Genomic DNA, 56591 nt, shown 5'->3' with positions numbered 1-56591 from the left:
TCCTTTTGCCCGGACTTCAGCACCCGAACTGCGGGTTGTCCGTATTGATAGGGAGGTTGCCTGTCTGCCCTGTGGCATGCGCTACAAAACCCTTGATCCGTTTGTTGATTGAAAGACGCCCCGCTTAGCGTCGGTCCGGCTGTTCGTCAGGCAGTGCGCCGCGCCCGCGGCACCGGACAGTCATCGCCGAGTCCCCGTACGGCGCGAGCCAGGGGAGCCGGGGACCCATACGTAGTCCCTGGGGTGAATCGGACGCCCTTCCCGAAGGGGGTCCGTAGGAGACCTTCCTGCTCCGAACCCGTCAGCTAACCCGGTAGGCGAGAAGGAAGGAAAGGACCAGCCACTTCATGGCGTTCACTCGCGCCGCCGGGAAGCACCGTCGTCCCAGCCGTATGAAGCGCACGACCAACCGGACCGTCGGCGTCGCCGCACTCGCCACCACCGGTGTGGTCGGCACCCTGGCTGCTCCCGCACTCGCCGCCGAGAGCCCGGCCGAGCAGACCCTGACCCAGGCGATCACCATCGGCGACTCGGTCGCCGACCAGATCGACGCCCAGGCCGCCGCCCAGCAGCAGGCCGCCGACGAGACCGCCGCCCGCGAGAAGGCCGAGGCCGCCGCCAAGGAGCGGGCCAAGGAAGCCGCGGAGAAGGCCAAGAAGGAGCGCGAGGTCAAGGCCCGCGCCGCCCGTGCGGCCGAGCGCGAGCGCCTGCTGAAGTCGTACACCGCGCCCATCTCCGGCTCGTACGTCTCCACCGGCTACAAGGCCGGCGGCGCCGTCTGGTCCTCCGGCAGCCACACCGGTATCGACTTCCACGCCGCGAGCGGCACCGCCGTGCACGCGGTGGGCGCCGGCACCGTCGTCGAGGCCGGCTGGGGCGGCTCGTACGGCAACGAGGTCGTCATCAAGATGAACGACGGCACCTACACGCAGTACGGGCACATGTCGTCCCTCGGTGTCTCGGTCGGCCAGACGGTCACCCCGGGCCAGCAGATAGGCCTCTCCGGGGCGACCGGCAACGTCACCGGGGCGCACCTGCACTTCGAGGCGCGGACGAGCGCGGAGTACGGCTCGGACATCGACCCGATCGCGTATCTCCGCCAGCACGGCGTGAACGTCTGACGGTCGGAGACCGCCCTCCCACGCGGCAGCCTTCCCACGCAACGGCCCGCCCGCGCGGACACCTCTCCCGAAGGCCCCGGCTCACCGAGCCGGGGCCTTCGCGCGGTTCTGATCACTTCCTGACGGCTTCTCGGCCACTTCCCGGCCGACTTTGCACCGGACGACTGCCTGTTCAGAAGCCAGGTGTGTCCAAAAAATATCCACGGATTCCGGTCCGCCATCGGAATTTCCCGCTCTCTGCAATAGAGTCACCGAACAAGCGTCAATCGACCGCGTTTCGCGGGGGTTAAGGCGGAGGTCCGGTCATGCGTATTCCCGCGCACTCGGTATGCACGGCGATCCGTGACGACATCGTCGCGGGTGTCTACGAGCGCGGCAGCCGGCTCACCGAAGAACTGCTCGCGCGCCGGTATGGCGTCTCGCGGGTCCCCGTGCGGGAGGCCCTGCGCACGCTGGAGGCGGAAGGCTTCGTCGTCACACGCAGGCACGCGGGCGCGTGCGTCGCGGAGCCCACCGAGCAGGAGGCCGCCGACCTCCTGGAGATGCGCATGCTGCTGGAGCCGCTGGGTGCCGCGCGCGCCGCCCAGCGCCGCACCGAGGCGCACCTCAAGGTGCTGCGCGGCCTGGTCAGGCTGGGCCAGGAGCGGGCCCGGAGGGGCAACAGCGAGGATCTGCGCTCGCTCGGCGGCTGGTTCCACGAGACGCTCGCCCAAGCCTCCGGAAGCCCCGCGCTGACCTCCACGCTCGCCCAGTTGCGGCACAAGATCGCCTGGATGTATTCGGTCGAGGCGCCCGCCCACCCCGCCGAGTCCTGGGCCGAGCACGGCGCCATCGTGGACGCCGTCGCGCGCGGCGACAACGACCGGGCCAGGGCGATCACGGCGCTGCACACCGAGCGGGCGATGGCCGCGCACCGGCTGCGCTTTCCCGGCGGCGGTGACCGCGCGGAGCGTGTGAGGACTTCGCAACATCCCGTAAACACGGCGGGCCTGCGGCATTAACAGTGGCGCCGTATACAAAGAGAGTTATTCGCCGGGGTCTATTTCTGCTGCCCCTTTTTCCACGTGCCGGGAATTTCCGCGCACGTGATTTCCGCATGCGCGGAACCGGATGCGCGGAACTCGGTGCGCGGGGCATGTGAAAAAGCCTGGATGGTGCCGACGGCGAGGCGGAAAGTCGCGCACCGGCGTGAGGTACGGACAAAACGGCGGCGAGGTTACGGGAAAACGCCGGTGTCACGGGCGGGCAAATCGCCGCTCGCCACGCAGACAGAAACGGCGGAGCCGCGTCACCCGATACGGGTCGACGCGGCTCCGCCGTACGTGGTCCGCGAGATCAGACGGTCTCGGGGAGCTCGTCGAGGCCCTCGGCGACCAGCTTCGCCAGGCGGTCGAGCGCGGCGTCCGCACCCTCGGCGTCGGAGGTCAGGACGATCTCCTCGCCGCCCTGGGCGCCGAGGCCGAGAACCGCGAGCATCGAGGCGGCGTTGACGGGGTTGCCGTCAGCCTTGGCGATCGTCACGGGGACGCCGGAGGCCGTGGCCGCCCGGACGAAGATGGAGGCGGGACGGGCGTGAAGGCCCTCGGCCCAGCCGACGTTGACGCGGCGCTCAGCCATGTGATGCTGCCCTTCAGGTGTCTCACGGTTGTCTAGACCATTGTTCCATATCGTGAAGCGTGCCCCGAGCGGGTGCGGATTCCGGGCCCGAGGCGGCTTCGGTCACCCAAGACTGCCTCGCGCCCCTGCCGGACGCGAGCCCGCCGTCGCCGGGACGTGAACCCCTGGGGTGTGCCCCCTCCGGAACACGAACCCCGGGACACGTACCGACACGTTCCGCCATGTATCCGGGACATGAACCCCCGCGACCAGGACCGGCCGTTGTCGGACCCGAGCCGTACTCTGGGCCCCATGCAGACCTCGCCGGACCGGCACGAGTACCCCGCTCACTGGGAGGCCGACGTCGTGCTGCGCGACGGCGGCACCGCGCGCATCCGGCCGATCACGGCCGACGACGCCGACCGCCTGGTCAGCTTCTACGAGCAGGTGTCCGACGAGTCGAAGTACTACCGCTTCTTCGCGCCGTATCCGCGCCTGTCCGCCAAGGACGTCCACCGCTTCACGCACCACGACTTTGTGGACCGGGTGGGGCTCGCGGCCACGGTCGGCGGCGAGTTCATCGCCACCGTACGCTACGACCGCATCAACGCCGACGGCCTCCCCGCCTCGGCCCCCGCGGACGAGGCCGAGGTCGCCTTCCTCGTGCAGGACGCCCACCAGGGCCGCGGCGTGGCATCGGCCCTGCTGGAGCACATCGCGGCCGTCGCCCGTGAGCGCGACATCCGCCGCTTCGCCGCCGAGGTGCTGCCCGCCAACAACAAGATGATCAAGGTGTTCACGGACGCCGGGTACCAGCAGAAGCGCCACTTCGAGGACGGCGTCGTACGCCTGGAGTTCGACCTGGAGCCCACCGACCGCTCGCTGGCCGTGCAGCGCGCGCGGGAGCAGCGGGCGGAGGGGCGCTCCGTGGCCAGGCTCCTCTCGCCGGGCTCGGTCGCCGTCATCGGCGCGGGCCGCACACCCGGGGGAGTGGGCCGCAGCGTCCTGGAGAACCTCCGCGAAGCGGGCTTCACCGGGCGCCTGTACGCGGTGAACGGGGCACTTCAGGAGAAGGAGCTCGGCGGAGTGCCGGCATACGGCTCCGTCCGTGACATCCCCGAGCCCGTCGACCTCGCCGTCGTCGCCGTCCGGGCCGAGCGCGTCCCCGAAGTCGTCGCCGAGTGCGGTGAACACGGGGTGCAGGGGCTCGTCGTGGTCTCCGCGGGGTACGCCGAGAGCGGCCCCGAAGGCAGGGAGCGCCAGCGCGAGCTCGTGCGCCAGGCGCGTACGTACGGGATGCGGATCATCGGACCGAACGCCTTCGGAGTCATCAACACCTCACCGGAAGTGCGGCTCAACGCCTCGCTCGCACCGGAGATGCCGCGCGCGGGGCGGATCGGTCTGTTCGCCCAGTCCGGCGCCATCGGCATCGCACTGCTGTCCCGGCTGCACCGGCGCGGCGGCGGGGTCACCGGCGTGACCGGTGTGTCGACGTTCATCTCCTCGGGCAACCGCGCGGACGTGTCAGGCAACGACGTCCTTCAGTACTGGTACGACGACCCCGACACCGATGTCGCCCTCATGTACCTCGAGTCCATCGGGAACCCGAGGAAGTTCACCCGCCTCGCGCGGCGCACCGCGGCGGCGAAGCCGCTGGTCGTCGTCCAGGGCGCACGGCACGGCGGGGCCGCGCCCCAGGGGCACGCCGTCCGGGCCACCCGGCTGCCGCACGCGACGGTGTCGGCGCTGCTGCGCCAGGCCGGCGTCATCCGGGTGGACACGATCACCGAGCTGGTCGACGCGGGCCTGCTCCTGGCGCGCCAGCCCCTGCCGATGGGGCCGCGGGTGGCGATCCTCGGGAACTCCGAGTCCCTCGGGCTGCTGACGTATGACGCGTGCCTCGCCGAGGGCCTGCGACCGCTGCCCCCGGTGGACCTGACCACGGCCGCCTCGGCCGAGGACTTCCGCGCCGCGCTGACGCACGCGCTGGCCGACGACGGCTGCGACGCCGTCGCGGTCACCGCGATCCCGGCGGTGGGGGAGACCTCCACGGCCGACGCCGCCCTGGCGGAGGCGCTGCGCTCCGCCTCCGCCGCCGCTCCCGACAAGCCGGTCCTCGTGGTCCACGTCGAGCTGGGCGGCCTCGCGGAGGCGCTGTCCGCGGCCGCCGGCACCGCGCCCCAGGCGGCTCGCCCCTCGCCCCCGTTCGCTGGCAGCAACCACCCCATCCGCCCGGCGGACCGCCCGCCGACGGTGGCGGAAGTCCCCGAGGCCGAGACCGACTCCCGCCTCATCCCCGCCTACCCCGCCGCCGAGCGGGCCGTCCGCGCCCTCGCCGAAGCCGTGAGGTACGGCCAGTGGCGGCGCGAGGCCGCCGACCCCGGTCGCGTCCCCGAGTACGAGGACATCGACGAGAAGGGCGCGGCCGAACAGATCGACGGCCTGCTCGGCGACGGTGGCATGGGCGGCCTCACCCTCGGCCCGGACGACGCCTGCACTCTGCTCGGGCGGTACGGCATCGACGTCCGCCGTGCCCTCCCCGCGCCCACACCCGACGAGGCCGCCGCCGCCACGGAGCGCCTCGGCTACCCGGTGGCGCTCAAGACCACCGCTCCCCACCTGCGCCACCGCGCCGACCTCGGCGGCGTACGGCTGGATCTGGCGGACGAGGAGCAACTGCGCAGGGCGTACGCCGAGTTGACCAGCCTCTTCGGGACGCCGGAGGAGCTGCGCCCGGTGGTACAGGCGATGGCACCGCGCGGCGTCGACACGGTCGTACGAGCGGTTATAGACCCGGCGGCGGGAGCGGTGCTCTCCTTCGGGCTCGCCGGGGCCCCGTCGGAGCTGCTCGGAGACACCGCGCACCGGCTGATTCCGGTCACCGACCGGGACGCGGCCTCGTTGGTCCGGTCGATCCGGACCGCACCGCTCCTCTTCGGCTGGCGGGGCTCCGCGCCGGCGGACGTCGTGGCCCTGGAGGAACTGCTGCTGCGCCTGTCACGCCTTGTCGACGACCACCCCGAGGTCGTCTCCGTGTCCCTGGAGCCCGTCGTCGTGGCCCCGAACGGGCTGAGCGTGCTCGGCGCCTCCGTGCGGCTCGCGCCGCCGCCCGTCCGCGACGACCTCGGTCCGCGCACACTTCCTGTGTACTAAGCGGTGCCTCGCAGTCAGTGCGCCCCCGTAGGATGGACGTCATGGCCAAGACCAGTACGACGACCCAGGGGCTGCGAGCGGCGATCGAGCGCAGCGGCTACTACCCGGCCCTCGTGGCCGAGGCTGTGGAGGCAGCTGTGGGCGGCGAGCCCATCCGGTCGTATCTGGTCCATCAGGAGACGACGTTCGACGCCAACGAGGTGCGTCGGCACGTGACGGTGCTCGTCCTCACGGGAAACCGTTTCATCGTGAGCCACACCGACGAACAGGCGGCGGACAGCACGTCCCCGACGCCGTACGCGACCACGTCGACCGAATCCGTGAAGCTTGGCCGGATCTCGTCGGTGGTTCTCAGCCGCGTCGTCGCCAATCCGGAGAAGTACGTTCCGGGGACGCTGCCGCGCGAGGTCGTCCTCACCATCGGCTGGGGCGCGGTCGCCCGTATCGACCTGGAGCCGGCCGCCTGCGGCGACCCCAACTGCGAGGCGGACCACGGGTACACGGGCAGTTCGACGGCCGACGACCTGAGCCTGCGCGTCAGCGAGGCCGGGGACGGCCCGGACGCCGTGCGGCAGACGCTCGCCTTCGCGCAGTCGCTCTCCGAGGCGACCGCGGACGTCACCCGCTGATGTCCCAGCAAGTCTGGGACCACCCGGAACCGCTCTCCCTCGACTCCGCTCCCGTACCCGAGTACGGGGCCGGTTCGCTCGCCGACCTGCTGCCCACACTGGCCGCGGGCATGGACGTCCCGGACGTCACCGCCTCGCTCACGGAACTGAGCCCGGCCGACCGCAACTGCGTCTTCCTGATCGACGGCCTCGGCTGGGAGCAGCTGAAGACGCATCCGGACGAGGCCCCGTTCATGACCTCCCTCCTCGGCAGCTCGCGCGGCGGCACCGGCCGCCCGATCACAGCGGGCTACCCCGCGACCACCGCGACCTCCCTGGCCTCGGTCGGTACGGGCCTGCCGCCGGGCGCGCACGGCCTGCCCGGCTACACCGCGCGCAACCCGGAGACCGGCGAGCTGATGAACCAGCTCCGCTGGCAGCCGTGGACGAAGCCGGGCAAGTGGCAGCCGTACCCCACCGTGTTCCAGCTGGCCGACGCGGCGGGTGTGCACACCGCCCAGGTGTCGTCACCGCACTTCCAGAACACCCCGCTGACCAAGATCGCCCTCAGCGGCGGCACGTTCCACGGGCGCCTGACCGGCGAGGACCGCATGGACCTCGCGGCCGAGCAACTGGCCGCCGGGGACCGCTCGCTGGTCTACACGTACTACGCGGAGGTGGATGGCAAGGGCCACCGCTTCGGCGTCGACTCGGACCCCTGGCGCGGACAACTCATGTACGTGGACCGGCTGGTCCAGCGCCTGGCCGAGCAACTGCCCCCGCGCACCGCCCTGTACGTCACCGCGGACCACGGGATGATCGACATCCCCTTCGACGAGCAGCACCGCATCGACTTCGACGAGGACTGGGAGCTGCGCGCCGGAGTCGCCCTCCTCGGCGGCGAGGGCCGCGCCCGGCACGTCTACGCGGTCCCGGGCGCCGAGTCGGACGTCCTGACCTGCTGGCGCGAGGTGCTCGGCGAGCAGTTCTGGGTGGCCTCGCGGGACGAGGCGATTGCGGCGGGCTGGTTCGGCCCGCACATCGACGAGCGGGTCTACGAGCGCATCGGCGACGTGGTCGCGGCCGCCCGCGACGACGTACTGATCATCGCGTCCGAGCGGGAGCCGAAGGAGTCGGCGATGGTCGGCAACCACGGCTCGATGACACCGGTCGAGCAGCACATCCCGCTCCTGGAAGTACGTTCCTGACCCTGCCCGCCCGCCCAGCGAACCCCTCATGTCGAAAGGTGCTCAACTCCCCATGCCCGAGCTGGTGTTCTTCTCCGGAACCATGGACTGCGGGAAGTCGACACTGGCTCTCCAGATCGAGCACAACCGCTCGGCCCGCGGCCTGCAGGGCATGATCTTCACCCGCGACGACCGCGCGGGCGAGGGCAAGCTGTCCTCCCGCCTCGGCCTGGTCACGGACGCGGTGGAGGTCGAGGACGACCAGGACATGTACGCGTATGTCGTCGACCACCTCTCGAAGGGCGGCCGCGCGGACTACGTCATCGCGGACGAGGCGCAGTTCCTCGCCCCCGAGCAGATCGACCAACTGGCCCGGGTGGTCGACGACCTGGGCATCGACGTCTTCGCCTTCGGCATCACGACGGACTTCCGCTCCAAGCTCTTCCCCGGCTCCCAGCGCCTCGTCGAACTCGCCGACCGGGTCGAGGTCCTCCAGGTCGAGGCCCTCTGCTGGTGCGGCGCCCGCGCCACCCACAACGCCCGCACCATAGGTGGCCGGATGGTCGTCGAGGGTGCCCAGGTCGTCGTCGGAGACGTCGACCAGTCGGAGGACATCGGTTACGAGGTCCTGTGCCGCAGGCATCACAGCCGCCGGACGACCGCGGCCAGCGCCCGCGCGGGCGTGCTCTCCCCGGACGTGCTGCCGGTGGACGCGGTGTCCCGGACCTGATGGTCTCCCGGACCTGAGGGGTCTGCCCCTGAGGGGGCTGCCGAGCCCTGAACGGGCGCTGCGGCTCCCCTCAGTGGGTCGTCCGCACCACCGAGAACACGGCCCCCTCCGGGTCCGCCACCGTGGCGATACGGCCGTGCGGGGTGTCACGGGCGGGCTTGAGGACGTGGCCGCGCAGGTCGAGCAGGTGGGCGAGCGAGGCGTCCACGTCGGCGACCTCGAAGTACGTCATCCAATGGGATCCCCGGTCGCGGGGCAGGGAGTTGCCGACGCCGTGGATGCCCGCCACCGGGCGCCCCTTGATGTGCAGGGTGATGTAGTCGAAGTCGGCCGAGACGACCGGCTCCTCCTCGAAACCGAAGACCGTCTCGTAGAACTTGGCGACGCCGGAGGAGTCCCGGGTCATCAGCTCGTTCCAGGTGGGGGTGCCAGGGACGTCGGTGATGCCCGTGCCGAGGTGGGCCGCGGCCTGCCAGACGCCGAACACGGCCCCCGCCGGGTCCGACGCGATCGCCAGCCGCCCGGCGTCCTCGGCGTCGAGGGGGCCGACGCCGACCGTGCCGCCGCAGTGCCGGACCGTCTCCGCCGTCAGGTCCACGTCGTCCGAGGCGAAGTAGGGCGTCCAGGCGATGGGCAGATGACGGTCGGGCGGGAGCTGGCCGATACCCGCCACCTCCTGGCCGTCGAGCTGCGCCCGCACGTACGAGCCGAGGTGCTGCGGGCCGGGCTGGAACTCCCAGCCGAACAGGCTCCCGTAGAACTCCTGGGTCGCGGCCATCCCGTGCACCATCAGGCTCACCCAGCAGGGTGTGCCGGGCGTGTACGCACTGCCGTTCAGGCCGGCCGACCCCCGTGCCTCGGTCATCGTCACCCTCTCCTCGGCGCCTCGTGGGGCCGCTTCACTTCCACTACCGAACCGCGTGTTCCGCCGCCGTGCGCATTGCGCGCCCGGTGCCGATGTTCGCACCACCAGGGGCACGGCGCGCCCCGGCCGGATGGCCCATGGCGGGAGGATGCCCGAATTGCTGGTTCCCATCCGTTTCCCCGCCATTGCCTGCTGATGTCCATCAGCAGTACAGCGTGTGCCCGAGTCCGCACGCCGAGTGGTCGGGGCGGCCCGGCCGAGCAGAGTAGCCGGAGCTGGACGATGCGGCCACCCCGTGCGCAAGGATGGTGGCCATGAACGCCATCATCTCCGCACCCGAACTCGCGAGCGACCTGGCGGGTCCGAATCCGCCGGTCGTCCTGGACATCCGCTGGCAGCTGGGCGGCCCGAACCTGCGCTCCGCCTACGAGGAGGCGCACATTCCGGGGGCCGCCTACGTGGACCTGGACTCGGAACTCGCCGCCCCCGCAGGAGCGGCGGGCCGCCATCCGCTGCCCGACATGGAGGTCTTCGGAGCGGCCGTGCGGGCGGCCGGGGTGTCCGAGAACCGGGACGTGGTCGTGTACGACGGAGGGCTCGGCTGGGCCGCCGCACGCGCCTGGTGGCTGCTGCGCTGGACGGGTCATCCGTCGGTGCGTGTGCTTGACGGCGGCCTCGCTGCCTGGAGCGGCCCGGTCGAGTCCGGCAGCCCGTCGCCCTCCGTCGGCACCTTCGTACCGGCCCCCGGCGCGCTGTCCCTCCTCGACGCCGACGGCGCCGCGGCGCTGGCCCGCACCGGTCTGCTCCTGGACGCCCGGGCCGCCGAGCGCTACCGGGGCGACGTCGAGCCCATCGACCGCGTCGGCGGGCACATCCCCGGCGCCGTCTCCGCCCCCACCACGGAGAACGTGGCCGAATCCGGCCTCTTCCGCCCCGCCGCGGACCTCGCCGACCACTTCAAGTCGCTGGGCGCGACCGGCACTTCCGAGGTCGGCGTCTACTGCGGCTCGGGCGTCTCCGGCGCGCACGAGGTCCTCGCGCTCACGGTCGCGGGCATCCCGGCCGCGCTGTACGTGGGCTCCTGGTCGGAGTGGTCCCAGGACGACAACCGCCCGGTGGCCACGGGGCCGGACCCGCAGTAGCTCCATGGTGGCCGTGGCGGTACGCGTCCGCGAGGAGCGGCGCACGGCAGCGGAAAGGGCTCGCACCAAGGTGGTGCGAGCCCTTTCCGGCATGTCCTAGTCCTGCTTCTTCCTGCGTGTCCCGAAGACGATCTCGTCCCAGCTCGGCACGGCCGCTCTGCGTCCGGGACGCACCCCGTCCGCCTCGGCCTGCCGGTCGGTCGCGCCGATCAGCCGGTCGCGGTGACTGGCCACCGAGCGCGGCATGAGCACGTCCGCGTACGCGGAACCCGCCGAGGCCGCGGGAGCCGGGGGCTCCTCTGCCTCGGGCTCCGCGTCGAGCGGTTCCTCCACCTCGGGACGCTCCGTGGTGGAGGTCGTCGAGGCGGCGGGAACGGGAGCGGTCGACGGACGCTCGGGCACCACCATGTCGCCGCGGAAGCTGGGCACTGCCTCCAGGAGACTGGTCAGCGAGTCGCGCTCGCTCGCGGTCTCCTCCAGGTCCGGCTCGGGCGACGGCGAGGGCAGGCTCGGCCGCTCCGTCTGCCGGTCCAGGGCGCGGTCCATCGGACGGTCGCGCGGCAACCTGGCGATGCGCGGCACGAACGGGAAGCTGGGCTCGGCCGAGGCGAGGTCGTCGGACTCGCCGATCAGCGAGCGCGCCTCGTCGTCCACGGCCTGGACGAGCCGCCGGGGCGGGTCGTACGTCCAGCTCGCCGAGTGCGGTTCGCCCGCCACCCGGTAGACCAGCAGGACTTCCCAGGTGCCGTCGTCACGGCGCCAGGAGTCCCATTGGACGGTCTCCTTGTCGGCGCCGCGCAGCGTAAGCCGCTCCTGCACCGCCTCGCCGAGCTGGGGACCGGTGGTTTCGCCGGGGCGGCGGACAGGGGTCTTCCGGGCACGCTCCGCCATGAAGGCACGCTCGGCGAGTACGGGTCCCTCGAAGCGACGCACCCGGTCGACGGGGATACCGGCGAACTGGGCGACCTCTTCGGCGGACGCTCCCGCACGTATACGTGCCTGGATGTCTCGGGGGCGGAGATGGCTCTCCACCTCGATCTCGATCTGGCCGAGGCGGGGACGGTCGCCGCGTACGGCGGCACGCAGACGCTCATCGATCGGAAGCGTGTACTCCGTGCTGTCCGCAGCCTTCAGCACCAGCCGTGTGCCGTCGTTAGAGACGGCCACGACACGCAGTTCGGGCATGGGGACCTCCCGGGTGGTGCCTGCCGACGTCACGTGCGTCGCTGCTTCCGCTAGTCGAGTGTGGCCTGCCCGGGTGCAGCCTGCCACAACCTTGCCGAGTTGCCCGGCGTGTCGGGCGGTGGCCCGGGATCGCCGTTATGGCACGGTTACCTATTCGCAACGCTAAGTGACGAACTCCATCACCCTGTGCAACGAGCCCCCTCCCGGCGGTCCTGGAAGGCCCCGGACGCCCTGGCGAGTGTCCGGACCCAGGGCTCGCAACAGTACTCCATTCGGGCCACTTGCGTGGATCGGCACACGGCCGAACTTCTGTCCGGGGACGGGAGTTGGCCACCCGGGGTGACGTTCCGGTGATCATGGCGCGTGGCACACTTCATGGAATCGCCACAAACGGAACTAATCGTTTCGCCTGTACGTCCTCTTCTCGCGCGGGCGTCTCGAAGCCTCGTACAAACGTCCGCGTCTACTCGCCCAGCATTCGGCGCAAGTAGTCGTTCCCGAACCGCCGTTCAGGGTCGAGCCGATCCCGCAGTTCGGTGAACTCGCCGAAGCGCGGGTAGACATCGGCGAAGTACTCCGCGTCGCGCGTGTGCACCTTGCCCCAGTGCGGCCGCCCCTCGTGCGCGGTGAAGATCCGCTCGGCGGCGCTGAAGTACGCCTGGTACGGCGTGCCCCGGAACATATGGACGGCGATGTACGCGGTGTCCCGGCCGGACGCCGTGGAGAGCGTGATGTCGTCCGCGGGCGCCGTACGCACCTCCACCGGGAAGCTGATGCGCAGGGGCGAACGGTCGACCATGGCCTTCAGTTCGCGCAGCGTCTCGACGAGGGCCTCGCGCGGGACGGCGAACTCCATCTCCGTGAAGCGGACCCGGCGCGGGGAAGTGAAGACCTTGTAGGGAATGTCGGTGTAGGTGCGCGCGGACAGGGCGCGGCTGGAGATCTTGGCGATCGAGGGGATCGTGGCGGGCACGGCCCGGCCCACGTAATTGGCCACCTGGAAGACGCCGTTGGAGAGGAACTCGTCCTCGAAGAGGCCGCGCACCGTGCCGACCGGTCTCTCCGGGCCGGCGCTGCGGTTGTTGCGCTTGGTGTTGCAGTTGCCGGTGTGCGGGAACCAGTAGAACTCGAAGTGCTCGTTCTCCGCGAACAGTTCGTCGAAGGACCCCGTCACCTCGTCGAAGCTCATCGGCTCCTCACGGGCCGTGAGAAGGAAAGTGGGCTCTACGGAGAAGGTGATCGCGGTGATGATCCCCAGGGCGCCGATGCCGACGCGGGCCGCCGCGAACACCTCGGGGTTCTCTTTCTCCGAGCAGCTGAGGACCGAGCCGTCGGCCGTCACCAGTTCAAGGCCCGTGATCTGAGCGGCTATCGAGGCGGAGTCGCGGCCGGTGCCGTGCGTCCCGGTGCTGACCGCTCCCGAGACCGTCTGCTCCATGATGTCGCCCATGTTCGTGAGCGACAGTCCCTCGCGCGCGAGAGCCAGGTTGAGACGCTTGAGCGGGGTGCCCGCCTCAACAGTGACGGTGCCTGCCTCACGATCAACCTTGCGGATCCCGGTCAACAGTTGAGGGCGGATCAACACACCGTCGGTGGCGGCGGCCGCCGTGAAGGAGTGACCGGTGCCGACGGCCTTCACCCTGAGCCCGTCCTCCGCGGCCTGGCGCACGGCGGCGGAGAGTTCCTCGACGGAGGCCGGAGTGACTTCCCGGGCCGGCCGGGCGGTGACGTTCCCCGCCCAGTTACGCCAGGTGCCGCTCTTCCCGCTCACTGTGCTGTTCATGGGTCCCCTCCCGCTGCGGAACCGGCCTGCTGAGCCGGCGATACCCCAGGAAACCCACCGCGACCGCGACGGCCCCGGCCGCGACCGGAACCCCGTACCCGGCCCGCGCCCCGGCCGTATCGATCACCCAGCCGGACAGGGAGGAGCCGAGCGCGACCCCGACCATGAGTCCGGTGCTCACCCACGTCATGCCTTCGGTCAGTTTCGCGCGAGGTACGTGCAGTTCGACGAGGGCCATCGTCGTGATCATCGTCGGCGCGATGGACAGGCCCGCAACGAACAGCGCCACGGCCAGGAACGGCAAGTTTCCGACCAGTAGGAGGGGGATCATACTCACGGCCATGGTGCATACGCCCAGCGCCCACCTGCGGGCGGGCGCTCCGCCGAGGCGCAGCAGTCCGAACACGGCACCCGCCAGACAGGAGCCCGCCGCGTACACGGCCAGGACGACGCTCGCGGCCCCCTTGTGGCCCTGTTCGTCGGCGAAGGCGACGGTGACCACGTCGACCGCCCCGAAGATCGCCCCCGTCGCCACGAAGGTGGCCACCAGGACCTGCAGCCCGGCCGAGCGCAGGGCCGACCCGCCCGTGTGATGCTCGCGCGGATGGGGCGGGGGCTCGGTGGCGCGCTGGGAGGTCAGCCAGAAGACGCCGGCCGCCAGGAAGCAGGCCGCGAGCAGCGGTCCGGCCTCCGGGAACCAGACGGTGGACAGACCGATGGAGATGATCGGCCCGAAGATGAAGCAGACCTCGTCGACGACGGACTCGAAGGCGTACGCGGTGTGCAGTTGAGGCTTGCCCCGGTACAGGTACGCCCAGCGCGCCCGGGTCATCGCGCCGATGCTCGGTACGCACCCGATGCCGGCCGAGCAGAGGAACAGCACCCAGTCCGGCCAGTCGAAGTGGGCGGCCAGCAGCAGCCCGGCGGCCGCGGCGAGCGCGACCAGCGTGGCCGGGCGCAGCACGCGCCGCTGCCCGTGCCGGTCCACCAGGCGGGATATCTGCGGGCCGAACACCGCGGCGGACAGCGCCATGGTCGCCGAGAGCGCGCCCGCGAGCGCGTACCGCCCGGTGAGCTGCGAGATCATCGTGACCACGCCGATGCCCATCATCGACAGCGGCATCCGGCCGAGGAGGCCCGCGGTGGTGAAGCCCTTGGAGCCGGGGGCGGCGAACAGGGCGCGGTAGGGGCTGGGCACGGGGGTCTCCGGGAGCGGTCCGGTAAGGCGCGAATGCGGCCGATACAGCTTACGAGTCAGGTGACCCTAACGTATATGCCGATGTCGGCCGTCACCTTGTCCGCCGCGGTCCGGCACCCCGCCGTTGTCCCGCTGTCGGAGCCGGGTGGCAGGATCGAGACATGCGAGACGCGCTCGATGCCACCCCCTACGACGCCCTGCTCCTGCTCTCGTTCGGCGGCCCCGAGGGCCCCGACGACGTGGTCCCGTTCCTGGAGAACGTGACGAGTGGACGGGGAATCCCCAAGGAACGCCTCAAGGAAGTGGGGCAGCACTACTTCCTGTTCGGCGGGGTCAGCCCCATCAACGACCAGAACCGCGCCCTGCTGGACGCCCTCCGCAAGGACTTCGCGGAACACGGGCTCGACCTGCCGGTGTACTGGGGCAACCGGAACTGGGGGCCGTACCTCACCGACACCCTGCGCGAGATGGTCGCCGACGGCCGCCGCAGGGTCCTGGTCCTCGCCACGAGCGCGTACGCCTCGTACTCGGGCTGCCGGCAGTACCGCGAGGACCTCGCCGGGGCCCTGGCCACCCTGGAGGGCGAGGGCCTGGAGCTGCCGCGGATCGACAAGTTGCGGCACTACTTCAACCACGCCGGCTTCCTGGAGCCCATGATCGAGGGCCTCCTGGAGTCCCTCGCGGAGCTTCCCGAGGACGTCCGCGCGGGCGCGCACCTCGCCTTCACGACCCACTCGATCCCGAACGCCTCGGCGGACACCTCGGGCCCGGTCGAGGACCACGGCGACGGCGGGGCGTACGTGAAGCAGCACCTGGACGTCGCGCGGCTCGTTGCCGACGCCGTGCGTGAGCGGACCGGCATCGACCACCCCTGGCGGCTCGTCTACCAGTCGCGCTCGGGCGCCCCGCACATCCCGTGGCTGGAGCCGGACATCTGCGACCACCTGGAGGAGCTGCACGGCGCCGGCGTCCCTGCCGTCGTCATGGCGCCCATCGGGTTCGTCTCGGACCACATGGAGGTCCTGTACGACCTCGACACGGAGGCCACGGCGAAGGCCCAGGAGCTGGGCCTGCCGGTCCGCCGCTCGGCCACTGTGGGCGCCGACCCGCGGTTCGCCGCCGCGATCCGCGAGTTGGTCCTGGAGCGGGCCGCCGCGGAGAGCGGGCGGGACGTGACGCCCTGCGCGCTCGGTGCCCTGGCTCCGAGCCACAACCTGTGTCCCGTGGGCTGCTGCCCGGCCCGCGCCCCCAAGCCCGCAGCCGCGGGCGCCGACAGCCCGTACGCATGAGGAGCACCGTGACCGCCACAGCGAACGACGAGCTGAAGGCCGAGCTACTGGAGATCGCGCTCGACGCGGCCCACCGCGCGGGCGCCTTCCTGCGTGACGGCCGCCCGGACGACCTCGGCGTGGCCGCCACCAAGTCCAGTGCCGTCGATGTCGTCACCGAGATGGACATCGCGTCCGAGAAGCTGATCACCGGCCTGCTGGCCGACCGCAGGCCGGACGACGGCGTGCTCGGCGAGGAGGGCGCCAGCGTCGAGGGCACCAGCGGCGTCCAGTGGGTGATCGACCCGATCGACGGCACGGTCAACTACCTGTACGGACTGCCCAGTTGGGCCGTCTCGATCGCGGCCCTCAAGGACGGCGAGGCCGTCGTCGGGGTGGTGCACGCCCCGATGCGCGCGGAGACCTACCGAGCCGTCCTGGGGCAGGGCGCGTACGTGAACGACCACCCCGCGCGCGTGCGGCCCGCCCCCGCCTTCGCACTGGCCCTCGTCGGCACCGGCTTCGGCTACCTCGCCGAGCGCCGGGCCCGGCAGGCCGAGGTGGTCGGACACCTGATCCCCCAGGTCCGGGACATCCGCCGCGGCGGCTCGGCGGCGATCGACCTGTGCGATGTGGCGACGGGCCGCCTGGACGCGTACTACGAGCGGGGCCTGAACCCCTGGGACTACGCCGCCGGCGACCTGATCGCCCGCGAGGCGGGCGCTCTGACCGGCGGCCGCCCCGGAGACCCCCTCTCCACTGACCTGACCGTCGCGGCCCCACCCGGCCTCTTCGAACCCCTCCAGGCCCGCCTGGAAGAACTGGGCGCCTGGCACGACTGAGGCCGCGCACGGGGTTCGGCATGTCGGCTGCGGGTGCGTTGTGGCTGGGCGCGCAGTTCCCCGCGCCCCTAAGGGGCGCGGGCCCGAGGTGCAACCGGCCCCAAAAAAACGGGCGCCCCGGCACTGGATCGATGCCGGGGCCCCGCTTTCGTGCGAGCTGATCAGACGCGTGACGCGCCGACCTCCACGCCGTGCTCGGCGGCAAGGCGGTGCAGGTCGTCGAGCTCTGCCTGCTCGACCTCCGCGAGGAAGTCGTCGCCGGTCTCGCGAGCCATCGTCAGGTCGGACTCGGTCGCCCTTATGCGCTGCAGAAGTCCTGCGGTGAATGCGTCCATGCTGCGCCCCCTCGTCCTGGGTCGTGGGTCGGTGGCACGGGGGTGTGCCGTTCGGAAGGGGCGATCACGTCTCCAGGGTGCCCAGCGCTGCCCGCACTGGGCGGCGACGGTGCCGGACACCCACGCCCGCCCTGCGGAAGCGGACCGTGACGTACCGCATGGTGGTGCGGCACAAGCAGAGCGTGATCGCGGGGTGTAAAGCCGTCCTCCCCCCGCTCCCTTCCACGGAAACCTCAACAGCGCGAGAAAATCTCGCATTCCCCGGCCTCCGCACCCGCCTTACAGCCGACTTATGGCCGAAAAGGGCAGGATGGAGACTCAACCCGCGACAGACCCTGCCCGCGTGCGCCGAGAAGGCGCTACGCGGGTGGACAGAGGAAGGACAAGCGACGTGCGCGTACTCGTCGTCGAGGACGAGCAACTGCTCGCCGATGCGGTGGCCACCGGACTGCGCCGGGAGGCCATGGCCGTCGACGTCGTGTACGACGGCGCGGCCGCCCTGGAGCGCATCGGCGTCAACGACTACGACGTGGTCGTCCTCGACCGTGACCTCCCCCTCGTGCACGGCGACGACGTCTGCCGCAAGATCGTCGAGCTCGGCATGCCCACACGCGTGCTGATGCTCACGGCCTCCGGAGACGTCAGCGACCGCGTGGAGGGCCTGGAGATCGGCGCAGACGACTACCTCCCCAAGCCCTTCGCGTTCAGCGAGCTGACGGCACGCGTGCGTGCCCTCGGCCGGCGTACGAGCATGCCGCTGCCGCCCGTCCTGGAGCGTGCCGGGATCAAGCTCGACCCCAACCGTCGTGAGGTCTTCCGCGACGGCAAGGAGGTCCAGCTCGCGCCCAAGGAGTTCGCCGTCCTGGAGGTCCTGCTGCGCAGCGAGGGCGCCGTCGTCTCCGCCGAGCAGCTCCTGGAGAAGGCCTGGGACGAGAACACGGACCCGTTCACCAACGTCGTGCGCGTCACCGTGATGACCCTGCGCCGCAAGCTCGGTGAGCCCCCGGTCATCGTCACGGTGCCCGGTTCCGGCTACCGGATCTGATCCGTGGTGGCCACGACGCCCGCGCCCCCGACGGCGCCTCCGAAGCCCACCTGGGACCCGCGGAAGCCGGAGCCCCCGTTCCCGTGGCTGCGTCCGACCATCCGGATACGGCTCACGCTGCTGTACGGCGGGATGTTCCTGATCGCGGGCATCCTCCTGCTGTCGATCATCTATCTGCTCGCCGCCCAGGCTCTGAACGTGGGCAGTGATCTGCCCTTCAGGATCGTCTCCGGCGGTGTGACCAGTCCTACCTGCAACTTCCCGTCCGAGCCGTCGGCGACCGAGCTCAACAACGCGATGAACGCGTGTGTCAACGAGCAGCGCCAGCACGCCCTGGACAACCTCCTCAGCCGTTCGCTCCTCGCCCTCCTGGGTCTCGCCGTCATCGCGTTCGCCTTCGGCTACGCGATGGCCGGCCGGGTGCTGTCGCCGCTCGGGCGGATCACGCGCACCGCGCGCGCGGTGGCGGGGTCGGACCTGTCGCGGCGGATCGAGCTGGACGGTCCGGACGACGAGTTCAAGGAGCTGGCGGACACCTTCGACGACATGCTGGAGCGGCTGCAGAGAGCCTTCACGGCCCAGCAGCGGTTCGTCGGGAACGCCTCGCACGAACTGCGGACGCCGCTGGCGATCAACCGCACGCTTCTTGAGGTGCATCTGTCCGATCCGGGAGCGCCCGTGGAGCTGCAGCAGCTCGGCAAGACGCTGCTCGCCACGAACGAGCGCAGCGAGCAGCTCGTCGAGGGCCTGCTGCTGCTCGCCCGCAGCGACAACCAGATCGTCGAACGCAAGCCGGTCGACCTCGCCGAGGTCGCCTCACAGGCCATCGACCAGGCTCGTGGCGAGGCGGAGGCGAAGGGCGTGGCGATCCGCGGGAAGCGCGAAGCCGCGGTCGTCCAGGGCAGTGGCGTCCTCCTGGAGCGGATCGCCCTGAACCTCGTCCAGAACGCCGTGCGGTACAACGTGGCGGAGGAAGGCTGGGTCGAGGTGACCACAGAGGTGCAGCACGGCCAGGCGGTTCTCGTGGTCTCCAATACGGGGCCCGTGGTGCCCGCGTACGAGATCGACAATCTTTTCGAGCCTTTCCGGCGACTGCGTACGGAGCGGACGGGCAGTGACAAAGGCGTGGGTCTTGGCCTGTCGATCGCCAGGTCGGTGGCCCGTGCCCACGGCGGTCACATCGCCGCGGAACCGCGTGAGGGGGGTGGACTGGTGATGCGAGTAACCCTGCCCGTCTGAGACCATGTCGCCGACACGCGAGGATGTTCGCTTTGCGCGGAATTTTCTGGGCATGCAGTGGGCTGCCTCGTGTGTGATCGATCACAAGGGCGAATTTCCGGCCATCTACTCTCCGTGATCAAGAAGGCTGTCGTAAAGCCGGGAACATCCGGGTTTTCGGGGGTCCAGATCACGGGAAGTACACGGTGAGACGCCTTTGAAGTGCGGCATTCGGACCGTGTACGGTCCCGTTCGCCATCCAAGCCGATCACTCTTGAGGGGTCCGATTGGGTGTCGATTGAGTAACAGACCTTGATGTGAGGCAAAATCTCCGCCTCGGGTCGGGCACAAGTCCGGCCTCTCACGCGTTACGTGCGCTGGAGACACCGCAGACACCCAGAGGGGGAGAGCGACATGGCAACGGATTACGACACCCCACGCAAGACCGACGACGACGTCGATTCGGACAGCCTTGAAGAACTGAAGGCTCGCCGGAACGACAAGTCGACTTCGGCGGTCGACGTGGACGAGTTCGAGGCTGCAGAAGGCCTGGAACTGCCCGGCGCGGACCTCTCGAACGAGGAGTTGGCCGTCCGGGTCCTGCCGAAGCAGCAGGACGAGTTCACCTGCATGAGCTGCTTCCTGGTCCACCACCGCAGCCAGCTGGCCCGCGAGAAGAACGGCCAGCCGATCTGCCGCGACTGCGACTGAGGCAGGGTCGGCCGTGACAGGCTCGACCCCGCCCTGGAAGCGCCGCTTTCGTGACCAGGGAGCGGCCGGTCCGTCCTCGGACGGCATGCGTGACGACGAGCGGGGCCACCCGGCCTCGCTCGAAGCAGTGGACGCGACAGGCGCCTCCGGCGCCCTGGAGGTGCCGGATCCAAAGGCGCCTGTCGCCAAACGCAGGGCCGCCGCTGTCGGCCACGGGGTGAAGGAAGGTGTCCGTAAGGGCGGCAGCCGCGCCAGGGCGGGCCTGGCGTACCTCACCGACCGCATCATCGAGAACGCCCCGCGAATCCCCGTACGGGACCTCGCGACCCTCCGCAGGCAGTTCCCGGGCCTCGGCCCCGAGCAGCTCGCGGACAAGCTCGTGGCGGGCGCCTGCAACGCGACCTCCACGGTGGGCGCGGGAATCGGCGCGGCCGCGATGATGCCCGTACCTCCGGCGATGCCCACGGAGCTGGCCGCCGAGATCACCGGCGTGGCCGCGATCGAGATGAAGATGATCGCGGAGTTGTACGAGGTCTACGGCCTGCGGCCGCCGGGCAGTCTGAAGCAGCGCTCCACCACGTATCTGAGTTCGTGGTCGGAGGAGCGCGGAATCGACGTGACCAAACCGTCGACGATCAACGCGGCCCTCGGGGGCCAGCTGAAGCGCGAGCTGCGCCAGCAGATCATGAAGCGCATGGTCCGAAATCTGCCGAACCTGATGCCGTTCATGGTCGGCGCCGCCGTCGGGGCGGTCATGAACCGCCGTGACACGAGAAAGCTCGCGGAGCGCATCCGCAAGGACCTCCGCAAGGCGCAGGTGCCGTGGGACGCGCTGCCGGCGCTGCCGCCTCTGGAGAAGCCCGCCGATCCGCTGCGCGTCGGGGAGATCCCCAAGGAGCTGGGGCGCTGACCCCTTCCCCCGGCCCTGGCAGGCAAAGTTCTGACCCGCGGAAGGGAAAGTTTCCGTACGGGACACGAGTGCGAGCGCGGCCCAAACCCTGCCGGGAGCCGGGAGGCAGTCCGGGACCGGGAGCGGATCTGGCCGGATCTACGCCGTCGCCGTCATCTACGCCGTCGTCGTCCGTGCCGCTTCCAGTGCCGCCGCCAAGCGCTCCGGGTCGCGGGTCGACAGGTACAGGTACGGGGTCGGGTCGGCCGGGTCGGTGACCTCTACGCGGAGCGCCGTCGGGATGTAGGAGCGCAGGAGCATGAAGGCGCGTGTGTCGGCCTTGAACGTGCGCCAGGCACGCGTCTCCTCCGGGTCGAGGACATGGGCCTCACCGAGGGCCGAGACCGGGATCTTCGCGTCGCCCGCGATCAGGGAGCCGGCCACCACGCGGATCCGCACGGAGCCGTACGAACTGGCCGCCACCGCCGCGACCGCCGTGCCGCCGACGAGGCCCCCCAGCAGGGGAAGCGTGCCGAACGGCAGCAGGATCAGGGCCATCGAGAGACCCACCAGCAGGCTGATGAACCACCAGGAACGGGGCGCGGTCAGACGTTCTTCGTACGGCGAGGCGGAAAGCTGCATACGGCCTAGCCTGCCACGGTGCGTGCGCGGCGCTGACGCGGAGGTAAGGTCTGCGCCTGTGAGTGGTACATCTTCAGCTCTGCGGCCCCCGGCCGACGCCGTGGCGCCGGTGAGGCATCCCGACGCGCCCGCGCCCGGCGAGCTGCTCGGCGCGCACTACGGCCAGTGCTTCGGCTGCGGCGGAGACCAGCCGCACGGACTGCACCTGGAGGCCCGCGCGGGCGAGGGGGTGAGGATCACCGCCGAGTTCACCGTGAAGTCCGCCCACCAGGGTGCTCCCGGCCTCGCGCACGGCGGAGTCCTCGCGAGCGCACTCGACGAGACCCTCGGCTCGCTGAACTGGCTGCTGCGCACCATCGCGGTGACCGGACGGCTGGAGACCGACTTCGTACGGCCCGTGCCCGTCGGCACCGTGCTGTACCTGGAGGCCGAGGTGACGGCGGTGGCGGGGCGCAAGATCTACTCGTCCGCCACCGGACGGATCGGCGGCCCGGACGGGCCCGTCGCCGTCCGCGCGGACGCCCTCTTCCTGGAGGTGAAGGTGGAGCACTTCATCGACAACGGCCGCCCGGAGGAGATCCGTGCGGCCATGGACGACCCCGACCAGGTCCGTCGTGCCCGTGCTTTCGAGGTGAACCCGTGACCTCGACCCCGACTCCGGTGGGCGTGCTGATCAAGCGCGTCGATCCGGACGTACCGCTTCCGGAATACGCGCACCCCGGCGACGCCGGCGCGGACCTCCGGACGACGGAGAGCCGCGTGCTGGAACCCGGCGAGAGGGCCGTGCTGCCCACGGGAGTGTGCATCGCGCTCCCTGAGGGGTACGCGGCCTTCGTGCACCCGCGTTCCGGGCTCGCCGCCCGCTGCGGTGTCGCTCTGGTGAATGCCCCGGGGACGGTTGATGCCGGGTACCGTGGGGAGATCAAGGTGATCGTGGTGAATCTCGACCCGCGCGAGTCCGTGCGGTTCGAGCGCTTCGACCGGATTGCCCAACTGGTCGTCCAGCAGGTCGAGAAGGTGCGCTTCCAGGAGGTGGCGGAGCTTCCCGACTCGGCGCGGGCCGCAGGGGGCTTCGGGTCCACCGGCGGGCATGCCGCCGTGGGCGGCACAACGGGTGGGAATCGATACGCTTCGGTCGTATCCGACCGGGAAGGACAGTGACGTGTTCGGACGTCGCAAGAAGGGCAGTGCCGCCGAGGACGCGGCGGGCGAGGCCGAGCAGGTCGTCGACGGTGTCGACACTGAGGCGGACGACGCGGAGCGTGAGCGCGTGAGGCTTGAGCCCGAGCCGCGCCCCGACGGGCCCTGGGACAGCACAGAGGTCCGGGATCCGGCCGAGGGCCGGGTCGACCTGGGCGGTCTTTTCGTGCCCGGGGTCGACGGAATGGAGCTCCGGGTGGAGGTCGCGGGCGACGCCATCGTCGCGGCCACCGTGGTGCTCAAGGACAGCGCCGTCCAGTTGCAGGCCTTCGCCGCCCCCAAGCGCGAGGGCATCTGGGGCGAGGTGCGCGAGGAGATCGCCACCGGCATCACCCAGCAGGGCGGTGTCATCGACGAGGTCGAGGGCCCGCTGGGCTGGGAGCTGCGTGCCCAGGTACCGGTGCAGCTGCCGGACGGGACGGGCGGCTTCCAGGTCGTCCGGTTCATCGGCGTGGACGGGCCCCGCTGGTTCCTGCGCGGAGTGATCTCCGGCCAGGGCGCCGTGCAGCCGCAGACGGGCGGCCTGCTGGAGCAGATCTTCAGGGACACCGTGGTGGTCCGCGGTGAGGGCCCGATGGCCCCGCGCGACCCGATCGTCCTGAAGCTGCCGGACGACGCGCAGATGGTCGCCGAGGGCGTCCAGCAGGAGGAGCAGGCAGGTTCACGTTTCTCCGGCGGCATGGGTCAGCTGCAGCGCGGACCGGAGATCACCGAGGTTCGGTAGCCGCGCACAAGGAAGTACGGCGGTGGGCCGCACTCCCCTCGGGGGAGTGCGGCCCACCGCCGTTTCGCCGTTTCCCGGGACCTCCCGTCAGGCGGCGTCCGGGATCCACGAGCCGTGGATCATCGCCGGTACGCGGCGCGGCAGACGGACCGTCGCGACCGGCGGCAGGGACAGGTCCGAGGCGTCCAGGACGAGCAGCCTGGACGCGTCGGCGTTCAGGTCGCTGACGACGGTGAGCAGATACCCGGCGTCCTCGTCAGAGGGGGCGGTGGTGCCGGCCGCCGGGACGAACACCGCCTCGCTGGGCAGTTGGCCGTTGCCGAACGGCAGCAACTGGCGGGTGCCGTCCCGGCGGTCGTACTTGACCAGCGTGTGGTTGCCGATGCCCAGGTCGTCGGGGAACGACAGCGCGTACTGGTAGCGGTGCTCGCGGCCGGTGAAGGCGTCGTTGATGGTGGGGAACTCGACGGTGAGGTCGTCGATCTGTTCTTCCTTCACGCGGCCTGCCGCGAGGTCGACGGTCCAGCGTTTCGTCCTGGAACCGGAGTTGGGCTCCGCGCCGCGGTCCGGCGCGCCGACCCACCAGTTCCAGGAGCGCTGCCAGCCGGTACGGCCCACCGTCGGGCCCTCGACGACGATCCGGCCGTACGCGTCCTCGTAGGCGTTGGCGAAGTGCATCCCGTACCCCGGGTCGACCTCGAACCAGCGGATGCGGGCCGCGCCTCCCGCGCCGCGCGGCATGACCCCGATACGGGACCGCTGGGCGTCGCTCCAGCCGTACGGGATGCCGGAGTGCTCGGCCGGGTCGAAGGTGACCGAGCCCTCCAGGAACACGATGTGGTGCTCGGTGATGGCGAAGTCGTGCTTGAGCGCGGCGCTCGCGTCCGGGACCTCCTGGGTGTCGAGGACCTGACCGTCGAGCGAGGCCACGTGGTGGATCAGATAGGGCGGGAACGGGGACGAGGAGAAGAAGTGCAGTTCGCCGGTGGCCGGGTCCTCCTTGGGGTGCGCGGTCATCGCCGAGGTCAGCCTGCCGCCGAAGTCGTACGCGCCCACGGTCTCCAGGTCGGCGGTCAGCTCGAAGGGGAGGTTCGCCTCGCACAGCGCGAGCAGGCGTCCGGCGTGCTCGATGACGTGGGTGCCCGCGGTGCTGGCGGTCAGGTCGGGGCCCCGCTCGGTCACATAGGGGGCGCCATCGAGCGCCGGGGTGTGCACCCAGCGGTTGCGGTACCACTCCGCGCGCCCCTTGCGCAGCCGTACGCCGTGCACCATGCCGCTGCCCTTGAACCAGTGGGTGGGGGTGATGCCGGGCTTCGGGTTGTGGCTGTTGCGGATCAGCCGGCCGGTCAGCTCGGGCGGCAGCGTCCCCTCGACGGTGAGCGTGGTGGCGGTGATCTCGTCGGTGACGGGGGTGTAGTGGCCGGTCAGGTACGGCTTGTCGACGCCCATGACGGTGACCTTTCTGGTGGGTTCACGCTCGTGGATGGGAGCTTGTGGAGTGGCTTCTCGTGGAGTGGGGAGAGGGGGCGGGTGACACCGGCCGGCGTACGGGCACCTCGCTCGCCGTACGACGGCTGTACGGCGTCAGCCGCGGCGCTCGGCCTCGGACCGCAGGCGGCTCAGCCAGCTCTCCAGGGACTGCCGCAGCGCCTCTCGCATCTCCTCGGGGCGTTCCTCGATGGGGGCTCCGGCCCAGGACTCCTCGGTGCGGACCGTCACGGTCCGCTCGCCGGCCGCCGCCTCGCCGGTGCGCTCGCCGTTCTCCTCGAACGTCCAGACGTGGACGCCCTCGATGCCGTGCGCCGGACCGCCCCAGACGATCCGCTCGCCGGGCACGACCTCGCGGATCGTGGACGTGATGTCGAGGCCGTGGGTGAGCCACCGGAAGGAGGCGCCCGGGGCGAGCGGGCCGTCGAAGTCGACGCTGTCGATGTCCGTGTTCCAGTCGGCCCACGACCCGATGTCCGTGTGCAGGGCCCATACGGTCGCGAGCGGGGCGTCGACGGTGGTCGAGAGGCGTACGACGACGGGGACGTCCTCGTCGACGGAGTGGCCGGGTGCGGTCTCTGTGTTCATGGCGTTCTCTGCGCTCTCTGCGTGTTCGGTGTTCATGGCGGGATCTCCTTCTGTGGGTGTCGGACGGGCGTTCAGCGCGTGGGAGCGGGAGCCGGGGCTTCCTCGGTCCGGGGCTGTGCCGCGAGGCGGCGGGACAGGAGGGGCGTCAGTGCGGCGCCGACGGCGAGTACGGCCGCCGAGACGAGGAAGGCGAGCCGGTAGCCCTCGGTGAGGGCCGCCGCGGGGGAGTGGTGGTGCGCGGCGGCGGCCGTGCGGGAGGCGGCGAGTGTGCCGAGGACGGCCAGGCCCACGGCTCCGCCGATCTGCCGGGTGGTGTTGACCAGGCCGCTGGCCAGGCCCGAGTCGGCGGGCCGTACGCCGGTCACGGCGGCCCCGGTGAGCTGGACGAACGCGGTGCCGAGACCGAGGCCGATCACGAGGATCGGGCCGAGCAGGTCGGCCGGGTAGCTGCCGTCCGCCGTGATCCGGGACAGCCACAGGAGTCCGGCGGCCTGGGTGAGCAGGCCCGCGGCGAGCGTGACGTGCGGGCCGAGCCGGCGGGAGAGCCGCGGGGCGAACCAGGAGCCGAGCATGTTCGCCGCCGCCAGGGGGAGTTGGGACAGTCCCGTCTCCAACGGACCGGCGCCGAGGACCTGTTGCTGATAGAGCGGCAGGAAGAAGAACAGGCCGACCCAGACGGCGCCCAGCAGCGTCATGACGAGGTTGGCGGGGGCGACCAGCCCCTCCGTCCACAGACGCGGCGGCAGCAGCGGAGCGGGATGGCGCCCCTCGACCAGGAGGAACAGCGCGAGGAGCACGGCCGCCGTGCCCAGGGAGCCGAGCACCCAGGGGCCGGTCCAGCCGGAGCGTCCGGCCGACGTGAGCCCGTACACCAGCGAGACCAGTCCGGCCGTGACGGTGAGGGTGCCGACGAGGTCGAGCCGCCCGGGAGCGCTGTCGTCCGGTGGTGAGGCGGGGACCAGTACCAGGGTGCCGACGAGCACGACGGCCGCGCCGAGTCCGGACACGTGGAAGACCCACGGCCAGCCCAGGCCCTCGGTGAGCACCCCGCCGAGCAGGACTCCGGCGGCTCCGCCGGCGCCGGACACCGCACCCCAGACCCCAATCGCCTTGGCGCGCCCGGGTCCTGGCGGGAAGAGCCGCATGACCAGGGAGAGCGCGGCGGGTGCCACGGCGGCGGCTCCGACGCCCTGTGCGGTGCGGGCGGTGATCAGCGCCCACGGGCCGGTGGCGAGGCCCGCGGCTACGGAGGCGGCGGCGAACAGCGCGAGGCCTCCGAGGAGGACGCGGCGCCGGCCCACCAGGTCGGCGGTCCGTCCGCCGAGCAGGAGCAGCGCTCCGAAGGCGAGTCCGTAGGAGTTCACGACCCAGGACATGCCGGTGTCCGAGAGCCCGACGCCGTCGCGGACCGCGGGGAGGGCGACGTTGACGATCGACGTACTGAGCGCGACGGCGAACTGGGCGGCGGCGAGGACCGCGAGGGCGGCCCCGGGGCGGACCGCCCTTGCTCCCTTTCGCGTGCTGGACATCGGGTTCCCTTTCTCGGGGGTTCCTGTGAGTTCCTGTGAGTTCCTGTGAGTTCCTGTGAGTTCCTGTGAGTTCCTGTGAGTTCTTGGCCGCTGTGCGTATGTGTGGTTGACCACTCACTCTTTGGCTCGAAAGAGAGGCGGGGCCTTCGGGGTGTGAAAGGCGACCCCTTGCCCCGCCGGCGGCGGGCTCGTCAGTAGTGCCGGATGCCCGCCGTGAGGGTGCGTGTCCATGGGGCGTCCACTTCCTGCGCCTCCATCGACACCACGAGATGGCAGAGCATGCCGACGGCGAAGAACTCCTGGACCTGCCGGTCGTCGCCCCCGGAGGCGCCGCGCACGTACTCCACCGTCCGGGCGTACCCCGCTCGGACGGCGTTCCGGATCGCGGGGACGGAGACCGCTGCCGCCTGGGCGTGCAGTTGGACGAGCAGGAGGTCGTTGTCGCTGATCAGGCGGGCGTAGGCGTCGCCCATCGAGGAGAGCACCGCCTCCGGTGAGCTGCCCTTCGCCTCGGCCGCGCCCCCTTCCAGGCTCTCGCGCACCCTGACGAAGCAGTGTTCGACGACCGCGGCGAAGAGGGACTCCTTGTTCGGGAACAGCCGGTAGACGTACGCCTGGGAGATTCCGGCGGCCTTGGCCACCTCCGTGGTCGTCGTGCCGAAGTAGCCCCGTGAGGCGAAGGCGCCGATGGCGGTGCGGAGCACCGTCTCGCGGCGCTCCTCGGCGGTGGACAGGTGGCGGCGTCGTTCCGTCTGCATGTGAGTACTCAACCACTCACACTTTTTCGCCGTCAAGGGAGGAGCCACTCGTTGCGCTGAAAAAATAAAGAAACGTACGAACCGCAACCCGTGAGTGGCTACGCTGCGTCACCCAGGGCGGAGCTGACGCAGAACCGTCAACTCGCCTGTACCACCCACGACTTACCGACTACGCAACAGAGCACGGGGGCCCGGCATGGGTACGAACTGGATCGAGAAGGCGCAGCGGCTGGGCGACGGGAGCATCGGAGGCGCGATGGACCATCCGTCGATCCCCGGCCGCGTCGTCTGGCACACCACCGAGAGCGGCGCCGGCGACGACGCGTTCCGTTCCGTGTCGGCGCATCTGATCAGCGTCTCCGCCGAGCCGCACCTGCTGTACGACCCGACGACCGACCGGCTCGGCCAGTTCGGGCCGCTGAACGCGAGCGCCCGCGCGCTGCGCAACGACGGTTCGACGCGGACCAACCGCGTCGGGAAGGTCTGCATCCAGATCGAGGTCCTCGGGCGGGCGGGCAAGCCGTTCACCGCCACCTGGAAGCCGGGGCCCAACTACCGGGCCATGATGGCCGCGATCCGCTCCTGGAAGATCCCGGACACCTTCCCGGCCGGCCGCATCGCGACCTCGGGCGCCGACGCGACCAACCGCCCCCGGACGATCTGGATGAGCAAGGGCGGCCACTACGGCCACGCCAACATCCCGGGCAACGACCACTGGGATCCGGGCAACATCGACAAGTCCGCGCTCTTCGAGGCGGCCCCGGTCGGGTCCCCCGGGGCGGGCGGCGGCAGCACGCCGTCGAAGCCGGTCGTCGACCTCAGCAACGTCGTCGCCGCCGCGCGCCGCGACCCGGGTCTGCCCCAGGGCGGCAAGACCCACAAGGCGGACGTCCTCGTCGTCGAAAAGGCCCTCGTCGCCGAGGGGTTGCTGCCCGCCCAGTGGGCCGACGGCTCGTTCGGCAGCAGGACGGTCGAGGCGTACGCGAGCCTCCAGCGCCGGTACGGCTTCAGCGGTGCCGACGCCAACGGCATCCCGGGCCAGACGACGCTGAAGCGGCTCGGCAAGGAGCACGGCTTCACGGTCAAGGCCTGACTCCCGGCGAAACGGCCCGTGGGGCTCCGGACGACTTCCGGAGCCCCACGGGCCGTTGTCGTTCCCCGGCGCTCCCTCCTGTCCTCTCCCGTGTCCTCTCGCGCCTTCTTTTCTGCTGCCTTTTCTCTTGACGTGAAATTGGTCCGTACCTATGGTCACGGCCAACGCCTGTGTTCATAAAGGCATTCCGTGTTCACATACGAGAACGGATGTCCCCCACAATGCTGAACACCCCGGTACCTCCACGTCATCACCGCAGATCCCGCCTCGCGCTCGTCGGGACCGTCGCCGCCCTCCTGGCGGGCGCACTCGCCTGGCCCGCCGCCGACCGCGCCGAGGCGGCTCCCGCCACCTTCACGCACCCCGGAGTCACCGTCTCCCGCGGCCAGTTGGACTTCGCCCGGCAACAGGTCAACGCCGGCGCACAGCCCTGGAAGGGCGCGTACGACCAGATGCTGGCGAGCAAGTACGGCTCGCTCACGCGCACCCCCAAGCCACGGGCCGTCGTCGAGTGCGGCTCGTACTCGAACCCCAACAACGGCTGCACCGACGAGCGCGAGGACGCGATCGCCGCGTACACCCAGGCCCTCGCCTGGTACGTCACACGGGACGCGCGGTACGCGAGGAAGGCGATCGAGCTGATGGACGCCTGGTCCGCGACGATCCGGGACCACACCAACAGCAACGCCCCGCTGCAGACCGGCTGGGCGGGCTCGTCCTGGCCCAAGGCCGCCGAGATCATCAAGTACACGTACGACGGCGGCTGGGCGAACTCGGGCCGCTTCGCGACCATGCTGCGCACCGTGTACCTCCCCGAGATCATCAACGGCTCGAACTCCAACGGCAACTGGGAGCTGTCGATGATGGAGGCCGCCGTCGGCATCTCCGTCTTCCTGGAGGACAAGGCGTCGTACGACAAGGCCATGGCGAAGTTCCGCACCCGTACGGCCGCGTTCGTGTATCTGTCCTCCGACGGCGCGCTGCCGAAGACCGTGCCGAGCCAGAACCTCGACACCGCGCAGAAGATCATCAACTACTGGCAGGGGCAGTCGACCTTCGTCAACGGGCTCACCCAGGAGACCTGCCGCGACCTCACGCACACCGGATATGGCATCTCCGCGATCTCGCACGTCGCCGAGACCGGCCGCATCCAGGGCCAGGACCTGTACGGCACCGACGTCGGCGAGCGGCTGCGGCACGCGCTCGGCTTCCAGGCCAAGTACCAGCTGGGCGAGGCGCCCCCGAGCTGGCTGTGCGGCGGGTCGCTGCACCTCGGGCTCGGGCCCATCACCGAGGTGGGCCACAACGCCCTGAGCAACCGCCTCGGCCATGTCATGACCAACACCGAGCGGCTGACGCAGCAGAACCGTCCGTCGGGGAGCAACAACCTCTTCGTCGCCTGGGAGACGCTCACACACGGCGACAACCCGAACTGAGACGTTGCCCGACCGGGCGCCGGACGGTGATACTGGCGCCCGGTCCACGGGGGAGGGTCATGAGCCAGGTCATCACCGAAACGATGGTGCGCGTCGAGAACGTCCACCGCTCGTACGGCAGCGGAGCCACCGCAGTACACGCCCTGCGCGGCGTCTCGTTCGACATACCGCGCGGTGAACTCGTCGCCCTGAAGGGGCGGTCGGGGTCCGGCAAGACCACACTGCTCAACCTCGTCGGCGGGCTCGACGAGCCGGACGACGGGCGGATCACCGTCGACGGGCTCGACCTCTCCGGACTCGGGGAGAACGGCCTGCTGGAGCTGCGCCGGGACCGTATCGGCTTCGTCTTCCAGTCCTTCGGTCTCATCCCGATCCTGACGGCCGCCGAGAACGTGGGCGTGCCGATGCGGCTGCGCCGGGCCGAGCCCCGCGAGCGCGAGGAGCGCGTCGAGCTGCTGCTCTCCCTGGTCGGGCTCGCCGACCACGCGGCGCAGCGGCCCGGCGAGCTCTCCGGCGGGCAGCAGCAGCGCGTGGCCATCGCCCGCGCCCTCGCGAACGAGCCCGCGCTCCTCATCGCGGACGAGCCCACCGGCCAGCTCGACGCCGAGACCGGTATCGCGGTGATGGAGCTGCTGCGGGCGGTCGTCCGCAGCGAGCGGGTCACCGCGCTCGTCGCCACCCATGACGCGGCCCTCCTGGACCTCGCCGACCGGGTCCTGGAGCTGAGCGACGGCGAGATCGTGGAGCATTAGCGACGGCGAGATCGTCGAGCACTGAGGCCGAGCTCGTGGAGTACTGAGATCCGCAAGGGTCCGCGGCGGCGCGTCAGGGTTCCGTCAAAGACGTCCCGCACCCCACCCCTCACCCCATTTGTCAGGATTGTTGGCCGTAGGGTCGACGCAGCGTACGCAGTGCGTTTTGGGAAGACAATGGGGCCATGGGACGCGGCAAGCTTCGGATCTACCTCGGTGCGGCACCGGGCGTCGGCAAGACGTACGCGATGCTGTCCGAGGCACACCGCCGCGGCGAGCGGGGTACGGACTGCGTCGTGGCCTTCGTCGAGCACTACGACCGGCCGCGCACGGAGGTCATGCTGCACGGTCTGGAGCGGATCCCCCGCCGGGAGATCCCCTACCGGGACACCGTCTTCACCGAGATGGACGTCGACGCCGTCCTGGAGCGCGCCCCGGCCGTCGCCCTGGTGGACGAACTGGCCCACACGAATGTCCCAGGCTCACGGAACACCAAGCGCTGGCAGGACGTCGAGGAACTCCTCGCCGCCGGGATCGACGTCGTCTCGACGGTCAACATCCAGCATCTGGAGTCGCTCGGTGACGTCGTCGAGTCGATAACGGGAGTACGGCAGCGCGAGACCGTCCCGGACGAGGTGGTGCGCCGGGCCGACCAGATCGAGCTGGTCGACATGTCTCCGCAGGCGCTGCGCCGCCGGATGGCGCACGGCAACATCTACAAGCCCGACAAGGTCGACGCGGCCCTCTCCAACTACTTCCGCCCCGGCAACCTCACCGCCCTGCGCGAACTGGCCCTCCTCTGGGTCGCCGACCGCGTCGACGAGTACCTTCAGCAGTACCGCGGCGAGCACGGCATCCGCTCCACCTGGCAGGCCCGCGAACGCATCGTCGTGGGCCTGACCGGCGGTCCCGAGGGCCGTACGCTCATCCGTCGCGCCGCCCGGCTGGCGGAGAAGGGCGCCGGCGGCGAGGTGCTCGCCGTCTACATCGCCCGCAGCGACGGCCTGACCTCCGCCTCGCCCAAGGAACTCGCCGTCCAGCGCACCCTCGCCGAGGACCTCGGCGGCTCCTTCCACCACGTCGTCGGCGACGACATCCCGTCCGCGCTGCTGGAGTTCGCCCGCGGGGTCAACGCCTCCCAGATCGTGCTGGGCTCCTCGCGGCGCAAGGCCTGGCAGTACGTGCTCGGCCCCGGCGTCGGCGCCACGGTCGCCCGCGAGTCGGGACCCGACCTCGACGTGCACATCGTCACGCACGACGCGGCCGGCAAGGGGCGCGGACTGCCGGCCGCCCGGGGATCGCGACTCGGCCGGTCGCGGATCATCGCGGGCTGGCTGGTCGGTGTCGTCGGCCCGGCCCTCCTCGCCCTGCTGCTGACCCACGGAGCCTCGAACCTCGGGCTCGCCAACGACATGCTGCTCTTCCTGACGCTGATCGTCGCGGCGGCCCTCCTCGGTGGGCTGCTCCCGGCGCTCGCCTCGGCGGCCCTCGGCTCGCTGCTGCTGAACTACTACTTCACCCCGCCGCTGCACCGGATGACCATCGCCGACCCCAAGAACATCGTCGCCATCGTGATCTTCGTGGGAGTGGCGGTATCGGTGGCCTCCGTGGTGGACCTGGCCGCCCGCCGCACCCACCAGGCCGCCCGGTTGCGGGCCGAGTCCGAGATCCTCTCCTTCCTGGCAGGCAGCGTCCTGCGCGGCGAGACCAGCCTGGACGCCCTCCTGGAGCGGGTCCGCGAGACCTTCGGCATGGAGTCGGTGGCCCTGCTGGAGCGGGAGAGCGACATCGACCCGTGGACCTGCGCCGGCAGCGTCGGCCCGCACCCGCCGGCGCTCCCCGAGGACGCGGACGTCGACATGCCGGTCGGCGACCACACCGCGCTCGCCCTCTCCGGCCGGGTCCTGCCCGCCGAGGACCGCCGGGTGCTCGCCGCCTTCGCCGCCCAGGCCGTCGTCGTCCTGGACCGCAAACGCCTCCAGGAGGAGGCCGAGCAGGCCCGCGCACTCGCCGAGGGCAACCGCATCCGTACGGCGCTGCTGGCGGCCGTCAGCCATGACCTGCGCACCCCGCTGGCCGCCATCAAGGCCGCCGTGTCGTCCCTCAGGTCCGACGACGTGGCCTGGTCCGAGGAGGACGAGGCCGAGCTCCTGGAGGGCATCGAGGCGGGCGCCGACCGGCTCGACCACCTGGTCGGCAACCTCCTCGACATGTCCCGCCTGCAGACCGGCACGGTCACGCCGCTGATCCGCGAGATCGACCTCGACGAGGTCGTCCCGATGGCGCTCGGCGGCGTACCGGAGGACAGCGTGGACCTGGAGATCCCCGAGACGCTGCCCATGGTCGCCGTCGACCCGGGCCTGCTGGAGCGGTCGGTCGCCAACATCGTCGAGAACGCCGTCAAGTACAGCCCCGCCGGCGAGCGGGTCCTGGTCGCCGCCAGCGCGCTCGGAGACCGCGTGGAGGTACGCGTGGTGGACCGCGGCCGCGGGGTCCCGGACGAGGCGAAGGACCGTATATTCGCGCCCTTCCAGCGGTACGGGGACGCCCCGCGCGGCTCCGGCGTGGGCCTCGGCCTCGCGGTCGCCCGGGGCTTCGCCGAGGCCATGGGCGGCACCCTCGACGCCGAGGACACCCCCGGCGGCGGCCTCACCATGGTCCTCACCCTCAGGGCGGCCCCCGCCCACCCGGCACCCTTCGTGGACGTCACAGCATTCGCAGAACCGGAAAGGCAGGCTTCATGACCCGCGTCCTCGTGGTCGACGACGAGCCGCAGATCACCCGAGCCCTCGTGATCAACCTCAAGGCACGCAAGTACGAGGTCGACGCGGCCCCCGACGGCGCCACCGCCCTCCAGCTCGCGGCCGCCCGGCACCCCGACGTCGTCGTGCTCGACCTGGGCCTGCCCGACATGGACGGCGTCGAGGTGATCAAGGGGCTGCGCGGCTGGACCCGTGTGCCGATCCTGGTGCTGTCCGCCCGGCACACCTCCGACGAGAAGGTCGAGGCGCTCGACGCGGGCGCCGACGACTACGTGACCAAGCCCTTCGGCATGGACGAGCTGCTCGCCCGCCTGAGGGCCGCCGTCCGCCGTGCCGAGCCCACCGGGGGCGGCGAGGACGACGTGATCGTCGAGACCGAGGACTTCACCGTCGACCTGGCCGCCAAGAAGGTCAACCGGGACGGCCGCGACGTGCGCCTCACCCCCACCGAGTGGCACCTCCTGGAAGTGCTGGTGCGCAACACGGGCCGCCTGGTCAGCCAGAAACAGCTGCTCCAGGAGGTCTGGGGCCCCTCCTACGGCACCGAGACGAACTATCTGCGGGTCTACATGGCCCAGCTGCGCCGCAAGCTGGAGACGGACCCGGCGCATCCCCGGCACTTCATTACGGAGCCCGGCATGGGGTATCGATTCGAGAAGTGAGACCGGTTCGGGTCGTACGCCGGTTCGAGTGGCGGCACCAGGGGTACGTAGACGTCAGCGCCCCCCGGTACGCTTCAGATATGAGCGCTGTTCCTCGTTCCGAAAAGCCGGCGGGCCGGTTCCGGCGGATGATCGACCGGCTCTCCTCGTCCCAGGAGGACCTGGAGTCGGAGGAGCTGCGCGAGGACACAGAGACCGCGGGCTGTACGCGTATCGGTGACTGCCGTGACCGACAGGTGGTCACCGTTACTGGTACCTTGCGCACGGTCACCCTGCGCCCTAGGGCCGGTGTCCCGGCCCTGGAGGCCGAGCTGTTCGACGGTTCGGCCGCCCTGGACGTGGTGTGGCTCGGCAGGCGCTCCATAGTGGGGATAGAACCGGGGCGCAAGCTGATCGCATCGGGCCGGATCTCGATGAGCCGGGGCCGCCGGGTGCTGTTCAATCCCAAATACGAACTCAGACCCCTCGGACGGGAGTAGCCGGTGACGTCGCTCGACAAGCCGACCGAAGACGCCCAGCGGGATTCGCGGGCGGTGACCGAGGCCGCGCTCTTCGAGGCGTTCGGCGGTCTGCGGGGCATGATCGAGACGGTCGTGCCGGGCCTGCTCTTCGTCACGATCTTCACGATCAACAAGGATCTGCACTCGGCGGCCATCGCGGCCCTCGGTGTCTCGATCCTGCTGGTCGTGGTCCGCCTGGTCATGAAGGACACCGTCAAGCACGCCTTCAGCGGCGTCTTCGGTGTGGCCTTCGGCGTGGTCTTCGCGATGATGACGGGCAACGCGAAGGACTTCTATCTGCCGGGCATGCTCTACACGCTCGGACTCGCCCTCGCCTACATCATCACGACGCTTGCGGGAGTTCCGCTGATCGGGCTCATTCTCGGCCCGGTCTTCAAGGAGAACCTCTCCTGGCGTACGCGTAACCCTGGGCGCAAGACGGCGTACGCGAAGGCCAGTTGGGCCTGGGGACTCATCCTGCTCGCCAAGTGCGCGATCCTGTTCCCGCTCTACTGGTGGGCCGACACGACTCAGTTCGGCTGGGTCCTGATCGCCCTGAAGATCCCGCCCTTCCTGCTCGCGGTCTGGCTCACGTGGGTCTTCCTGGCGAAGGCTCCGCCGCCGATCGATGTCTTCGCCGAGATGGAGGCGGAGGAGCGCGCGGAGAAGGAGCGGGAAGCGGCGGCTCGGTCTGCGGACTAGGCGCCGGTGCCTGTGTGGGCCGCTGGGGGCTGCGCTCCCAGACCCCCGCTATCGGCCTGAACGGCCTCGTCCTCAAACGCCGGACGCGCTGGATGGTGCCGGACCAGGCTAAGAGGTGATTCCGGACCAGTCCGAGAGGTGGTCCCGGACCAAACCGACAAGTGGAGGGGCGCTCGGAGACATCTCCGAGCGCCCCTCCACTTGTCTCCGTGCGTCAGCCGTCCGTGGTCAGCCCGTCGTCTCCTCGCGACGCACCGACAGCAGGTCCTCCAGCTGTTCCTCGCGGGCCTGGGCCGCCACGAAGAGGAGTTCGTCGCCTGCTTCCAGGGAGTCCTCCGGGGTGGGGGTGAGGACCCGGGTGCCGCGGATGATGGTGACGAGGGACGTGTCCTCGGGCCAGGCCACTTCGCCGACCTGGGTGCCGGCCAGGGCCGACTCCGGGGGCAGGGTCAGTTCGACGAGGTTGGCGTCGCCGTGGCTGAAGCGGAGCAGGCGGACCAGGTCGCCGACGCTCACCGCCTCCTCGACCAGGGCCGACATCAGACGGGGGGTCGAGACGGCGACGTCCACACCCCACGACTCGTTGAACAGCCATTCGTTCTTGGGGTTGTTGACGCGGGCGACGACCCGCGGAACCCCGTACTCCGTCTTGGCGAGGAGCGACACGACGAGGTTCACCTTGTCGTCGCCCGTCGCCGCGATGACCACGTTGCACCGCTGCAGCGCGGCCTCGTCCAGCGAAGTGATCTCGCAGGCGTCGGCGAGCAGCCACTCCGCCTGCGGGACGCGCTCGACCGAGATGGCGGTCGGCGCCTTGTCGATCAGCAGGACCTCGTGCCCGTTCTCCAGGAGCTCGCCCGCGATCGAGCGGCCCACCGCACCGGCACCGGCAATGGCGACCCTCATCAGTGACCGCCTTCTTCCTCGGGGCCCTCGGCGAACGACGCCTCGACCTTCTCGACGTCGTCCGTACGCATCATCACGTGCACCAGGTCGCCCTCCTGCAGCACCGTCTGCGAGGTGGGCAGCACCGCCTCGCCCAGCCGGGTGAGGAAGGCCACGCGCACACCGGTCTCCTCCTGGAGCCGGCTGATCCGCTGGCCGACCCACGCCGTGGACGCGTGCACCTCGGCGAGCTGCACCCCGCCCGTGGGGTCGCGCCACAGCGGCTCGGCGCCCGAGGGCAGCAGCCGGCGCAGCATCTGGTCGGCGGTCCAGCGGACGGTGGCGACCGTCGGAATGCCCAGGCGCTGGTAGACCTCGGCACGGCGGGGGTCGTAGATGCGCGCCGCGACGTTCTCGATGCCGAACATCTCGCGGGCCACCCGGGCGGCGATGATGTTCGAGTTGTCACCGCTGGAGACGGCGGCGAAGGCGCCGGCGTCCTCGATGCCCGCCTCGCGCAGGGTGTCCTGGTCGAAGCCGATGCCGGTGACACGACGGCCGCCGAACCCGGAGCCCAGTCGTCGGAAGGCGGTGGGGTCCTGGTCGATCACGGCGACCGTATGCCCCTGTTGCTCCAGGGTCTGGGCAAGAGCGGAACCCACTCTTCCGCAGCCCATGATGACGATGTGCACGACCGTCCTTCCGGTGTGAAAAGTTGCTGATCAGGCTGAAACGCTAAGACAGCGTCTCAGACCGACGCCCAAGCTACACACGCGCGGTCCGCGGGGGGCACCCCCGCGCACGATCGCCTGCGGGATCCCGGCGATCAGCGGCGGCTGATGCTGCGCACGCTGACGAGAGTGAGGATCCCGAGGCCTACGAGTCCGGCGGCGGCGCCGATGAGTTCCGCGGTGGCGTGCATGGAACCTCCATGAAGTGGCAAGGGGCGGCAAAGTTTTGGCTTTTTTCATATAGGCATGGGGCTTCGCCCGGCGGTGGAATCCGCAACCGGGCCCGTACGGGATTTCACTCGGAGGGCAGACGAAGGACGGGCGCGCTGTCCTTCGAGCGACGCCGAGGGCGGGGGAGGGTGGGCGTGGCCGTGTTCGACCGCTTACGATCCTCTGCGTGTCCAAACTGACCGACGTGCCCAAACGGATCTTGATCGGGCGCGCACTGCGCAGTGACCGGCTCGGAGAGACACTCCTGCCGAAGCGCATCGCACTCCCCGTCTTCGCTTCCGACCCGCTCTCCTCCGTGGCGTACGCGCCGGGAGAAGTGCTGCTCGTCCTTTCCATCGCGGGCGTGTCGGCCTATCACTTCAGCCCCTGGATCGCCGTCGCGGTCGTCGTGCTGATGTTCACCGTCGTCGCCTCCTACCGGCAGAACGTGCACGCCTACCCCAGCGGCGGCGGTGACTACGAGGTGGCCAACACCAACCTCGGCCCCAAGGCCGGCCTCACCGTCGCCAGCGCGCTGCTCGTCGACTACGTCCTGACCGTCGCGGTGTCGATCTCGTCCGGCATCGAGAACCTCGGCTCGGCGATCCCGTTCGTCGTCGAACACAAGGTGCTCTGCGCGATCGCCGTCATCGTGCTGCTCACGCTGATGAACCTGCGCGGGGTCAAGGAGTCCGGGAAGCTCTTCGCGATCCCGACGTACGTCTTCGTGGTGGGCGTCTTCCTGATGATCGCGTGGGGTGCCTTCCGCGGGTTCGTCCTGGACGACACCATGAAGGCGCCGACCGCCGACTTCGAGATCAAGGCAGAGCACCAGGGGCTCGCGGGCTTCGCCCTCGTCTTCCTGCTGCTGCGCGCCTTCTCCTCCGGCTGTGCCGCGCTCACCGGTGTCGAGGCCATCTCCAACGGCGTCCCGGCCTTCCGCAAGCCCAAGTCCAAGAACGCGGCGAGCACGCTCGCCGCCATGGGCCTGCTCGCCGTCACCATGTTCTGCGGCATCATCGGCCTGGCCATGGCGACCAACGTCCGCATGGCCGAGAACCCGGCCCACGACCTGCTGAAGAACGGGGTCGAGGTCGGCGCCGACTACGTCCAGAACCCGGTCATCTCCCAGGTGGCCGAGGCCGTGTTCGGCGACGGCAGCTTCCTGTTCATCGTGCTCGCCGCGGCCACCGCGCTCGTGCTCTTCCTCGCCGCGAACACCGCGTACAACGGTTTCCCGCTGCTCGGCTCGATCCTCGCGCAGGACCGCTACCTGCCGCGCCAGCTGCACACCCGTGGCGACCGGCTCGCCTTCTCGAACGGCATCGTGCTGCTCGCCGGCGCGGCCATCCTGCTCGTCTGGGTCTACGGCGCCGACTCGACGCGGCTCATCCAGCTCTACATCGTCGGCGTGTTCGTGTCCTTCACGCTCAGCCAGACCGGCATGGTCCGGCACTGGAACCGCCACCTGGCCACCGAGAAGGACCAGGCCAAGCGCCGACACATGGTCCGCTCCCGGGCCATCAACGCGTTCGGCGCCTTCTTCACCGGCCTCGTCCTGGTCGTCGTCCTCGTCACCAAGTTCACGCACGGCGCCTGGGTCGCGCTGCTCGGCATGGTGATCTTCTACGCCACGATGTCCGCGATCCGGAAGCACTACGACCGCGTCGCCGAGGAGATCGCCGCGCCCGAGGGCCCGTCCGACGACAGCGTGCGCCCCTCCCGGGTCCACTCCGTCGTGCTGATCTCGAAGATCCACCGGCCGACACTGCGGGCCCTCGCGTACGCCAAACTGATGCGCTCGGACACCCTGGAGGCGCTCAGCGTCAACGTCGACCCGGCCGAGACGAAGGCCCTGCGCGAGGAGTGGGAGCGGCGCGGCATCGACGTACCGCTGAAGGTCCTCGACTCGCCGTACCGCGAGATCACTCGGCCGGTCATCGAGTACGTGAAGGGGCTGCGCCGTGAGTCGCCGCGCGACGCGGTGTCGGTGATCATCCCCGAGTACGTGGTCGGCCACTGGTACGAGCAGCTGCTGCACAACCAGAGCGCGCTGCGGCTCAAGGGGCGGCTGCTGTTCACGCCGGGCGTGATGGTGACGTCCGTCCCGTACCAGCTGGAGTCGTCCGAGGTGGCCAAGAAGCGGGCCCGCAAGCGGCAGGACTGGAACGCGCCGGGTTCCGTGCGGCGTGGGCCGGCCGAGGACCGGCCGAAGGAGCCGTCGTCCCCGAAGAGCTGAGAAGCGGGGGCAGGGGGCCCACGGGCTCGTGGTGAGCGGCCGGGCGGTGTCCACGTAGACTGGTGGGCTGTTGTCCGGCCGTTCCCCATTTCGCATCTGGAGTCACCCCGCCATGCAGGCAGAACCGAAGAAATCGCCGGCGGGGTCGCTCGTGGGTCAGGAGTACGAGGTCGAGATCGGCCCCGTCGCGCACGGCGGGCACTGCATCGCCCGTACGGACGCCGGCCAGGTCCTCTTCGTACGGCATGCGCTGCCCGGCGAGCGGGTCGTCGCGCGGGTGACGGACGGCGAGGAGGACTCGCGCTTCCTGCGGGCGGACGCGGTGACCGTGCTGGAGGCGTCCAAGGACCGCGTCGAGGCGCCCTGTCCGTACGCCGGGCCGGGCCGCTGCGGTGGCTGCGACTGGCAGCACGCCAAGCCGGGCGCACAGCGTCGACTCAAGGGCGAGGTCGTCGCCGAGCAGCTCCAGCGGCTCGCGGGCCTCACCCCGGAGGAGGCCGGCTGGGACGGCACGGTGATGCCGGCCGAGGGCGACAAGCTGCCCGCCGGTGAGGTCCCCGCCTGGCGTACGCGCGTGCAGTACGCGGTCGACGAGGACGGCAACGCCGGTCTGCGCCGCCACCGTTCGCACGAGGTCGAGCCCATCGAGCACTGCATGATCGCCGCGCCCGGGGTCTCCGAGCTGGGCATCGAGGAGCGCGACTGGTCCGGCATGGAGTCGGTCGAGGCGATCGCGGCGACCGGTTCGCAGGACCGCATGGTGATCCTCGAACCGCGGCCCGGCGCCCGCCTGCCCCTCGTCGAACTCGACAAGCCCGTCTCCGTGATGCGCGTCGAGGAGCACGACGGCGGTATCCACCGGGTCCACGGCCGCGCCTTCGTCCGCGAGCGCGCCGACGGCCGTACGCACCGGGTCGGCAGCGGCGGCTTCTGGCAGGTCCACCCGATGGCGGCCGACACCCTGGTCAAGGCCGTCATGCAGGGCCTGCTCCCGCGCAAGGGCGACATGGCCCTCGACCTCTACTGCGGCGTCGGCCTCTTCGCCGGCGCGCTGGCCGACCGCCTCGGCGACAAGGGCGCGGTCCTCGGCATCGAGTCCGGCAAGCGCGCGGTGGAGGACGCCAAGCACAACCTCGCCGCGTTCGACCGCGTGCGCATCGAACAGGGCAAGGTCGAGACGGTCCTCCCGCGCACCGGCATCACCGAGGTCGACCTCATCGTCCTCGACCCGCCCCGCGCCGGCGCCGGCAAGAAGACGGTCCAGCACCTGGCCTCCCTCGGCGCCCGCAAGATCGCGTACGTCGCCTGCGATCCGGCCGCGCTGGCACGGGACCTGGCGTACTTCCGGGAGGGCGGATACCGGGTGCGGACGCTGCGGGCGTTCGATCTGTTTCCGATGACGCACCATGTGGAGTGCGTGGCGATTCTGGAGCCCGTCTCGAAGGGTGCCTGAACCGGCTGAATCGGGGAGCTCTGGGTTCTCGTAGCCGCTGTCGTGGTGCGCGCGTCCGTCGAGTGAGTCGCGCTCAGTGTGGTGCGAGTGCCGCGAAGGCCTCGTCCAGGAGGTCGACCAGGTCGAGGTGGCCGTTGGAGGCCGTCCAGTGGTCCAGGGCGACGTTCAGGCAGTCCAGGGCGGCGGCGGCTCGTACGGATCGGATCAGTGTCGTGGACCGGGAGGAGTCGTCGCGCTCGGCCAGGGCCTCGGTCAGGGCCGGGCGCCAGCCGTGTTGCTTCTCCAGTTGGCGGGCGCACAGGGCCGGGGTGTCCTGCACGAGGCGTGTCATCGCCAGGGAGCCGGCCGGGTCCAGGCGGTAGCGCTCGACGACAGTGTCCAGGGCCCGGCGCAGGGCCGTCCAGTCGTCCTCGTCGGCGGGGCGGGCCCGTAGGGCGTCGGCGACCTGGGTGCCGTGGGCGTTGAAGGCGCCGAGGACCGCGTCCTCCTTGGTGCCGAAGTAGCGCAGAAAGGTGCTGCGGGACACCCCGGCAGCCGCTGCCAGGTCGTCCAGGGTGACCTTGGCGAAGCCCTCCTGACGGAACAACTCGAAGGCCACCTGGGCCAGTTCGGCCCGCACGGCCGCCCTGGCGATGTCTCGTGTGTTCGTACGCGCCGCTCCACTCACCCCGTGATCGTACCGCTTGACCGACCCTGGATCGCAGGAGAGAGTCTTGGTTGCGTGTGTGACACTGAGTTTCACCCATGGGCTCAAGTGTCAGCGATTGCTATCGATCCTCATCGAAAGGGAGATCCGACACCGTGACCCAGACTCTTGGAATCATCGGCAGCGGCATGATCGGCGGAGCGCTGGCCCGCCTCGCCGTCGCCGTCGGACTGAACGTCGTCGTGAGCAACTCGCGTGGCCCGGACACCCTCGCCGACCTCGTCGGCGAGCTCGGCGAGCGCGCCCGCGCCGCCCTGCCTGCCGAAGCCGCGCGGGCCGGTGACCTGGTGGTGGCGACCGTCCCGCTGCGCGCCTACGACCGGTTGCCCGTGGAAGCCCTGGCGGGCAGGACGGTGATCGACACGATGAACTACTACCCGGACCGCGACGGCCGCATCGCCGAGCTGGACTCGGGCGAGCTGACCTCCAGCGCCCTCGTGCAGCGGCATCTGGAAGGTGCGCGCCTGGTCAAGGCGTTCAACAACATCGACTTCCGGCGCCTGTTCACCAGTGCCCGGACCGCCGGTGCCGCCGACCGCAGCGCCCTGCCCGTCGCCGGTGACGACCCCGCCGCCAAGGCGGACGTGGCCCGCCTCCTCGACGTTCTCGGCTACGACGCGGTCGACATCGGCACCCTCGCCGACAGTTGGCGCATCGAACCCAACACCCCGGTCTACGTCCAGCCGTACATGGCGGAGCGGCCCGAGGGGCTGAGTGAGGAAGAGATGGGGCGCTGGTTCTTCGAGACTCCCGGCGTTCCGGTGCCCGCCGCCCGGGTGAAGGAGCTCGCGGACGCTGCTGTCCGGGGCCCGGTGGGCGCCCCTCCCTCGGCCGTCCCCAGGCGCTGAGTCCGGCACCTTCGGTACGAGGTACGGGAGTTGTGAGGCTGCCTCCTAACTCCCGTGCCGGGGTTCTGGACGCGTCGCGCGTCCGTTGCGGAAGTCCTGATCTCAACTCCTCGGCCAGGGGCGCCCGTCGTAGCGTTCGACGTCCCGGTTCAGGCGGCTGAGCAGGGTTGCGAACTCGGCGACCTCCTCGGGTGTCCAGTCGGCCACCACCTTCTCCAGCCCCCGGATGTTCTCGGCGCGGTCGCCGGTCAGGCGTCGCTCGCCCTCGGCGGTGATGGCGAACTTGCGGGCGACGCCCCCGTCCGGGTCGGGGATGCGCTCGACGACACCGGCCCGCAGCATGGCGGCGGTCTGCCGGTTGAGGGTGGAGACGTCCAGGCCGAAGGCGGCGCTGAGCCGGCCGATGGACATCGGTCCCTCCGCCCGGATGCGGCTGAGCAGGAGATAGGCGCTGCGGTCGAGCCGCCCGTGCAGACCCCGTGCGTGCGGGGTGAGCAGGTGGATGTGCCGCCCGAGCAGCATGGCCTCGAACTCGACCAGGGGTGTCGGCTTGTCCATGCGGGGTTCCTTGGTTCCTGGGTCGGCGTTCTGGACCTGCTGGGGCGTCCCCCTCCTGGTCCGCGCGGCATGGCACCGCACCGCACTGCATCGCCGGTCGGGGGCGGCACCGCGGGCGATATGCATGATGCACTGGGCATGTACGATGCACATTCTATGCATGCCGCATTCCTGCCGTGCAGTGCGTCGCGCCCACCGTGATCCGGAAGCGCAAGAGGGAGAGTCCCCCCGTGGAAAGTCCTGACAGTCCCAAGGCCGAGTCCCGCTCAGGCGGTGTCGTCGGCATCCTCGCCTTCGCGGGCATCGTGGCCGCGCTCACGCAGACCCTGGTCGTGCCGCTGATCGGGGACCTGCCGAAGCTGCTCGACACCAGCGCCTCGAACGCCTCGTGGGTGATCACCGCCACGCTGCTGGCCGCGGCGGTGGCGACGCCCGTCGCGGGACGCCTCGGTGACATGTACGGCAAGCGGCGCATGCTCCTGGCCTCGCTGATACCGCTCGTCGTCGGCTCGATCGTCTGCGCCCTGTCCTCCTCGGTGATCCCGATGATCACCGGACGTGGTCTGCAGGGCCTCGGCATGGGCGTGGTGCCCCTGGGCATCAGCCTCCTGCGCGACGTGGTGCCGAAGGAGAAGCTGGGCTCGTCCATCGCGATCATGAGCGCGTCCATGGGCGTGGGCGGTGCGCTCGGCCTGCCGTTCTCCGCCGCGATCGCCGAGAACACCAGCTGGCGCGTGCTGTTCTGGGTCGTCGCCGCCCTGGCCCTCGCGGTCGGCACCCTGATCTGGTTCGTCGTGCCCGTCGGCCGGGCGAACACCGCCGCGGGCAGCAGCTTCGACCTGCTCGGCGCGGCCGGCCTGGGCGTCGCGCTCGTCTGTCTGCTCCTCGGCGTCTCCAAGGGCGCCGACTGGGGCTGGGGAAGCGGCACCACCCTCGGACTGCTCGGCGCCGCGGTCGTCGTCCTGCTGGCCTGGGGCTGGTGGGAGCTGCGGACGCGTGAGCCGCTGGTCGACCTCCGGGTGACCGCCCGCCCGCAGGTGCTGATGACGAACGTCGCCTCGATCCTGGTCGGCTTCTCGATGTACGCCCAGTCGCTGGTCATGCCCCAGCTGCTTCAGCTACCCGAGGCCACCGGCTACGGCCTCGGCCAGTCGATGCTGGCCATGGGCCTGTGGATGGCGCCGGGTGGCCTGATGATGATGCTGATGTCGCCGCTCGGCGCCAAGGTCTCGGCCGCCCGCGGCCCCAAGACCACCCTGACCCTCGGAGCCCTGATCATCTCCCTCGGCTACGGCATCTCCCTGCCGATGATCGGCACGGACTCGCCGCTGGGCCTGCTCGCGGTGACCATCGTCGCCAGCACGGGCGTCGGCTTCGCGTACGGCGCGATGCCCGCCCTCATCATGAGCGCGGTGCCCCAGTCGGAGACCGCCTCCGCCAACAGCTTCAACACGCTGATGCGCTCGATCGGCAGCTCCGTGTCGGCCGCCGTGATGGCGGTGGTCCTGGCCCAGATGACCACGGACTTCGGCGGGTTCGCCCTGCCGTCCGAGGACGGGTTCCGGGTCGCCATGCTGATCGGCTGCGCCGTGGCCCTCGCGGCCGCGGCCGTCGCCCTGCTCATCCCGGTCCCGAAGGCGGCCGCGGAGCCGGAGCCCGGCACGGCACCGGACGCCACCCCCAAGACGGCCGAGGCCAAGGCCTGACCCTCCCAAGGTCAGGGCTCGACCCGTACGTCCGTGCTCGACAGCGTCATCGGCGCCCCCGTGAAGGCCCGCAACCGGATCCGTACACCGTGCCGGGGGAGCGTGAACTCGCCGGTGGGCGGACGGAGTTCGTACGTCGCCGAGGTGCGGCGGGCGAGGACGGCCGGACCCCCTGCCACCGACCAGTAGCGGGACATGCCCTGACCCGTGGTCAAGGTGAAGTGGGGCCGCAGGTCGTCGCTGCCGAGGTTGGTGACGCGCACGGTGAGGTCGGCCAGGGCCGCGCGGCCGGCCAGGCGCTCGTCGAGCACGGTCATGCGCAGCGGAGGCGCGCTCGTCGCCGCGACGGTCACGCCGATCGCCGCCGGTGCCAGGAGGAGCGCGCTCAGCCCGGCACGGGCGCGCCGCCCGAGCCCGAGCCGCGGCTGCCACGCCGTCGCGAACGACGAGGGCGGCGCGGTGACGGCCGCCGCCACCCACAGCGGCGTCATCAGCAGGTAGTAGCCGTCCTGGGAACGGGTCGCCAGATAGAACGCGCACCAGGGCAGGACGGCCGCCGCCGGACCGAGACGCCGTACGAACAGGACGAACAGCGCGAGCAGGGCCGCGGCCAGCAGCAGGCTCGCGTACGAGTACCAGACCAGCCGGCCGCTGCCGTCGGTGAGGTAGAGCGAGATGCCCACGAGACCCTGGCCGTGGAGGACCGCCCCCTGGGTCAGGGGCAGCGCGATGCCGGAGAGCCAGTCGTGGGGCTGCCGCACGATGAAGTACGTGTTGATCAGCAGCCAGACCGTCCCGGCCGCCGCCACGAACCGGCCCACGACACGGGCGGCCTCGCGCGGCCCCAGCTCCCCGCGGCGCACGGCGTAGATCCCGGCCAGCAGGAACGGCGCCAGGAACCACGGCAGTTGCTGCGCCGCACACGCCGCCCCGAGACACGCCGCCCGCGCCAGGCCGGCCGGACCGAGCCGGCCGCCGGCTCCCGTACCCGGCCAGCGCACCACCACCGGTACGAGCAGCGCCAGCGCGACGACCGCCGGATAGCCGAGCCGCGCGTAGTCGGGGAGCAGTCCGAAACCGAGGCACACCAGAGTGGCCGCGGACCGCCAGGGGACGGGCAGCAGCCACCACATGACGACCGTGCCGACCAGCAGAGCACCGGTGCTCACCAGCGTCGCGGCCATCGCCCCGTGCCCCACCCCCACGAACGGAGCCGTGAGCAGCACGGACAGGGGCGGATAGCCGTACGTGAAGTCGTAGCCGCCGGTCGCCGTGGGCGTGAGCGCCACCCCGTGGCCGAACAGCCGGGGCCACGGCTGCCCGTAGACCGGGAGCCCGTGGGCGAGTTGCCGAGCGGCCTGTGTGGTGAGCAGGGCCTCGTCGCTGCCGCCGTGGTCCATGGCGTACGCGCAGAGGGTGAGGGTGACGGCCGTGACGAGGACGCACAGGTCGAGCCGGGCGAGCGAACGGCCGCGGCGTACCACCAGGACCAGGACACCCGTCGTGAGGATCGACGCGTAACAGACCGAGATGACCGCTGCCACGAGCGGGCGGTGGCTCGCGGCCTGCGCCCACACCGGACGCGTACCGATGAAGAGGGCGATGTCGGCGAGCAGGGTCAGGAGCCGGTGCCACTGCGCGGGTGCCTCGTCCGCGGACGACACCTCCGACACCTTCGCGGGTGTCCGCAGACCGGTTGTCGAGGGCCTTGTCTCTGTCACGTACACGGCATCGGAAGCTAGTGCGCGGTGGTGAGCACCGCGGTGCCGGTGGTGAAGAGCCCGGTGTGAGGCCGGTAAGAGCCCGTGGCTGCTGGGTGGGGGAGCGTCCCCCCCCTCACTCCAAGCCGCGCCTGCACCGCCCCTGAAGAACCGTCAGTAGACATCCCGCACGTACCGCTTGTCCGCCGCGAGTTGCTTCACGTACGCGGCGGCCTCGGTCTCGCTCAGGCCGCCGTGTGTGACGGCGATGTCCCGCAGGGCCCGGTCGACGTCCTTGGCCATGCGGGAGGCGTCACCGCAGACGTAGAAGCGGGCGCCGCCCTGGAGCCAGGACCACAGTTCCGGCCCGTGCTCGCGGATCCGGTCCTGGACGTAGACCTTGGCGCGCTGGTCGCGGGAGAACGCCGTGTCCAGGCGGGTGAGGGTGCCGTCGTCGACGAAGGCCGTCAGCTCGTCCTCGTAGTAGAAGTCGGTGGCCCGGTGCTGCTCGCCGAAGAACAGCCAGTTGGGCGCCCGGTGGCCGAGGGCCCGCCGCTCCTGGAGGAAGCCGACGAACGGCGCGACTCCGGTGCCGGGCCCGACCATCACCATCGGGGTCGCCGGGTCCGCCGGGGGCCGGAAATGCGGGGAGCGCTGTACGAACACCGGTACCGGCGTGTCCGGTTCGGCGTCGGCGAGGAAGGGCGAGCAGACGCCGCCGCGGACCTGTCCGCCGAGGTTCTCGTACCGCACGACGGACACCGTCAGCGACACGAGGTGCGGGTCGACGAGCGGGCTGGACGATATGGAGTACAGGCGCGGCTGGAGCCGTTTCAGGACCCCGGCCCACTCCTGGGCGCTCGCTCGTACGGGGTGCTCGGCGAGGACGTCGACGGCCTGCCGTCCCCAACTCCACTTGGCCAGCCCGTCCTTGTTGTCCGGACGCAGCAGCCTCTTCAACTCCCGGTTGTCACCGGTCCGTTCGGCCACGAAGCGCAGCAGGTCCGGGGTGATCCTGGTGATGTCGAGATGACGGCTCAGCGCGTCGGCGAGGGAGGTGTTGCCAACTCCGTTCACATCGACGGTCGTCGAGGCGCCCAGCCCGGCCACCTCCAGCCATTCCTCCACCAGGGCGGGGGAGTTGACCGGCCGCACGCCGAGCGCGTCCCCGGCCTCGTACGTCAGCGGGGTCTCGCTGTCCCGGGTGTCGAAGGTGAACCCGCGGACCTCCTTGCCCGCGCCGGGCAGGCTGAGCAGCCGGTTGTCGGTGAGGCGGGCGGTGACGGGGGCGGGCTTCCGCGACGCCGAAGGCGCACTCGTGCTCGGAGCCGGTGCGGGAGCGGGCGTCTGCCCCTGCTGACCGGGCACGAGCGCGGTGAGCACCTGGTCGAGCCAGGCCTGTGCGGAGGGCTCGTAGTCCGGCTCGCAGTCCGTACGCGGAGTCAGCCGCACCCCTCCCAACTCGTCCAGCCGCCGGTCGAGTCGGCGGCCGTGCCCGCAGAAGTCGTCGTACGAGGAGTCGCCGAGGGCCAGTACGGCATAGCGCACGCCGTCCATGCGCGGCGACTCGGAAGTGGCCAGCGCCGACCAGAAACCGGAGCCGTTGTCTGGCGCGTCGCCGTCGCCGAACGTGCTCGTGATCAGCAGCAGATCCGCCCCCGGCGGCAGCGCACGAGGGTCGGCGTCGTCCATCCCGAGGAGTGTCGCCCGGTGCCCGGTCGCGGTGATCCGCTCGGCCGCCGCGACCGCGAACTCCTCGGCGTTACCGGTCTGCGAGGCCCAGAGGACGACGACTTCGCGGAGGGGAGTGGCCGGGGCCCGAGGCGTGTCCGCCGCTCGTGAGTACATCCCGGCGAGGACGCCGTTCACCCACAGGGCGTGGTCCGGACCGAAGGGGGCGTCCGGCGGCAGCACCGGCACACCGGGGGCTCCCGCGGGAAGCCCGGCGAGGAATCCGGTGAGGTACTGGCGTTCCTGGGCGGTGAGGACGGGGGGAGGGGCGGGGGTGAGTCCGAAGACGTCGCTGGCTCCTGCTGTTCCCGGGACCCCGGCCGACTCAGCCCCTCCGGCGCCACCGGCAATCCCAGCCCCTCCGGCGTTTGAGGAGCGGGGGCCTGGGGGCAGCGCCCCCAGCGGGGCCCGGGGCAGCGCCCCGCTTTCGGGAAGGGGCGGGGCGGGGGAGGAAACCCTCACCACCGACACCGCACACACCTTCAACTCCGGCTGAAACGACACAGGATCAACGGCGTCACTGGTGACGGCATTGACGCTCAGATACTCCCCGAACAGGTCGTTCCAGTGGAACGGCGCGAACAGACACCCCACTTGCACCCGGTCCGTCACCACCGCGGGCAGCACGGCCCGCCCCCGCCGCGAGGCGACTTCGACCCGGTCACCCTCGGCCACACCGAGCGCCGCGGCGTCCTCCGGATGTACCTCCACGAACGGCCCGGGATCGAGCTTGTTGAGCTTGGCCACCCGCCCCGTCTTGGTCAGCGTGTGCCACTGATGCTGAAGCCGCCCGGTGTTCAGCACGAAGGGAAAGTCGTCGTCGGGCATCTCGGCGGCGGGCAGATGCGGCCGGGCATGAAACACGGCCCGCCCACTGGCAGTGGGAAACACCGGCCCCCCGTCCGCAGAGGCCCCGTCCACAGAGGCCCCGCCCACGGAACCGACGTACCGAATCGGATTCCGGTCGCCCCCGTCCTCCCTCCCCGCCGGCCACTGCACGGACGTCTCCCGCAGCCGCTCGTACGTCACACCCCGCAGATCCCACCCGGTCTTCGGGTTCCACGCGCGCTTGATCTCCTCGAAGATCTCCTCCGCGCTCTCGTACGAGAACCCCTTCTCGTACCCCATCGCGCAGGCGACCCGCGCGATGAGACGCCAGTCCGCGAGCGCCTCGCCGGGTGGCTCCACGGCGGCCCGGGCGAGCGTGAGGTTGCGCTCGCTGTTGATGAGGACGCCCTCGGTCTCGGTCCACATCGCGCCAGGGAGTACGACATCGGCGTACGCGTTGGTCTCGGTCTCGGCGAAGACGTCCTGCGTGACGACGAACTCGGCGGCCTCAAGACCCTCGATGACGGTCCGGCGGTTGGCCACCGAGGCGACGGGGTTGGTGCAGATGATCCAGCAGGCCTTGATCTCGCCGTCGGCCATCTTCTGGAACATCTCGGTCGTGCCCTTGCCGACCCCGTCCTTGCGGAGGGTGCCGGGCGGCAGCTCCCACAGTTCCTCGACGAAGGCACGTTCGTCGTCGACGAGCACGGACCGCTGCCCGGGCAGACCGGGCCCCATATACCCCATCTCGCGGCCGCCCATGGCATTGGGCTGCCCGGTGAGCGAGAAGGGACCGGACCCCGGGCGGCAGATCGCACCGGTGGCGAGATGCAGGTTGACCAGCGCGTTCGTGTTCCAGGTGCCGTGTGTGGACTGGTTGAGCCCCATGGTCCACAGGCTCATCCACTCGCCCGCTTCGCCGATCAGCCGCGCGGCCTCACGGATGTCGTCCTCCGGGATGCCGGTGGTCTCCGCGACGGCGGCGGGCGGGTAGTCGGCGAGGAAGCCGGGCATGGCCTCCCAGCCCTCCGTGTGGGCCGCGATGAAGCCGGGGTCCGTGTGCCCGTTCTCGTGGAGGAGGTACAGCAGCCCGTTCAGCAGGGCCAGATCCGTCCCCGGCCTGATCGGCAGGAACAGATCGGCCTTGTCGGCGGTGGCGGTACGCCGCGGATCGACGACGATCACCTTCGCGCCCGCCGACTTCACCCGGTCCATCATCCGCAGGAACAGAATCGGGTGGCAGTCGGCCATGTTCGAGCCGATGACGAGGAAGACGTCCGCCTTCTCGAAGTCCTGGTACGAGCCGGGCGGCCCGTCGGCCCCGAGCGACAGCTTGTAGCCGGCGCCCGCGCTCGCCATGCACAGCCGCGAGTTCGACTCGATCTGGTTCGTCCGTACGAAGCCCTTGGCCAGCTTGTTCGCCAGGTACTGGGCCTCCACGCTCATCTGCCCCGAGACATAGAAGGCGAAGGCGTCGGGACCGTGCTCGTCGATGACCGCCCGCAGCCGTCGCGCGGTCTCGGCGATCGCCGCGTCGACGGGCGCCGGCACCGGTTCCGCCCCGCGGTCGTCCCGTATGAGGGCGGTGGCCAGCCGTCCCGGCGCGGCGAGCATGTCGGCGGTGGTCGCACCCTTCGTGCACAGCCGGCCGAAATTCGCGGGGTGCGCCTTGTCTCCGGACGCCTTCAGGACCGTACGCCGTCCGTCGGGGCCCATCCCGATGTCGAGGACCATGCCGCAGCCCACACCGCAGTACGAGCAGACCGTGCGCACCTGCGACGTGGGGGTGGTGGCGCTCACACGCTGCCTTTCTCCGGCCTCTCCGAGGGGAACCTCGGTCCATGAGCGTACGAATTGCCCGTTACGCCTGTGTCACGTGGCGCGATCATGAGGAGTTACACGCGCCACACAGCCGCCGTCGGCGAGATGTGAGGGGACCCGGCGGTGTGACCGGGGTGTGAGGGGACGCATAGGGGTGCGGTCCGCTGCGGACCGTGTCGCATTGGGCCGAACGGGTGATCATGCGCAAGAATTGCCCGGTGCAGGCAATCAGTGCGATCAGTGCGAGTCAGGTCGGGGGGAACCGGTGAACAGCCACGACGTCACCGATGAACAGTGGGAAGGACTCGCCCAGGTCGTACCGCTGCGTGGTCGCGACGCCTGGCCCTCGGCGGTCGGCCACCGGGCGATACCGGAGGCGGAGACCGAGGCGCGACGCCGTTTCGTGGTGCTCCGGGTCAATGTCTTCGCGGACGCCCGCGAGGTCGCCGAGACCCTGATGGCGGGCATCCCGGTCCTCCTGGATCTCACCAGCGCCGAGACGGACGTCGCCAAGCGCGTACTCGACTTCAGTACGGGTGTCGTCTTCGGCCTCGCGAGCGGGATGCACCGGGTCGACCGGAACGTCTTCCTGCTCACGCCGCCCGGAACCGAGGTGCGGGGGTTGATGGAGGGGGCGGGGATTCCCGGGGTGTGACGCGCGGGATCCGACGTTCGGGGTGCGACTCCTGGGGTGCGACGCTCCGGGTGTTGAGCGCGGGGCGTGATTCCGGGGCCGGGATGTGACGCTCGGGGTGTTGTACGCCGGGCGCGATTCCGGGGCGTGATTTCCGGCGGGCCGGGGTGTCAGCCCTCGATCCGGTCCCCCGTTCGTAGGAAGGTTTCGCGGACGAAACGGTTCCGCCTGGTCGTGGAGCCCTACCGTCCGGATATGACCGTGTCATCTCTCGGGCCTCGCGCGCAGGCCGAGGCCCGTCCGGACCGGCCGAGCGTCACCGAACTGCGGCTCGCCGCGTTCGCCGCGCACCGCCGCGCCGGATTCCCGCTCGGACCGCTCAGCCTCTTCGCCGGACCCAGCGGCAGCGGCAAATCCAGTGCCCTGCGGGCGTACGAGGCACTCGCCCGGCTCGGCGGCGGGGCCGAACTGGACGAGGTGTTCCCGGACCCGGTCGCGTGCGTGCCCGAGCGGGCCCGTCCCGACGCCCAGCGGCGGCGCGGCTTCCGCATCGGCTGTACGGCGGACGGCCCCGAGGGGCCCGTACGGCTCGACGTCGCCGTGCAGGCCGAGCCCGAACTGCGCATCGTGGGCGAGCGGTTGACGGCGGGCGGGCTGACCCTGCTGGAGACCGCGCTGCGCGATCCGAGCCGACGTTCCGTGCAGGCGGCCTGGTACACGGCCGGCTCGTCCCCGGTGACCCGGGCGCCACTGCCCGACGACCGTCTCGGCACGCCACTCCTGCCGCTTCGCGTCGCCGGGAAGACGGACGGCCAGCGCCAAGTCCTCGCCGCCGCCGAGCAGATGGTGGTCGCCCTGCGGTCGGTCTTCGCCTGCGACCCGCTGCCCCGCTCGATGCGCGCGGCGGTACCGCTCGGCGCGGGACGGCTGCTGCGCGGCTGCGGCAACCTCGCCGAAGTGCTGTGGCGTACGCGGTCGGAGTGCGGGCGCCGGCACGGGCTGCTGGTCGACGCGGTGCGCGCGGGATGCGCGGGGCCGGTCCACGACCTGCTGGCCGAGCGGCCGCTCGGCGGGATCGACGGGACGGTACGGGCGCTGCTGGACCGGGGCGACGGGCTGCGCACACCGCTCGGGCGGCTGGGGGACGGGGAGTTGAGGTACCTCGCGCTGTCCCTGGTGCTGCTCACCGGGCCGGGCGTGCTGGAGGTCGACACGGCGGGCGAGGTGCCCGCGGCACTGCAGACGCTCACCGTTCTCGCCGACGGCTTCGACCGCGATCTGGACGTACGGCAGCGGGAGGGGCTCGTACGGCTGGCGGCGCGGATGTGCGAGCGCGGGCACATCCGGCTGGTGGGGGCCGTGAGCGACGCGTCCTGGGCGGCGGGGGTGGGCGGAGTGACGGTGGTAGACCTTGAACGTGACCGAACTTGATGTGCCGAAGTTGCAGCGCAGGCTGGCCGAGTTCGCGGCGGCGCGGAACTGGGAGCAGTACCACACGCCCAAGAACCTCGTCGCCGCGCTCAGCGTGGAGGCGTCCGAACTCGTCGAGATCTTCCAGTGGTTGACACCGGAGGAGTCGGCCCGGGTGATGGAGGACCCGGAGCGGGCCTCTCGTGTGACGGACGAAGTCGCCGACGTGCTCGCGTACTTGCTGCAGGTGTGCGAGGTGCTCGGTATCGATGTCCTTGAGGCGCTCGATGCGAAGATCGACCGGAATGAACGGAGGTTTCCGGTGGGGGAGGGGTCGTGACCGTCCGCTTGGCGCCCGCTCGACGTCCATGATGCGCCTCCGGAAAGGGACTCGAAGACCGCGTTTGTCACTCTCCGGAGTTATTGATCTGTCCACAATCAATTCCGTGTCCACAGATTTCAGGCTTCCTCTGGCTTTTCGTCCCGATGCACTTCACTCTGGGTAGTGGACAGGCGGAGTTCGGGCAGGCGTGTGAAGAGCGCGTCGGGACAGACGGGGTCAGTGCATGGACGCGGTGCGGCTCATCGGCGCGAGCAGGTGTGCCCTGATGGGGAGCGCGGACGCTCCCGGGATCATGGCGGAGGCCTGGCAGGCGCAGGCCCTCGCCCAGGCGATAGGCAGTCGGCTGGCGGTGTCCGGGCCGCCCGAATTACGGGGCGAGGCGCTGGGGTTGACCGAGTTGGCGGGGCGGGGGTGCGGGGTACTGGGCGCGCCGGTGCTCGACGTGGGGAGGCTGCGGGCCGCCCAGCTCACCGAGCTCGGCGATGCGCGCCTCGCTCTTCTCGACCTCGGCGGGCTCCTCGGCGAGGTCGGGATAGCCCTCGTCGGCATAGCCTGCGCCGCCGGCGACGAGGGGACGTACTGGCAGTGCATGGAAGCGATCGACGCCGCGGACGAGTCCCGCGACCGGGTGCTGGAAATGCTCCGAAGACTCGCGGTACGGGATCAGGGGGCGGCGGCGGGGTAGGGGGTTCTTCGCCCCCGCCGCCCCTACCCATTCCCGTCACTACTCGGGGGCCGGCCCCCGAACCCCCGCTCCTCAAACGCCGGAGGGGCTGATTTTCAGCGGGGGTCTGGGGGCAGCCCCCAGAAAGTGACGGGAATGGGTAGGGGCGGCGGCGGCGAAAAGATCAGGCGCGGTCGGATCCGTCGGCCGGGGCCGGGCGCTCGGCCGACTGTTGGAAATCCGCGTCGAGTTGCGACAGATCCGCGTTGAGCGCCGCCATCAGCTCCTCCATCTGCTGCAGCAAACCCTTGGGCTGCGACGACGGAACGGCTTCCTGGGACATGACGGCCTCCTCGGCCTTCGCCCTCCCCCACGGGGAGAACCAGCAACGCACCGGTCGACCGCCGGCGACGGGTGCCGGGCGGTCCGGCTCCGCCCGAGCCAACGATCACCGCCCGGACGGGTCACTGGCGCGGTCTCGCCCCAGGCACACGGTTGACGGATTTTCACCCGACCGGGGACGCGGAGGACCGGCGGGACCGATGCGGTTGACCGACGTTCGACCGTGCAGGATGGAGGCATGGATCTTCGAATCTTCACCGAGCCCCAGCAGGGCGCCACCTACGACACCCTTCTCGCTGTCGCCAAGGCCACCGAAGACCTCGGCTTCGACGCCTTCTTCCGCTCCGACCACTACCTCCGCATGGGTTCCGCGGACGGCCTCCCGGGCCCCACGGACGCCTGGATCACCCTCGCCGGACTCGCCCGTGAGACCAAGCGCATCCGCCTCGGCACACTGATGACCGCCGGTACGTTCCGCCTGCCCGGCGTCCTGGCGATCCAGGTCGCCCAGGTCGACCAGATGTCCGGCGGCCGCGTCGAACTGGGCCTGGGCGCGGGCTGGTTCGAGGAGGAGCACAAGGCGTACGGCATCCCCTTCCCGAAGGAGAAGTTCGCCCGTCTCGAGGAGCAGCTGGCGATCGTCACCGGGCTGTGGGAGACGAAGGTCGGCGAGACCTTCAGCTTCGACGGCACGTACTACCAGCTCACCGACTCGCCCGCGCTGCCCAAGCCGGCACAGCCCAAGGTGCCGGTGCTCATCGGCGGCCACGGCGCCAGCCGTACCCCGCGCCTCGCGGGCCGTTACGCCGACGAGTTCAACATGCCGTTCGCGTCGATCGAGGACAGCGAGCGCCAGTTCGGCCGGGTGCGGGCGGCGGCGGAGGAGATCGGCCGCAAGGGCACCGATCTCGTCTACTCCAACGCGCTCGTCGCCTGCGTGGGCAAGGACGACGCGGAGGTCGCCCGTCGCGCCGCCGCGATCGGCCGCGAGGTGGAGGAGCTGAAGGCGAACGGGCTGGCCGGCACCCCGGACGAGGTCGTCGAAAGGATCGGCCGGTACGCGGAGGCCGGTTCCCAGCGGGTCTATCTCCAGATCCTCGACCTCGATGACCTGGACCACCTGGACCTGATCTCCTCCCAGGTGCAGTCGCAGCTGCAGTAACCGGGCGGTCGCCGCGCTCCGGGAGGCCGTCGGCCGGTGACCGTCGTGGGGTTCGCCCCGGTCCCTGGCCGACGGAAGCACCTTGGCAGGGACCGGGACCGAAGCCCGGACCGAGGCCGCGAGCGTCCCCTGCCCGTGCCGCGGACCCCGCCTCAGTAGCCGTCGGCAAGCAACCCCGCGTCATGGGCCAGAACCGCCGCCTGGACGCGGTTGGCGCAGCCGGTGCGGGTCAGGATCCGGCTGATGTGGGCCTTGACCGTGCCGGCGCTCATGTACAGCTGGTCGGCGATCTCCGCGTTGGACAGGCCCGTGCCGAGCAGCCGCAGGACATCCCGTTCGGCTGGGGTCAGCTCCTCGGTCCTGCGCACGGCGGCCTCGGTGTCACGGCCGGACCGCACGTGCCGTTCGAGGAGTTGGCGCGTGATCCGGGGTGCGAGGACCGGTTCGCCTTTCGCCGCGAGTTGGACGGCGCGGATCAGTTCGGCGGGACCGGTGTCCTTGAGGAGGAACCCGCTCGCCCCGGCCCGCAGGGCCCGCGTCACGCTCGCCTCCTCGCCGAACGCCGTCAGCATCACCACACACGTACGGGGCGAGAGCCGGGCGATGTCCTCGGCGGCCGCGATGCCGTCCCGGGTCGGCATCTGGATGTCGAGCAGGGCGACGTCGATGTCCTGGGTGCGGCAGGCCGCAGCGGCCTCCAGGCCGTCGCCCGCTTCGGCAACGACGTCGATGTCGTCGGCGTTCTCCAGGATCAGCCGGATTCCGACGCGCATCAGCGCTTCGTCGTCGGCGACCAGCACTCGGATCATCAGCTCATCCTAGGGCCGCCATCACCAGCAGGACGAGCAGGAAGCCCGCCGTGGGCAGGACCACGAGCACCGCCGTGCAGCCGGCTCCGAGGACACGCG

At 70.8% G+C, this 56591-nt stretch carries 52 protein-coding genes and 1 riboswitch (1 of these 53 running past the window's edge); of the genes, 32 read left to right on the top strand and 20 right to left on the bottom strand.

Annotated features, from left to right (window positions below; all coding sequences use genetic code 11):
- The first annotated feature begins 174 nt into the window (after positions 1-174).
- A riboswitch (cyclic di-AMP (ydaO/yuaA leader) is annotated at positions 175-335 on the top strand.
- 12 nt (positions 336-347) lie between these two features.
- The gene (locus tag QF035_RS15580; RefSeq protein WP_307520931.1) at positions 348-1121 is read left to right on the top strand and encodes a M23 family metallopeptidase; all 774 of its coding nucleotides are present in this window, start codon (positions 348-350) and stop codon (positions 1119-1121) included.
- A gap of 305 nt (positions 1122-1426) precedes the next feature.
- A complete protein-coding gene (locus QF035_RS15575; RefSeq protein ID WP_269654860.1) occupies positions 1427-2122 on the top strand; it encodes a GntR family transcriptional regulator in 696 nt (231 codons plus the stop codon).
- 334 nt (positions 2123-2456) lie between these two features.
- On the opposite strand, the gene QF035_RS15570 is transcribed toward QF035_RS15575, so the two are convergent.
- Positions 2457-2738 (bottom strand): HPr family phosphocarrier protein, encoded by a 282-nt coding sequence (locus QF035_RS15570; protein ID WP_307520930.1) that lies wholly within the window; start codon positions 2736-2738, stop codon positions 2457-2459.
- A 291-nt stretch (positions 2739-3029) separates the two neighbouring features.
- Between QF035_RS15570 and QF035_RS15565 the strand changes: the two genes are divergently transcribed.
- Genes QF035_RS15565 through QF035_RS15550 form a run of 4 tightly spaced genes read left to right on the top strand, consistent with a single transcriptional unit; the run spans position 3030 to position 8395 of the window.
- Positions 3030-5870 (top strand): bifunctional acetate--CoA ligase family protein/GNAT family N-acetyltransferase, encoded by a 2841-nt coding sequence (locus QF035_RS15565; protein ID WP_307520929.1) that lies wholly within the window; start codon positions 3030-3032, stop codon positions 5868-5870.
- 41 nt (positions 5871-5911) lie between these two features.
- Entirely contained in the window at positions 5912-6499 is a 588-nt protein-coding gene (locus QF035_RS15560; RefSeq protein ID WP_143638176.1) for a DUF5998 family protein, read from the top strand.
- Positions 6499-7686 carry an alkaline phosphatase family protein gene (locus QF035_RS15555; protein WP_307520928.1) on the top strand — a complete coding sequence of 396 codons (1188 nt, stop codon included), beginning with the start codon at positions 6499-6501 and terminating at the stop codon, positions 7684-7686. Before QF035_RS15560 ends, QF035_RS15555 begins: the two co-directional genes overlap by 1 nt.
- Before the next feature lie 52 nt (positions 7687-7738).
- A complete protein-coding gene (locus tag QF035_RS15550) occupies positions 7739-8395 on the top strand; it encodes a thymidine kinase (protein WP_307520927.1) in 657 nt (218 codons plus the stop codon).
- 70 nt (positions 8396-8465) lie between these two features.
- Here QF035_RS15550 and QF035_RS15545 read toward each other — a convergent pair whose 3' ends face one another.
- On the bottom strand, positions 8466-9260 hold the full coding sequence (locus tag QF035_RS15545) for a VOC family protein (RefSeq protein ID WP_307520925.1): 795 nt from the start codon (positions 9258-9260) through the stop codon (positions 8466-8468).
- A gap of 314 nt (positions 9261-9574) precedes the next feature.
- On the opposite strand from QF035_RS15545, the gene QF035_RS15540 reads away from it, so the two are divergent.
- Positions 9575-10402 carry a sulfurtransferase gene (locus tag QF035_RS15540; protein WP_307520924.1) on the top strand — a complete coding sequence of 276 codons (828 nt, stop codon included), beginning with the start codon at positions 9575-9577 and terminating at the stop codon, positions 10400-10402.
- A gap of 96 nt (positions 10403-10498) precedes the next feature.
- Here QF035_RS15540 and sepH read toward each other — a convergent pair whose 3' ends face one another.
- The 3 genes from sepH to QF035_RS15525 all read right to left on the bottom strand — a co-directional run bounded on the left by sepH (position 10499) and on the right by QF035_RS15525 (position 14568).
- The gene (sepH, locus tag QF035_RS15535) at positions 10499-11587 is read right to left on the bottom strand and encodes a septation protein SepH (protein WP_307520923.1); all 1089 of its coding nucleotides are present in this window, start codon (positions 11585-11587) and stop codon (positions 10499-10501) included.
- A 463-nt stretch (positions 11588-12050) separates the two neighbouring features.
- On the bottom strand, positions 12051-13370 hold the full coding sequence (locus tag QF035_RS15530) for a D-arabinono-1,4-lactone oxidase (protein ID WP_307520921.1): 1320 nt from the start codon (positions 13368-13370) through the stop codon (positions 12051-12053).
- A complete protein-coding gene (locus tag QF035_RS15525; protein ID WP_307520920.1) occupies positions 13330-14568 on the bottom strand; it encodes an MFS transporter in 1239 nt (412 codons plus the stop codon). The genes QF035_RS15530 and QF035_RS15525 overlap by 41 nt, the downstream gene beginning before the upstream one ends.
- A gap of 161 nt (positions 14569-14729) precedes the next feature.
- Between QF035_RS15525 and QF035_RS15520 the strand changes: the two genes are divergently transcribed.
- Positions 14730-15857 (top strand): ferrochelatase, encoded by a 1128-nt coding sequence (locus QF035_RS15520; protein WP_307520918.1) that lies wholly within the window; start codon positions 14730-14732, stop codon positions 15855-15857.
- On the top strand, positions 15854-16678 hold the full coding sequence (locus tag QF035_RS15515; protein WP_307520916.1) for an inositol monophosphatase family protein: 825 nt from the start codon (positions 15854-15856) through the stop codon (positions 16676-16678). Before QF035_RS15520 ends, QF035_RS15515 begins: the two co-directional genes overlap by 4 nt.
- A 161-nt stretch (positions 16679-16839) precedes the next feature.
- On the opposite strand, the gene QF035_RS15510 is transcribed toward QF035_RS15515, so the two are convergent.
- Entirely contained in the window at positions 16840-17013 is a 174-nt protein-coding gene (locus QF035_RS15510; protein ID WP_189841132.1) for a hypothetical protein, read from the bottom strand.
- A 391-nt stretch (positions 17014-17404) separates the two neighbouring features.
- Between QF035_RS15510 and QF035_RS15505 the strand changes: the two genes are divergently transcribed.
- The 4 genes from QF035_RS15505 to QF035_RS15490 all read left to right on the top strand — a co-directional run bounded on the left by QF035_RS15505 (position 17405) and on the right by QF035_RS15490 (position 20897).
- On the top strand, positions 17405-18058 hold the full coding sequence (locus tag QF035_RS15505) for a response regulator transcription factor (protein WP_055615445.1): 654 nt from the start codon (positions 17405-17407) through the stop codon (positions 18056-18058).
- A gap of 6 nt (positions 18059-18064) precedes the next feature.
- On the top strand, positions 18065-19297 hold the full coding sequence (locus QF035_RS15500; protein WP_189841133.1) for a sensor histidine kinase: 1233 nt from the start codon (positions 18065-18067) through the stop codon (positions 19295-19297).
- A gap of 393 nt (positions 19298-19690) precedes the next feature.
- Positions 19691-19987: a DUF4193 domain-containing protein gene (locus QF035_RS15495; protein ID WP_005481602.1), complete on the top strand. Its 297-nt coding sequence runs from the start codon at positions 19691-19693 to the stop codon at positions 19985-19987.
- A 13-nt stretch (positions 19988-20000) separates the two neighbouring features.
- Positions 20001-20897, top strand: a complete 897-nt coding sequence (locus QF035_RS15490; protein ID WP_307520914.1) for a hypothetical protein — start codon at positions 20001-20003, stop codon at positions 20895-20897.
- A gap of 156 nt (positions 20898-21053) precedes the next feature.
- On the opposite strand, the gene QF035_RS15485 is transcribed toward QF035_RS15490, so the two are convergent.
- Entirely contained in the window at positions 21054-21518 is a 465-nt protein-coding gene (locus QF035_RS15485; RefSeq protein WP_055615447.1) for a DUF3093 domain-containing protein, read from the bottom strand.
- A 58-nt stretch (positions 21519-21576) separates the two neighbouring features.
- Here QF035_RS15485 and QF035_RS15480 point away from each other — a divergent pair, with 58 nt between their 5' ends.
- Genes QF035_RS15480 through QF035_RS15470 form a run of 3 tightly spaced genes read left to right on the top strand, consistent with a single transcriptional unit; the run spans position 21577 to position 23442 of the window.
- Positions 21577-22161, top strand: a complete 585-nt coding sequence (locus QF035_RS15480; RefSeq protein ID WP_269650530.1) for a PaaI family thioesterase — start codon at positions 21577-21579, stop codon at positions 22159-22161.
- Complete coding sequence (dut, locus tag QF035_RS15475; protein ID WP_307520913.1) at positions 22158-22679, top strand: dUTP diphosphatase; 522 nt, start codon at positions 22158-22160, stop codon at positions 22677-22679. The genes QF035_RS15480 and dut overlap by 4 nt, the downstream gene beginning before the upstream one ends.
- Before the next feature lies 1 nt (position 22680).
- Positions 22681-23442, top strand: a complete 762-nt coding sequence (locus QF035_RS15470; protein WP_307520912.1) for a DUF3710 domain-containing protein — start codon at positions 22681-22683, stop codon at positions 23440-23442.
- Positions 23443-23529: 87 nt separating this feature from the next.
- On the opposite strand, the gene QF035_RS15465 is transcribed toward QF035_RS15470, so the two are convergent.
- The 4 genes from QF035_RS15465 to QF035_RS15450 form a co-directional block, all read right to left on the bottom strand.
- A complete protein-coding gene (locus tag QF035_RS15465) occupies positions 23530-24891 on the bottom strand; it encodes a carotenoid oxygenase family protein (protein WP_307520911.1) in 1362 nt (453 codons plus the stop codon).
- Between the two features lie 135 nt (positions 24892-25026).
- Positions 25027-25554: an SRPBCC family protein gene (locus tag QF035_RS15460; RefSeq protein ID WP_307520909.1), complete on the bottom strand. Its 528-nt coding sequence runs from the start codon at positions 25552-25554 to the stop codon at positions 25027-25029.
- 35 nt (positions 25555-25589) lie between these two features.
- Positions 25590-27047 carry an MFS transporter gene (locus tag QF035_RS15455; RefSeq protein ID WP_307520907.1) on the bottom strand — a complete coding sequence of 486 codons (1458 nt, stop codon included), beginning with the start codon at positions 27045-27047 and terminating at the stop codon, positions 25590-25592.
- A gap of 191 nt (positions 27048-27238) precedes the next feature.
- Entirely contained in the window at positions 27239-27805 is a 567-nt protein-coding gene (locus tag QF035_RS15450) for a TetR/AcrR family transcriptional regulator (RefSeq protein WP_307520906.1), read from the bottom strand.
- Positions 27806-28001: 196 nt separating this feature from the next.
- On the opposite strand from QF035_RS15450, the gene QF035_RS15445 reads away from it, so the two are divergent.
- The 7 genes from QF035_RS15445 to QF035_RS15415 all read left to right on the top strand — a co-directional run bounded on the left by QF035_RS15445 (position 28002) and on the right by QF035_RS15415 (position 35712).
- Complete coding sequence (locus QF035_RS15445; protein ID WP_307520905.1) at positions 28002-28898, top strand: peptidoglycan-binding domain-containing protein; 897 nt, start codon at positions 28002-28004, stop codon at positions 28896-28898.
- 209 nt (positions 28899-29107) lie between these two features.
- Complete coding sequence (locus tag QF035_RS15440; protein WP_307520904.1) at positions 29108-30334, top strand: alginate lyase family protein; 1227 nt, start codon at positions 29108-29110, stop codon at positions 30332-30334.
- A gap of 59 nt (positions 30335-30393) precedes the next feature.
- Entirely contained in the window at positions 30394-31086 is a 693-nt protein-coding gene (locus QF035_RS15435) for an ABC transporter ATP-binding protein (protein ID WP_189841145.1), read from the top strand.
- 185 nt (positions 31087-31271) lie between these two features.
- Positions 31272-33830 (top strand): sensor histidine kinase, encoded by a 2559-nt coding sequence (locus QF035_RS15430; protein ID WP_307520902.1) that lies wholly within the window; start codon positions 31272-31274, stop codon positions 33828-33830.
- Positions 33827-34510 (top strand): response regulator, encoded by a 684-nt coding sequence (locus QF035_RS15425; RefSeq protein ID WP_269650785.1) that lies wholly within the window; start codon positions 33827-33829, stop codon positions 34508-34510. The genes QF035_RS15430 and QF035_RS15425 overlap by 4 nt, the downstream gene beginning before the upstream one ends.
- An 80-nt stretch (positions 34511-34590) precedes the next feature.
- Positions 34591-34989 carry an OB-fold nucleic acid binding domain-containing protein gene (locus QF035_RS15420; RefSeq protein WP_055615472.1) on the top strand — a complete coding sequence of 133 codons (399 nt, stop codon included), beginning with the start codon at positions 34591-34593 and terminating at the stop codon, positions 34987-34989.
- Between the two features lie 3 nt (positions 34990-34992).
- Positions 34993-35712 carry a DUF3159 domain-containing protein gene (locus tag QF035_RS15415; protein WP_307520900.1) on the top strand — a complete coding sequence of 240 codons (720 nt, stop codon included), beginning with the start codon at positions 34993-34995 and terminating at the stop codon, positions 35710-35712.
- Between the two features lie 228 nt (positions 35713-35940).
- Here the strand turns inward: QF035_RS15415 and QF035_RS15410 are convergent, their stop codons facing one another.
- Positions 35941-36618, bottom strand: a complete 678-nt coding sequence (locus tag QF035_RS15410; protein WP_307520898.1) for a potassium channel family protein — start codon at positions 36616-36618, stop codon at positions 35941-35943.
- The gene (locus QF035_RS15405) at positions 36618-37289 is read right to left on the bottom strand and encodes a potassium channel family protein (protein WP_055615461.1); all 672 of its coding nucleotides are present in this window, start codon (positions 37287-37289) and stop codon (positions 36618-36620) included. Before QF035_RS15405 ends, QF035_RS15410 begins: the two co-directional genes overlap by 1 nt.
- Positions 37290-37725: 436 nt before the next feature.
- Here QF035_RS15405 and QF035_RS15400 point away from each other — a divergent pair, with 436 nt between their 5' ends.
- Both QF035_RS15400 and QF035_RS15395 read left to right on the top strand, forming a co-directional pair.
- Positions 37726-39777 carry an APC family permease gene (locus QF035_RS15400; protein WP_307520896.1) on the top strand — a complete coding sequence of 684 codons (2052 nt, stop codon included), beginning with the start codon at positions 37726-37728 and terminating at the stop codon, positions 39775-39777.
- 112 nt (positions 39778-39889) lie between these two features.
- Positions 39890-41230, top strand: a complete 1341-nt coding sequence (locus tag QF035_RS15395; protein ID WP_307520895.1) for a class I SAM-dependent RNA methyltransferase — start codon at positions 39890-39892, stop codon at positions 41228-41230.
- 73 nt (positions 41231-41303) lie between these two features.
- On the opposite strand, the gene QF035_RS15390 is transcribed toward QF035_RS15395, so the two are convergent.
- Positions 41304-41897, bottom strand: coding sequence for a TetR/AcrR family transcriptional regulator (locus QF035_RS15390; protein WP_307520894.1), 594 nt, complete (start codon positions 41895-41897; stop codon positions 41304-41306).
- Between the two features lie 134 nt (positions 41898-42031).
- On the opposite strand from QF035_RS15390, the gene QF035_RS15385 reads away from it, so the two are divergent.
- Entirely contained in the window at positions 42032-42784 is a 753-nt protein-coding gene (locus tag QF035_RS15385) for an NADPH-dependent F420 reductase (RefSeq protein ID WP_307520892.1), read from the top strand.
- Between the two features lie 102 nt (positions 42785-42886).
- On the opposite strand, the gene QF035_RS15380 is transcribed toward QF035_RS15385, so the two are convergent.
- Positions 42887-43342 carry a MarR family winged helix-turn-helix transcriptional regulator gene (locus tag QF035_RS15380; protein ID WP_307520891.1) on the bottom strand — a complete coding sequence of 152 codons (456 nt, stop codon included), beginning with the start codon at positions 43340-43342 and terminating at the stop codon, positions 42887-42889.
- 230 nt (positions 43343-43572) lie between these two features.
- On the opposite strand from QF035_RS15380, the gene QF035_RS15375 reads away from it, so the two are divergent.
- Positions 43573-45048, top strand: coding sequence for an MFS transporter (locus tag QF035_RS15375; RefSeq protein WP_307520890.1), 1476 nt, complete (start codon positions 43573-43575; stop codon positions 45046-45048).
- An 11-nt stretch (positions 45049-45059) separates the two neighbouring features.
- On the opposite strand, the gene QF035_RS15370 is transcribed toward QF035_RS15375, so the two are convergent.
- Positions 45060-46712, bottom strand: coding sequence for a hypothetical protein (locus QF035_RS15370; protein ID WP_307520889.1), 1653 nt, complete (start codon positions 46710-46712; stop codon positions 45060-45062).
- Positions 46713-46922: 210 nt separating this feature from the next.
- On the bottom strand, positions 46923-51041 hold the full coding sequence (locus QF035_RS15365; protein ID WP_373466951.1) for a molybdopterin-dependent oxidoreductase: 4119 nt from the start codon (positions 51039-51041) through the stop codon (positions 46923-46925).
- 352 nt (positions 51042-51393) lie between these two features.
- On the opposite strand from QF035_RS15365, the gene QF035_RS15360 reads away from it, so the two are divergent.
- The 4 genes from QF035_RS15360 to QF035_RS15345 all read left to right on the top strand — a co-directional run bounded on the left by QF035_RS15360 (position 51394) and on the right by QF035_RS15345 (position 54200).
- Positions 51394-51783 (top strand): cell division protein SepF, encoded by a 390-nt coding sequence (locus tag QF035_RS15360; protein ID WP_200395422.1) that lies wholly within the window; start codon positions 51394-51396, stop codon positions 51781-51783.
- Between the two features lie 234 nt (positions 51784-52017).
- Positions 52018-53193, top strand: coding sequence for an ATP-binding protein (locus tag QF035_RS15355; RefSeq protein ID WP_307520886.1), 1176 nt, complete (start codon positions 52018-52020; stop codon positions 53191-53193).
- Positions 53180-53512, top strand: a complete 333-nt coding sequence (locus QF035_RS15350; protein ID WP_307520885.1) for a nucleotide pyrophosphohydrolase — start codon at positions 53180-53182, stop codon at positions 53510-53512. Before QF035_RS15355 ends, QF035_RS15350 begins: the two co-directional genes overlap by 14 nt.
- A 226-nt stretch (positions 53513-53738) precedes the next feature.
- Positions 53739-54200, top strand: a complete 462-nt coding sequence (locus tag QF035_RS15345) for a DUF6099 family protein (RefSeq protein ID WP_307520884.1) — start codon at positions 53739-53741, stop codon at positions 54198-54200.
- A gap of 163 nt (positions 54201-54363) precedes the next feature.
- On the opposite strand, the gene QF035_RS15340 is transcribed toward QF035_RS15345, so the two are convergent.
- Positions 54364-54522: a hypothetical protein gene (locus tag QF035_RS15340; RefSeq protein ID WP_307520883.1), complete on the bottom strand. Its 159-nt coding sequence runs from the start codon at positions 54520-54522 to the stop codon at positions 54364-54366.
- A 237-nt stretch (positions 54523-54759) separates the two neighbouring features.
- On the opposite strand from QF035_RS15340, the gene QF035_RS15335 reads away from it, so the two are divergent.
- On the top strand, positions 54760-55683 hold the full coding sequence (locus tag QF035_RS15335) for an LLM class F420-dependent oxidoreductase (protein ID WP_307520882.1): 924 nt from the start codon (positions 54760-54762) through the stop codon (positions 55681-55683).
- A 152-nt stretch (positions 55684-55835) separates the two neighbouring features.
- Here the strand turns inward: QF035_RS15335 and QF035_RS15330 are convergent, their stop codons facing one another.
- Positions 55836-56492: a response regulator gene (locus QF035_RS15330; RefSeq protein WP_307520881.1), complete on the bottom strand. Its 657-nt coding sequence runs from the start codon at positions 56490-56492 to the stop codon at positions 55836-55838.
- Between the two features lie 4 nt (positions 56493-56496).
- A protein-coding gene (locus QF035_RS15325) for a sensor histidine kinase (RefSeq protein ID WP_307520880.1) crosses the window boundary here: on the bottom strand, positions 56497-56591 show its end. Its footprint extends 1393 nt past the window's final position; the window shows 95 of its 1488 coding nt (coding positions 1394-1488); its start codon lies off the right edge, out of view — the gene reads right to left on this strand; it ends in the stop codon at positions 56497-56499.

It is taken from the genome of Streptomyces umbrinus (genome assembly GCF_030817415.1).
Lineage (GTDB): Bacteria > Actinomycetota > Actinomycetes > Streptomycetales > Streptomycetaceae > Streptomyces > Streptomyces umbrinus_A.
Note: the sequence above shows the minus strand (reverse complement) of the source record. Positions and strands in the feature narration are given on the sequence as shown.

Bases quoted from the DNA above. Each gene is read 5' to 3' on its own strand.
- QF035_RS15580 (WP_307520931.1), top strand. From the start codon at position 348: ATGGCGTTCACTCGCGCCGCCGGGAAGCACCGTCGTCCCAGCCGTATG.
- QF035_RS15575 (WP_269654860.1), top strand. From the start codon at position 1,427: ATGCGTATTCCCGCGCACTCGGTATGCACGGCGATCCGTGACGACATC.
- QF035_RS15570 (WP_307520930.1), bottom strand. From the start codon at position 2,738: ATGGCTGAGCGCCGCGTCAACGTCGGCTGGGCCGAGGGCCTTCACGCC.
- QF035_RS15565 (WP_307520929.1), top strand. From the start codon at position 3,030: ATGCAGACCTCGCCGGACCGGCACGAGTACCCCGCTCACTGGGAGGCC.
- QF035_RS15560 (WP_143638176.1), top strand. From the start codon at position 5,912: ATGGCCAAGACCAGTACGACGACCCAGGGGCTGCGAGCGGCGATCGAG.
- QF035_RS15555 (WP_307520928.1), top strand. From the start codon at position 6,499: ATGTCCCAGCAAGTCTGGGACCACCCGGAACCGCTCTCCCTCGACTCC.
- QF035_RS15550 (WP_307520927.1), top strand. From the start codon at position 7,739: ATGCCCGAGCTGGTGTTCTTCTCCGGAACCATGGACTGCGGGAAGTCG.
- QF035_RS15545 (WP_307520925.1), bottom strand. From the start codon at position 9,260: ATGACCGAGGCACGGGGGTCGGCCGGCCTGAACGGCAGTGCGTACACG.
- QF035_RS15540 (WP_307520924.1), top strand. From the start codon at position 9,575: ATGAACGCCATCATCTCCGCACCCGAACTCGCGAGCGACCTGGCGGGT.
- sepH (WP_307520923.1), bottom strand. From the start codon at position 11,587: ATGCCCGAACTGCGTGTCGTGGCCGTCTCTAACGACGGCACACGGCTG.
- QF035_RS15530 (WP_307520921.1), bottom strand. From the start codon at position 13,370: ATGAACAGCACAGTGAGCGGGAAGAGCGGCACCTGGCGTAACTGGGCG.
- QF035_RS15520 (WP_307520918.1), top strand. From the start codon at position 14,730: ATGCGAGACGCGCTCGATGCCACCCCCTACGACGCCCTGCTCCTGCTC.
- QF035_RS15515 (WP_307520916.1), top strand. From the start codon at position 15,854: ATGAGGAGCACCGTGACCGCCACAGCGAACGACGAGCTGAAGGCCGAG.
- QF035_RS15510 (WP_189841132.1), bottom strand. From the start codon at position 17,013: ATGGACGCATTCACCGCAGGACTTCTGCAGCGCATAAGGGCGACCGAG.
- QF035_RS15495 (WP_005481602.1), top strand. From the start codon at position 19,691: ATGGCAACGGATTACGACACCCCACGCAAGACCGACGACGACGTCGAT.
- QF035_RS15485 (WP_055615447.1), bottom strand. From the start codon at position 21,518: ATGCAGCTTTCCGCCTCGCCGTACGAAGAACGTCTGACCGCGCCCCGT.
- QF035_RS15465 (WP_307520911.1), bottom strand. From the start codon at position 24,891: ATGGGCGTCGACAAGCCGTACCTGACCGGCCACTACACCCCCGTCACC.
- QF035_RS15460 (WP_307520909.1), bottom strand. From the start codon at position 25,554: ATGAACACCGAACACGCAGAGAGCGCAGAGAACGCCATGAACACAGAG.
- QF035_RS15455 (WP_307520907.1), bottom strand. From the start codon at position 27,047: ATGTCCAGCACGCGAAAGGGAGCAAGGGCGGTCCGCCCCGGGGCCGCC.
- QF035_RS15450 (WP_307520906.1), bottom strand. From the start codon at position 27,805: ATGCAGACGGAACGACGCCGCCACCTGTCCACCGCCGAGGAGCGCCGC.
- QF035_RS15445 (WP_307520905.1), top strand. From the start codon at position 28,002: ATGGGTACGAACTGGATCGAGAAGGCGCAGCGGCTGGGCGACGGGAGC.
- QF035_RS15440 (WP_307520904.1), top strand. From the start codon at position 29,108: ATGTCCCCCACAATGCTGAACACCCCGGTACCTCCACGTCATCACCGC.
- QF035_RS15435 (WP_189841145.1), top strand. From the start codon at position 30,394: ATGAGCCAGGTCATCACCGAAACGATGGTGCGCGTCGAGAACGTCCAC.
- QF035_RS15430 (WP_307520902.1), top strand. From the start codon at position 31,272: ATGGGACGCGGCAAGCTTCGGATCTACCTCGGTGCGGCACCGGGCGTC.
- QF035_RS15425 (WP_269650785.1), top strand. From the start codon at position 33,827: ATGACCCGCGTCCTCGTGGTCGACGACGAGCCGCAGATCACCCGAGCC.
- QF035_RS15420 (WP_055615472.1), top strand. From the start codon at position 34,591: ATGAGCGCTGTTCCTCGTTCCGAAAAGCCGGCGGGCCGGTTCCGGCGG.
- QF035_RS15410 (WP_307520898.1), bottom strand. From the start codon at position 36,618: ATGAGGGTCGCCATTGCCGGTGCCGGTGCGGTGGGCCGCTCGATCGCG.
- QF035_RS15395 (WP_307520895.1), top strand. From the start codon at position 39,890: ATGCAGGCAGAACCGAAGAAATCGCCGGCGGGGTCGCTCGTGGGTCAG.
- QF035_RS15380 (WP_307520891.1), bottom strand. From the start codon at position 43,342: ATGGACAAGCCGACACCCCTGGTCGAGTTCGAGGCCATGCTGCTCGGG.
- QF035_RS15365 (WP_373466951.1), bottom strand. From the start codon at position 51,041: ATGGTCCTCGACATCGGGATGGGCCCCGACGGACGGCGTACGGTCCTG.
- QF035_RS15355 (WP_307520886.1), top strand. From the start codon at position 52,018: ATGACCGTGTCATCTCTCGGGCCTCGCGCGCAGGCCGAGGCCCGTCCG.
- QF035_RS15345 (WP_307520884.1), top strand. From the start codon at position 53,739: ATGGACGCGGTGCGGCTCATCGGCGCGAGCAGGTGTGCCCTGATGGGG.
- QF035_RS15340 (WP_307520883.1), bottom strand. From the start codon at position 54,522: ATGTCCCAGGAAGCCGTTCCGTCGTCGCAGCCCAAGGGTTTGCTGCAG.
- QF035_RS15335 (WP_307520882.1), top strand. From the start codon at position 54,760: ATGGATCTTCGAATCTTCACCGAGCCCCAGCAGGGCGCCACCTACGAC.
- QF035_RS15330 (WP_307520881.1), bottom strand. From the start codon at position 56,492: ATGATCCGAGTGCTGGTCGCCGACGACGAAGCGCTGATGCGCGTCGGA.